Here is a 56,507-nt window from a genome sequence, read left to right as displayed (position 1 = left end):
GCGGAGGCTGGGACGGTCGGGGTGTCGGTGGCCGTCGGGGCGTCCCCGGGGGCCGGGGTGTCGCCGGGAGTCGGCGCCGCGCTCTGGGTGGTGTCGGCGGCCGGGCCGGGCGAGGCGGGCGCCGCCGTGGTGGCGGCCGGGGAGGCCGCCGGGGCGGGCGAGACGGCCCGGACGCTGCGGGCCTCCTTCCCGGCGGCCGTCGCGTCGGACAGGCCGAACCCGTGGGTGCCGGCCACCACGCTGGCCACCACGACCGCGGACAGCGCGGTGAACAGCGAAGGGGCCAGCAGGCGGTGGCGGCGGGACCTTGCGCGGCGGTGATCGCCCATTTCTGACTCCCCTGCCGTGGTCGGTGGCGCCTCGTTCGGTCCATGACTATGACGCCTCAGCCTGGAAGGCGCGTTACCGCAGGCTTGGAGCTCGATGAGAATCGCTCACCGGGTCAGGAGGGTATCCAAGGCGGCCGCCGCGATGAAGCCGGTGTGCGTCCCGCGGCGGAGGTGCGGGCGAAGGCCCCCGCGGCCGAGCCGGCCCGGGCGCGGTCCCGCGGCGGGTGGCCGCGGAACCAGGCGCACCGGAAGCCGGCGGCGAAGGCGTCCCCGGCACCGTCGGTGTCCACCACCGGGCATCACCCGCTCGGCGGCACGACGGCGCCTCCTCGATCCCCGGACGGTGGCCAGGAGTCGAGCAGGCGCCGGAGGTTGACCGCAGACCTTGCTGCAAGCTTTCAGTCGGGGCGCTCCCGTCAGTCGGCCGGTGGCCGCTCCGCCCCCGTCTCCGCCCGGACCCCGGGCTGCACATGGGCCCGCACATCGGCGATGGCCGCGGCCCTGGGGCTCGGCCGGCCGTCCAGGACGGCCCCGTCCACCACGGACCCGTCCACGGCGGCGGGCACCTCCACCGCGCCCGGGACGGCGGTCGCCTCACCGGGCGCCGGACGGTGGTCGATCATCAGGAAGGCGACCAGCGCGGCCAGCAGCAGCACGCCCATCGCCACCCAGGTCGCGACCACGTAGCCGTGCACCGCGCCCTGGGCCCGCACCAGCGGACCGCCCGCGAGCCGGGTCGACAGGTACGAGGCGGTGGCGCTGGCGGCGATCGTGTTCAGCAGTGCCGTACCGAGTGAACCGCCCACCTGCTGGGCCGAGTTGATGGTGGCCGAGGCCGCGCCGGCCTCGTTCGGGGCGACCCCGAGGGTGGCCAGGCTCATCGCCGGCATGAACACCAGGCCCATGCCGAAGCCGATCAGCAGCACCGAGGGCAGCACCATCGCGGCCCACGGGCTGTCCACCTTCATCTGGGTCAGCCAGGCCATGCCGCCGGCGGCCAGCAGCAGCCCGGGGGTGATCAGGTTCCGGGACGGCACCCTGGTCATCAGCCGGGCCGCGACGCCGGTCGAACTCAGCACGATGGCAGCCGTCATCGGCAGGAAGGAGATGCCGGAGACCACCGGCGAGAAGTGCTTGATCGCCTGCATGTAGTACGTCAGGAACAGGAACAGGCCGAACATGCCGACCATGGCCAGGCCCACCGAGAGCGCGCCGCCACCGCGGTTGCGCTCGGCCACGATGTGGATCGGCAGCAGCGGGTGCGCGGAGCGCTTCTCGACCAGGACGAACACCCCGAGCAGCACCACGCCCAGCAGCAGCGATCCGATCACCAGGCCGTCGCTCCAGCCCCGGGTGACGGCCTCGGAGGTGCCGAACACGATGGCCAGCAGGCCGCCGCAGCCGAGCAGCGCCCCGGGCAGGTCGAGCTTGATCCGGCGCCCCTTGGCGATGTGGTCGCGGTTGAGCACCCGGAACGCCGCGAGGGCGGTGACCACGGCGATCGGGGAGTTCACGAACAGGCACCAGCGCCAGTTCAGGTACTCGGTCAGCAGGCCGCCGGCGATGAAGCCGATCGCGGCGCCGCCACCGGCGATCGCGCCGAAGATGCCGAAGGCCGTACTGCGTTCCTTCGGGTTGGAGAAGGTGGTGGAGAGCAGCCCCAGCGCGGAGGGGGCGAGCAGGGCGCCGAACGCGCCCTGGAGGGCGCGGGCGCCGAAGAGCATGGCCGGGCTGACCGCCGCGCCGCCGAGGGCGGAGGCGAGGGCGAAGCCCAGGAGGCCGATGATGAAGACGCGCTTGCGGCCGAAGAGGTCGCCCAGCCGGCCGCCGAGCAGCAGCAGCCCGCCGAAGGCGAGGGTGTAGGCGGTGATCACCCACTGCCGGTCCGCGTCCGAGATGCCCAGGTCTCGCTGGGCCGATGGCAGTGCGATGTTCACGATGGTGATGTCGAGGACGATCATGAGCTGGGCGATGGCGATGACCGCCAGCGCCCACCAGCGGCGGCTGTCCGCTTCCTCATGACCGGTGACGGCTTGAGCAGACACTGGTCGAGCCTTCCGAACGGGGGACGGAGAGGTCACGCAGTCGCCTTCCAGCCAAACGCCGCCCCAGGGGAATGGCAAGGAAAAACCTCACCAAATCGACCTTTGTCGGACAAAAGGACCAGGGCCCCGGGACTCCTGACCGAGTCCCGGGGCCCTGGCCCCCACCCCGCTCAGAGCGCGGACAGCTCCGTGACCAGGTCGTCCAGCCCCAGCGAGCCCTGCGAGAGCGCCGCCATGTGCCAGGCCTTGAGGTCGAACTCCTCACCGCGCGCCTCGTGCGCCGCCCGCGCCGCCGCCCGGCCGCGCAGCCAGGCGCGCTCGCCCAGCTTGTAGCCGATCGCCTGGCCGGGCATGCCCAGGTAGCGCACCAGCTCGCTGTCCAGGAAGTCGGCGGACAGTCCGCAGTAGCGGCCGAAGAACTCCCGCGCGTACTCCGGGCTCACCGGCTCGCCCGGCCGGTACGGGGAGTCCGCCGGGAAGTCCAGGCCGACGTGCATGCCGATGTCGACGATGACCCGCAGCGCCCGCATCATCTGGGCGTTCAGGAAGCCCAGCCGGTGGCCCGGGTCGGTGAGGTAGCCGAGCTCGTCCATCAGGCGCTCGGCGTAGAGCGCCCAGCCCTCCAGGTTGGCGCTCACCCCGCCGAGGCTCACCTGGTAGTTGGAGAGTCGGTCCGCGACGTACACCCACTGCGCGAGCTGCAGGTGGTGGCCCGGGACGCCCTCGTGGTACCAGGTCGACACCAGGTCCCAGACCGGGAAGCGCTCCTCGCCGAGCACCGGCAGCCAGGTCCGCCCCGGACGGCTGAAGTCCAGCGCCGGCTGGGTGTAGTACGGCGCGGCGGCACTGCCGGGCGGGGCGATCCGCGACTCGACCCGGGTGACCGGCTCGGCCAGGTCGAAGTGGGTGCCCTGGAGGTCCCGGATGGCCTGGTCCATCAGGCCCTGGAGGTACTCCCGGGCCGCCTCGGCGCCCTCGATCGCCGGGCCGTCCGTCTCCAGCCACTTCATCGCCGCCATCGGGCCGACGCCCGGGCGGACCTTCTCGGCCTCGGCCTCCATCTGCGCGAGCAGGTCGTGGAACTCGCTCCAGGCCCACGCGTACGCCTCGTCCAGGTCCAGGTCGGCGCCCGTCCAGTAGCGCACCCAGCGGCCGTAGCGCTCCCGGCCCGCGGTGTCCGGGGTGTCGGCCGCGGCCGGCCCGTACACATCGCGCAGCCAGTCCCGCAGCGCGGCCAGCGCGTCGGCGGCGGCCACCGCGTGCCCGGTCAGCTCGGCCCGTACGGCCTCCGGCGCGTCCTGGACGAACTCGCCGAACCAGCCCGCCCGTCGCCGGGCACCGCCCTCGTCCGAGCCGCCACCCGGCGCGCCTTCCTCCGCCGCGTGCCCGGACAGCCACTCGCCGAACTGGCCGACCACCGTCTCCACCTGGCGCGGGCCGGACAGCAGGCCGCGCTCGATGCCCTCGGCCAGCGTCCGCCGGTACTGCTCCAGCGCCAGCGGGAAGCGGGCCAGCCGACGGCCGACCAGCTGCCACTCGGCCTCGGTGCCGGTGGCCATCAGGGTGAAGGCCTCCCGCATGTTGTGCACCGGGGAGCCCAGGTTGCGCACCGCGCGGTAGTCCTCCCCCGCGTCGTGCACGGCGAGTTCGGCGCTCAGCCGCTCGCGCAGCAGACGGGCGCAGCGGCGCTCCACCTCGTCGTCGGCGGCGCCGGCCCGCTCCGCCTCGTCCAGCCGGGCCAGGGTGCGGCGGCCGAGGTCGGCGATCGCCTCGAAGCCGGCCGGGGACAGGTCGGGCAGCCGGTCGTCCTCCGGGTTGAGGCCGAGGTACACCGCGGTCAGCGGATCGAGGTCGGCCAGGGCCTGGACGTATCCGTCGGCGATGCGGCGGGGGGTGTCCCCGCCGGTGGTGATCAGTTCTTCAACCATTCGGACATCATCTCGGTGCCCGGGCCGATTGCAAGCCCCGGATGCCCTCTGTTGACCTGCTGCGGTTCGGTTCTGACGCACAGTGCGCGACCTGAACACCCGTTCGGAGAGATCCGGTGCGCGACAGGTCCCGATCGGTCCGACGCCCATTACGCTGACGGCCATGGAAGCCCGCCCCACCACGGCAACCGAGCCGGAGCCCGCCCAGGCCGCCCCCCAACCGCGCCCGCGCCGCTCCGGCTACCGGCGACTGCCGGTCGAACAGCGGCGCGAGCAGCTGATCGCGGTCGCCCTGGAGCTGTTCGCCTCCCGGCCGCCCGAGGAAGTCGGCCTGGACGACGTGGCCGAGGCCGCCGGCGCCTCCCGGCCCCTGGTCTACCGCTACTTCGCGGGCGGCAAGCAGCAGTTGTACGAGGCCGCGCTGCGCACCGCGGCGGACGAACTGACCGGCCGGTTCGTCGTCCCGCCGACCGGGACGCCGTCCGAGCAGCTGGCGGCCGCGCTGGACGGCTACTTCGCCTTCGTGGCCGAGCACGACGCCGGCTACTCGGCGCTGCTGCGCGGCGGTTCGGTGGTGGAGACGGCCCGCACCACGGCGATCGTGGACGACGTCCGGCGGGCGGCGCTCAAGCGGACCCTGCGGCACCTGGGCGTACGGGAGGCCGGGCCGCGGCTGACCCTGCTGGTGCGCTCCTGGATCGCGGTGGTCGAGGGGGCGTCGCTCAGCTGGCTGGACGAGGGGCGCGAGCTGCCGGTCGACGGACTGCGGGACTGGCTGGTGGACCAGTTCACGGCGATGGCGGCGGCCACGGCGCTGCACGATCCGCAGACGGCGGAGGTGCTGGCGGGGCTGCTCGCGCTGGAGGGGCCGCGCGCGGAGCGGGCCGAGCGGCTGCGGGCGGTGCTTCGTAGCGGCGATTCGTAGCGGCGGTTCGTAGCTGCGGTTCGGTGAGGCCTCCCGACCCCCGTGCCAAGGGTCGGGTCGGCGCGGCGCGGCGCGGCGCGTCGGCTAGGCCTTGCCGAGCACCTGGCGCTGGCGGCCGAGGCCGTCGATCTCGATCTCGACGACGTCCCCCGGGGCGAGGAACGGCTTGCCCGGGTGGCCCAGGGTGACCCCGGCCGGGGTGCCGGTGACGATCACGTCGCCGGGCTCCAGCACCATGAACTGGCTGGCGTAGCGGACGAGTTCGAGCACCGGGAAGATCATCTCGGCGGTGTTGCCGTGCTGCCGCCGCTCGCCGTTGACCCACAGCCGCAGCGCCAGCGCCTGCGGGTCGGCCACCTCGTCGGCGGTGACCAGCCAGGGCCCGAGCGGGGTGAAGGTCTCCGCCGACTTGCCCTTGTCCCACTGGCCGCCGCGCTCGAACTGGAAGGCCCGCTCGGTGACGTCGTTGGCGATCGTGTAGCCGGCGATCACCCCGGCGGCCTCGGCGTGCGAGTCCAGGTAGCGGGCGGTGCGGCCGATGACGATCGCCAGCTCGGCCTCGTAGTCGGTCTTCTCGCCGCCGCGCGGCACCAGCACCTCGTCGTACGGGCCGACCACGGTGGAACTCGGCTTGAGGAAGATCACCGGCTCGTCCGGGATCGCGGCCCCGGCCTCGGCCGCGTGGTCGCGGTAGTTGAGCCCGATGCCGACCACCTTGCCCGGCCGGGCCACCGGGGCGCCCACCCGCAGGCCGTCCAGGTCCACCACCGGCAGGACGCCGGCGGCCGCCTCCCGGGCCAGCTCGGTGGTGTCCAGCCCGGACAGGAAGGCCCCGTCGAGGTCACGGGCCCGCCCGGAGAGGTCGTACGCGGTGCCGTCCTCGCCCAGCAGGACCGGGCGCTCGGCGCCCGGGGGTCCGACGCGAAGGAGCTTCATGGATCCGTCACCAGCCTTTCGTCGCAGCTCACCGGGGCGGCGCGGACACCGCTCCCGAGTCTGGCAACGAGGTATATCAACGGCCCGGGCCGGTGGACCAGACCGTCCCGATGGGCGGATTCCCATCAAATCGCACCAGGGCACCGGGGCCCGAATAGGTGACCCGTACGGTTGACAGCCGCCCGGCGCCCGCCAGCGGCGGATCCATCGGTGGCGGATCCGTCGGCGGCGAGGACAGGCCCTGAGCGAACGCCCGCGTGCCGGGGCGCCGCAGGGTGCAGGATCCGGGGCATGGAGATCACCCGGGTACGCGACGAGTTGCACATGATCACCCTGGAGTTCGGCACCGCCTACCTCTGGCGGGACGACCACGGACTGACCCTGGTCGACACCGGCATCGCCGGATCGGCGGAGGGGATCGAGAAGGGAATCCGCACCATCGGGCTGAAGCCGACGGCCGTGCGCCGGATCGTGCTCACCCACCACCACGAGGACCACACCGGCTCGGCCGCCGAGCTGGCCCGCCGCTGGAGCGCCGAGGTGGTGGCGCACCGGCTGGAGGCACCGGTCGTCCGGCGCGAGCAGCCGGCGGCGCCGCCGGTGCTCAGCCCCTTCGAACAGCAGCTGTGGGACGGGCTGCCGCCGATGCCGCCGGCCGAGCCCTGCCCGGTGCACCGCGAGGTCGAGGACGGGGACGTGCTGGACATCGGCGGCGGCGCGGTGGTCGTGCACGTGCCCGGCCACACCGACGGCAGCATCGCACTGCACCTGCCCGGGCCCGGGGTGCTGTTCACCGGGGACGTGGTGTCCAACGTGCAGGGGCAGACCAGGCCCGGGGTGTTCCACACCGACCCGGCCCGCGCCTTCGCCTCCTTCCACCGGCTGGCCGCGCTGCCGGTGGAGACGGCGGTCTTCGGGCACGGCGACCCGATCGCCGCGGGCGCCTCAGCGGCGCTGCGCGCCGCCGCCGAGCAGTACCCGCAGGTCTAGCGTCCGCCCCGGCCCCGGGCCGAGCCGGGCGGCCTCCCGCTGCCAGTGCGCGAGGTCGCGCCGCAGGTCGGCCCGGGCCTCCGGGGCGGTGCCGGGCTGCTCGGTCAGCGCCTCCAACAGGGCGGCGGCGGCGCCCCGGTGGCCGTCCCGGGCCAGCCAGAGGGCCAGGTCGTGGCAGCTGCGCAGGGTGCGCGGGTCGGCCGGGCCGCAGATCCGGGCGAAGTCGGGGACGAGCTGCACCAGGATGTCCACGGCGTCCCCGGCCCGGCCCTCGGCGCCGTGCTGCCAGGCCAGGTCGGCCCGGCGGCGCAGCTGCTCCGGACTGGGGTCGTCCGGCCGCAGCATCCCGGGCCGGATCCCGCGCAGCCGTTCCAGCACCTCGGCGGCGTCGGCGGGCCGGTCGGCGGGCCGCTTGGCGAGCAGCTGGGCGACCAGCTCGGCCAGTGCCGGGTCCTTGCCGCGCACCCGGGGCGGGGTGTCGGTCATGTGCTTGCGCATGTAGTCGAAGGGCGAGTCGGCGCGGAACGGGCGCCGGCCGGTGCTGACCTCGTACAGCATCACGCCGAAGGCGTAGAGGTCGGCCCGGCCGTCGACGGTGCCGCCGGACCAGCACTCGGGTGCCAGGTACGGGACGGTACCGACCACACTGCCGGTGGAGGTGAGCCCGGTGGACTGGGTGAGCAGCCGGGCGATGCCGAAGTCCAGCACCTTGGCGCGGTCCCCGCCGTCCGTGATCATCACGTTCTCCGGCTTGATGTCCCGGTGGACGACCCCGCTGCGGTGCGCGGCGTCCAGCGCCTCGCAGATCTGCGCCATCCAGACGAGCGCCCGCCCGTGGTCCGGCAGGCCGTCCTTGAGGACCACGGACAGCGGGCGGCCGCAGACCAGTTCCATCACCAGGTAGTGGATCTCGCCGGTGACGTCGGTGACCCGGCCGTAGTCGTGCACGGTGACGATGTGCGGGTTGGACAGGTTGCCCGCCAGTTTGGCCTCGCGGACGAACCGGGCGACGGCCTCCCGGTCCGCGGCGTGCTCGGCCAGCAGCAGCTTGACCGCGACCGGCCGGTCCAGCACGGTGTCGGTCGCCCGCCAGACCACGCCGAAGCCGCCCTTGCCCAGCCACTCGTCCAGCCGGAAGCGTCCGCCGAGCACCTTGCCCTTGTGCATGCACTCCCCCAACGTGCCCGCGCCCGAACGGCGTTCGCCGTCGGCGGGGTCACCATAGCGGCGGTCGGGGACGAACGGGTGAACGAAGCAGGGCCTGGTGTCACGGCTTGGGCTTGGGGAGGCCGACCGGGTTGATCTCCGACGTCGGCACCGCCTCGTTCTCCAGGCCCCAGCGCTTGAGCACCTGTCCGTACGTGCCGTTCCGGATCACCTCGTCCAGCGCACCGTTGAGCGCCTTGACCAGCCCGTTGTCCTTGTGGGTGGTCGCCGCGATCTTGCCGAGGACGTCGGCGCCGCCGCCCGAGAAGGTGCCGACCACCTCGGTCTGGCCGGTCTGCACGGCGTGGAAGGCCAGGCTGGGGTTGGGGCCGGTGTAGACGTCGATCCGGCCGGAGGAGAGCGCCAGGTAGTACTCGGTGCCGGAGAAGTACTTGATGTCGATCGGCTTGAGGCCGTTGCGGACGTTCTCCTCGCTCCAGGAGATCAGCAGCTTCTCCTGGTTGGTGCCGGTGGCGACGCCGACGGACCGGCCGGCCAGGTCCTTGGCGCCGGTGACCTTGAGGCCGCTGCCCTTCTTCGCCTCGAAGCCGAGGACGTCCAGCCGGTAGGTGGCGAAGTCGTACTTCTCCTTGCGCTCCTCGGTGACGGTGATGTTGGACAGGCCCACGTCGTACTTGCCGCTGTCCAGGCCGACGAAGATGTTCTCCCAGGAGACCGGGTTGAACTCGACCTTGAGGCCGAGCACGTCGCCGATCAGCGAGGCGATGTCCGGCTCGACGCCGATGATGGTCTTGTCGTCGTCGGCGTAGAAGTCCAGCGGCGGGGTGGAGCCGATGGAGTCGACGACTCTCAGGGTGCCTCTCTTGCGGATCTCCTCCGGCACCAGCGCCGCGATGGCGTCGACCTTGGGCGTGCCGACCCGGTTCTGCCGGGGCGAGAGGTTCACCACGGTGCCGTCCGGCGCGGTGCTGCCCTTGGCCGGGGCGAGCTCCGCCGAGGCGCCGCTCGCGCCGCTGCCGCAGCCGGCCAGGACGAGGGCGGCGGCGAGCGAGCCGGCGGCGGTCACGAGGGCGCGACGGGGTAGGGACATGGCGGGACTCCTGCTCGGTGAAGGCGGGTTGGGGGGCTTGTCGCGTGGTGGGGGGGCTACAGGACCTTCGCCAGGAAGACCCGGGTGCGCTCGTGCCGCGGGCGGTCCAGGACCTCGTCGGGCGGGCCCTGCTCGACCACCACGCCGCCGTCCATGAAGACCACGGTGTCGGCGACCTCGCGGGCGAAGCCGATCTCGTGGGTGACCACGATCATCGTGGTGCCGCTGCGGGCGAGGTCCTTGATGACGTCCAGCACCTCGCCGACCAGCTCGGGGTCGAGCGCCGAGGTGGGCTCGTCGAACAGCAGCACCTTGGGCTCCAGGGCCAGCGCCCGGGCGATCGCCACCCGCTGCTGCTGGCCGCCGGACAGCTGCCGGGGGTACGCGGCGGCCTTGTCGGCCAGCCCGACCCGCTCCAGCAGCGCCCGCGCCGCCGCCCTGGCCTCGGCCCGGGGCCGGCCCAGCGCGGCGATCGGCGCCTCCACCAGGTTCTCCAGCACGGTCAGGTGCGGGAAGAGGTTGAAGTTCTGGAACACGAAGCCGATGCCGGTGCGCTGGCGCAGCACCTCGCGCTCCTTGAGCTCGTACAGCCGGTCGCCGGAGCGGCGGTAGCCGATCAGTTCGCCGTCGATGGCGACGTAGCCGCGGTCGAGCTTCTCCAGGTGGTTGATCGCCCGCAGCAGGGTGGACTTGCCGGAGCCGGACGGGCCGAGCACCACGGTGACCGAGCCGGCCGGGACGTCCAGGTCGACCCCGCGCAGCACCTCCAGTGGGCCGAAGCTCTTGTGCAGGCCGCGGACCTGCACCATCGGGGCGGTCCGGTCCGGGACGGCCTGGGGCGGGACGGCCTGGGGCGGATCGGCCTTGGTCAGCGCGGTCACGGGGTTCCTCCGGGGGTACGGGCACTGGTACGGGCGGGCAGGCTCCGCAGGACGGTCCGCAGGCGCTGCAGCGGCGTGGGCGGCGGGGTGCGCAGGGTGCCGCGGGAGAAGTAGCGCTCGACGTAGTACTGGCCGATCGACAGCACCGTGGTCAGCACCACGTACCAGACCGTGGCGACCATCAGCAGCGGCACCACCCGGCCGGTCCGGCCGTAGATCACCTGGGCCTGGTAGAACAGCTCGCCGATGGCCATCACATAGACCACCGAGGTGCCCTTGAGCAGCGAGATCACCTCGTTGGCGGCGGCCGGCAGGATGCCCCGCATGGCCTGCGGCAGCACGATCCGCCAGGCCTGCCGACGGCGTGGGATGCCGAGCGCGGCGGCGGCCTCGCGCTGGCCGGCGTCCACCGCGATGATGCCGCCGCGGATGATCTCGGCGGCGAACGCGGCCTGGTGCAGCCCGAGGCCGAGCACGGCGGCCCCGAGCGCGCCGAGCACGCCGACCGTCTCGAAGTCCCCGAAGGTCGGGCCGAACGGGATGCCGAAGCCGAACCGCTTGTAGAGGTAGGAGAGGTTGAACCAGAACACCAGCTGGACGATCAGCGGGATCGAGCGGAACACCCAGACGTACGCCCAGGCGATGGTCCGCAGCACCGCGCTGCGGGACAGCCGCATCCCGGCCACCACGGCGCCGAGCAGGAAGCCCAGGGCGGTGCCGTAGGCGGTGAGTTCGAGGGTGCGGCCGATCGCCCGCAGGATGGTGTCGGCGGTGAAGTACAGCCGGAAGGTGGCCCAGTCCCAGCCGGGGTTGGTGGCCAGGCCGTGCAGGAACTGGGCCAGCACGACGAGGGCGGCGATCCCGGCCGCCCAGCGCCAGGGGTGCCGGGCGGGGACGGTCCGCAGGCCGTCCAGTTCGGCGGCGTCGAGGCCGGGGCCCGGGCCGGGGGCGAGTCCGGGCGGGGACGGTGGTGCGGGGGTGTCGACGGTCACGGGGGTCATCGGGGGACTCCTTCAACGGGCCCTGGCGTCACGGGTGTTCGGGCGGGCTGATCTGCGACTCCTTGATCGCCGAGTCGGTGAGCCCCCACTTGCGGAGGATCCGCTCGTACGTCCCGTCCTTGATCAGCTGGTTGACGGCCGCCTGGAAGGCCGGGGTGAGCGGGGAGCCCTTCTTGAAGGCGAAGCCGACGTCCAGCCGGTGGAACTCGTTGAGGAAGCGCACCCCGGCGGCCTCCTGCGCGGCCTGGTGGCGCAGCCCGTTGATGGTGGACATCTCGATGTCCACCCGGCCCTGCTGGAGGCCGGTGAGCAGGGCGCCGCCCTCGCTGAACGCCTTGACCTCGTACGGCTTCTTCCCGGCGTCGGCGCAGACGCCCTTCTTGCTGTTGAGCGTGGTCTCGAAGGTGGTGCCGGCGCCGGTGCCGATGGTCAGTCCGCAGAGCTGGGTCAGGTCGGTGACCGGCTGGACGGCCGTGTCGTCCTTTTTCACCGCGAAGCCCTGGCCGTCGTCGATGTAGGTGACGAAGTCGACGGTCTTCAGCCGCGCGGTGGTGACCCCGAAGTTCCCGGTGCCGACGTCGAACTTGCCGCTGTCCAGGGCGGGCAGGATGGTCTCGAAGGCGGCCTCCTGGCGCCGCACGGTCAGTCCGAGCAGCTTGGCGACGGCGTCGCCGAAGTCCACGTCGACCCCGACCGGCTTCCTGCTCGCCTGGTCGGCGTAGTAGGCGCTGGGCGGGGCGCCGATGGACGAACCGAACGTCAGCACTCCGGACTTGCGCACCTCCTCGGGCAGCAGCGCGGCGGCGGCCTCCGACCTGGCCAGGCCGGAGACGACGTCCTCGGTGGCGGTGGCGGCCGGCCCGCCCGCTCCGGCCGCGCCCGCGATCTTCGGGTCCGAGCCGCACGCGGCCAGCGCCAGGACCGGCAGCAGGGCGGTGGTCGCGAGGAGGCGGCGGCGAGCGGTGGTGGTTCTCACGGGGGGCCTTTCAGTGGGTCGGGAGCAGGGCCGGCAGGGACTTCTCGAACGGGAGCGGGCCGGTGGTCAGGTCGGCGGTGACGTCGAACAGCGGGGTGTAGCCGGCCGCCAGATAGAGGCCCTTGGCCTCGGGCTGGCGCGGGCCGGTGGTGAGGTGGATCCGGCGGTAGCCGGCGGCGGCGGCTGTGCGCTCCAGTTCGGCCAGCACCCGGCGGGCCAGGCCGCGACGGCGGTGCGCGGAGTGGGTCCACATCCGCTTCACCTCGGCGGTGTGCTCGTCGTACCGCTTGTACGCGCCGCCGGCCACGGGTTCGCCGTCCTCCAGCAGGAGCAGCAGCACGCCGTGCGGCTCGGCGAAGGCGTCGACCGGGTAGCGGGCCATCTCCTGGTGGGCGCCGGGGCCGTAACGGGTGACGTACTCGTGGGTGAGTTCGCGCAGGAGCGGTTCGACCAGCGGGTCGTCCAGGGTGACCCGGCGGAACTCTTCCCGGGGTACGTCGCTCACGCCGGCGCCACGCACTCCGGCACCGGCCACGCCGGCACCGGCCACGTCCGCGCCGGCCACGTCCGCGCCGCTCAAGCCTGCACCGCGATCAGCTGGTGCCGGTCCCGCTCGGCGCGCGCCGCCGCCTCGGCCTTGGCGGCGTCCCGCTTGGCGACCTCCTCGCGGACGATCGGGATGACGTACCGGCCGAAGTCGATCGCGTCGTCCAGCAGGTCGTAGCCGCGGGCGGAGAGGATGTCCACGCCGAGGTCGTAGTAGTCCAGCAGCGCCTGGGCGACCGTCTCCGGGGTGCCGACCAGCGCGTTGGAGTTGCCCGCCCCGCCGGTGGCCGCGGCGGTCGGGGTCCACAGCGCGCGGTCGTAGCGCTCGCCGGCCTCGGCGATCTCGATCAGCCGCTGGGAGCCGACGTTTTCAGGGGTCGCAGTCTCCGGGGCGGCGCCGACCGGACGGCGACGGGGGGCGAGCTGCCCGCTCTCCCGGCGGGCCCGGATGGCGGCCACCGTGCGGTGCGCCTTCTCCCAGGCCAGCTCCTCGGTCGGCGCGATGATCGGCCGGAACGCCACCTGGATCCGCGGCGGGTCCGTCCGCCCGGCGGCCCGCGCCGCCTCCTTCACCCGCTCGATCTGCTCGGCGGTGCGGGCCAGCGGCTCGCCCCACAGGCAGTAGATGTCGGCCTCGGCGCCGCCGGCCGCGTAGGCGGCGTCCGAGGAGCCGCCGAAGGAGACCGCCGGGCGCGGCTGTTGCACCGGGAAGACGTCGGAGACGAAGTCGTTGAAGCGGTAGTGCGGGCCCTCGTGGTCGAAGGGCTCCCGGCTGGTCCACGCCTTCTTCACGATGCCGATGTACTCGCGGGTGCGCTCGTAGCGCTGGTCCTTGGTGAGGAAGTCGCCCTCGCGCTGCTGCTCGTGGTCGGTGCCGCCAGTGATGAAGTGGACGGTCAGCCGGCCGTCGCTGATCCGGTCGAGGGTGGCGAAGGTCTTGGCGGCGAAGGTCGGGTAGGAGACGTTGGGCCGGTGCGCGAGCAGGATCTGCAGCGTGTCGAGGTGCGAGGCGAGGAAGGCCGCCGCGGCGGCGGGCTCCGGGGAGCCGGAGCCGTACGCGAAGAGCACCCGGTCCCAGCCGTGGTCCTCGTGTGCCCGGGCCAGCCGCAGGGTGTAGTCGCGGTCGAAGGAGGCGGTGGTGCGCGGGTTGGTCTCCGAGCCGTCGCCGGTGGCGGCGATGCCGAGGAATTCGACGGGCATGGCGGAACCTTTCGGGGTGGGTCCGGTCCGGTGGGCTGCGGGTGGGCAGACCGGAGGCAGCCGCGGCGGGGCGCGGCCGTCGGGCGGTGGAGCGGTGACGGGGCGAGGGCGTGCGAGGGGGAACTGCCGGAGCGCGGTGCGAGGGCGGTGAAGTGCGAGGCGGCAGCGTGCGCCTGATGGTCCGTCAGTTGACGCGACGGACGACGGTTCCCGGCCCACGACGGGGCACACCGAGGGAGGACTCCCCGAGGAGAATCAGGGCCGGACGGGCGGCCCGCTGCCGGGTCAGCCGCGACACGCCGCGGACCACACTCGACCGAAGTCGATGTGGTCGCGGGTGACCAGAGGCTGCTCGGCGTACATGGCCTCAAGTTGAGCAGTCGGCCGAGCGGTCCGTCAACCGTGCATCATTGCCGCACTGTTGCGATCTCCTGTCGCGTTTCCGGCGTGTTGCGAGCGACCCCGGACCGGCCCCGAACCGACCCCGGACCGACCCCGATCGCGGTCCGATCGCCCTTGACAGCCGTCGATCGCGCATGCGTACGATCGACGCGGAGTGCAGTGCGCTGCGCCGGCCGTGTTGAGGGACGCGGACCGGCGCCCGAGGGCCCGTACGTGATCACACCCGTACCTCTCCCCGCCCGCACTCCGCCCAGGAGCCGCCGCCATGGCCACCCCGCAGGACGTCCTGCCCGCCCCCGCTCCCGCCTCCACCCTCGCCGCCGGCCCACCGCCGCCCCCGGCCCCCGAGGCCCGGATCGTCGCCCGCCGCAAGCCCGGACAGTGGATCGCCGCCGGTGTCGCCCTGCTGCTGGCCGCGATGGCGGTCAGCTCGGTGATCCGCAACAGGGCCTTCCAGTGGAGCGTGGTCGCCGAGTGGTTCACCGCCCGGTCCGTGCTCGACGGCCTGACCCTCACCCTGTGGCTGACCGCCGTCACCCTCGCCCTCGGCTTCGTGTTCGGCACCGTCCTCGCCACCATGCGGCTGTCCACCAACCCGGTGCTGCGCACGATCGGGTGGGCCTACATCTGGGTCTTCCGCTCCACCCCGCCGCTGGTGCAGCTGCTGTTCTTCTTCAACATCGGCGCGCTCTACCCGACCCTCGGCCTGGGCATCCCGTTCGGCCCCGAGTTCGTCACGGTGAAGACCGTCAACCTGATCGGCCCCACCCTGACCGCCGTCATCGGCCTCACCCTGCTGGAGACCGCGTACGCCGCCGAGGTGATCCGCGGCGGCATCCTCTCCGTGGACCGCGGCCAGCTGGAGGCCGCCGCCGCGCTCGGGCTCGGCCGGTGGCGGGTGCTGCGCCGGATCGTGGTGCCGCAGGCGATGCGCGCGATCGTGCCGACCGCCGGGAACATGCTGATCGGCGCGCTCAAGGGCACCAGCATCGTCAGCGTGCTGGCCGTCTCCGACCTGCTCTACTCGGTGCAGCTGGTCTACCTGCAGTCCTACCGGGTCATCCCGATGCTGATGGTCGCCACCATCTGGTACCTGGTGGTCACCACCGTGCTGTCCGTCGGCCAGTACTACCTCGAACGCCACTTCGCCAGGGGAGCCACCCGGGACGGCCTGCCGCCCACCCCGCTGCAGCGCGCCCGCGCGGCCTTCGGGAAGGCGGTCCGGGCATGACGTCCCTGGTCATCGTCGGCGCCGGGCCGCGCGGCACCGGACTGCTGGAGCGGATCGCCGCCAACGCCGCCGAACTGCTGCCCGCCGACCGGCCGTTGGAGATCCACCTGGTCGACCCGTACCCGCCCGGCGCGGGCCGGATCTGGCGCCACGAGCAGTCCCCGCTGCTGCGGATGAACTCGATGGCCGAGGACGTCACCATGTTCACCGACGAGCGCGCCACCATCGAAGGACCGGTCCGACCCGGCCCCTCACTGGCCGAATGGGCCCTCCGGCAGCGGGAGTTCGCACCCTACCGGGAGGTCGCCGATCCGGCCGTCCGGGCCGAGCTGCGCGAGCTGGCACCCACCGACTTCCCTACCCGGCGGGCCCAGAGCGCCTACCTGGACTGGGTGTTCCGCCGCGCCGTCGCCGACCTGCCGGCCCACGTCACGGTCACCGTCCACCGCGGCACCGTACGGCGGATCGACGGACCGGCCGACGGCCCGCAGACCGTCCACCTCGACGGCGGCACGCTCACCGCCGACCACGTCGCCCTCACCCTCGGCCACCTCGACTCCGCCCCGCACCCCCGGTACGCCGCCGACGCCGCCTTCGCCGCCCGGCACGGCCGCTTCCACCTCCCGCCCGCCTACTCCACCGACATCGAGGCCGAGCTGGCCCGGATCGCGCCCGGCGAGCCGGTGGTGCTGCGCGGCCTCGGCCTGGCCTCCGTCGACCTGGTCGCGATGCTCACCGAGGGGCGCGGCGGCCGCTTCGAACCCACCGGCGACGGGCCCGCGCTGCGCTACCTCCCGTCCGGCCGCGAACCGGTGCTGCACCTGGGCTCCCGGCGCGGCGTCCCGTACCACTCCAAGACCGACTACCGGCTCCAGGGGCCACCCGCCCCGCTCCCCCGGTACTTCGACGCGGCCGCCGTGGACGCCCTGCTCGCCACCGGCCGGCCGCTCGAACTGCGGCGCGACGTCTGGCCGTCGATGGCCAAGGAGATCGGCTTCGGGCACTACCACGAGCTGTTCCACGCCCACCCGGAGCGCACCGCGCTGCCCTGGCCGCAGTTCCTGGACCGGTACGACCGGCACGGCTGGTACTCCCCGGAACTCGCCGCGCTGGTCGCCGAGGCCGTCCCCGATCCGGGCGACCGGATCGACTTCGAACGGCTCGACCACCCGCTGGCCGGGCTCCGACTCGGTTCCACCGAGGAGTTGCAGGCCCAGCTGCGCGGCTACATCACCGCCGACGCCGACCGCCACGCCGACCCGGCCCACAGCGCCGACCTGGGCGCCTTCCTCGCCCTGCTCTCCCTGTTCGGCCAGCTCCCCCGGCTGCTGGCCGCCCGCCGGCTCACCGCCCGCTCGGTCGCCGAGGAGGTGGACGGCTGGTTCTTCGGCTACTTCAACTTCCTCGCCTCCGGCCCGCCCGGCTTCCGGCTGCGCCAGCTGCTCGCGCTCTCCGAGGCCGGGGTGGTGCGCTTCCTCGGCGCGGACGTACGGGTCGAACGGGACGAGCCCACCGGCACCTGGCGGGCCTCCGGCGCCACCGTGCCCGGCCACACCGTCACCGCCACCGCGCTGGTCGAGGCCTACCTGCCCAAGCACGCGCTGGCCCGCACCCTCGACCCCGTCCTGGGCGAACTGCACCGCGCCGGACGGGTGGTGGAGGAGGTGGTCAGCGACGCGGAGCACACCCACCGCTCCGGCCTGGTCACCATCGACCCGTCCGACAGCCGGCTGATCGACCCGGCCCTGGGCGGCGCCCCGCACCCGCGCCGCACCGCGCTCGGCCCGCACACCAGCCTGCGGGCGGCCGCCGCCTTCGCCCGTCCACGCACCAACTCGCCGGGCTTCCGGCAGAACGACGCCGCCGCCCGGGCACTGCTCCGGGCGCTGGCGGCGCTCCCGGCGGCGGCGCTGGTGGGGTGAGGCGCACCCGGGAAGGGCGCTACGGCGCTCAGGGCCTCAAGCGCTCAAGGCCTCAAGTGCTCTGGGCCTCAAGCACTCAGGGTCCCGAGCGCTCAGGGGCCGAAGATCTCCTCCACCAGGTCCTCGTCCGAGACGTGGTCCGGCGCCTCGAAGACCACGTCGGCGACGCCCTTGAGGCCGATGCCCCGCTCCAGCGCGGCCACGTGGGCGGCGCCCTCCTGGTCGGTGGCGAAGTCCCACACCCGCAGGCGCCGCACCAGCATCAGCATCTCCAGCCGGCTGATCTTCGGCGTCCGGAGGCGGCGGGTGCCGCCCTTGCGCCCGGCCTGGGCGAGCCGCTGCTGGTAGCCGGCCAGGTCCTGCCAGGCCTGGACGGTGCTCGGGTGGTGTTCGCCCAGCGAGCGCGCGAGCTCGGGCAGCAGGGCGTGCAGGTGCGCCGTCGCGCCTTGCAGGTCGCCCCGGTTGGCCAGGTGGACGGCGAGGTCGTGCCGGGCCTTCAGCACCCGGCTGTCCTGCGGGCCCCAGGCCGCGGTGAGGTCCGGCAGCAGTTCGTGCAGCAGCCGGACCGCGGTGACCGACGAGCCGCTCTCGCCGATGCACCAGGCCAGGTGGTAGCGGGCGCCCAGGGTGTCCGGGTCGGCCGGGCCGAGCGCCGAGCGCATGTCGCCCACCACGCTGGACAGCAGCCGGATCGCACCGTCCAGATCGCCGGTCCGGCTGAGGTACCAGCTGAAGTCCCGCCAGGCGCCCAGGGTGTCCCGGTCGGCCGGCCCGAGCGCGGTGACGCTCTCCCGGGCGATCGTCTGCAGCAGGATCGCCGACTCCCCGGCCGTCGCCGCCCGGTACGCGGCCGACCGGCGCTCGCGCAGCCCGGCCCGGACGGCGTCGTCGGCCGGCGCGGCGACGACCACCGGCGGGGTGGTCAGCGGGGACAGCACGGACGGGATCCCGGGAACGGCGGGCGGCGCCGGAGGCATCGCGGGCGGGGCGGGCCGGGCGGACGGAGCAGGCAGGGCGGACGGGGCGACGGGCGGCAGCGGCGGAGGCGCCACCGGCACGGGCGGCACCACCGGACCCACCGGACCCACCGCAACCGCGGCCACCGGAGCGGCGGACCCGACGGAATCCGAAGGAGCCGGAGGAGTCGACGGACCCACCGGCCCCGCCCGGTCCACCACCGTCGGAACCGCCGCCCCCGCCCCGCCGCCCCGCCACCCGGCCAGCTCGCCGAGCCGCCGCTCGACCGTACGGGCGTCGGCCGGCCGCTGCTGCGGGTCCTTCGCCAGCAGCTCCGCGACCAGCCCGGCCACCTGCGGCGGCAGTCCGAACTGCGTCGGGTCCAGTGCGGGGGGCGGCTCGTTGAGGTGCTGGTACATCAGCACCGGCGTCGAGTCGCCGCTGAACGGCCGTGCCCCGGTGAAGAGTTCGACGAGGACGCAGCCCAGTGCGTAGAGGTCGGCCCGGCCGTCCACCCGGCCGCCGGTCCACCGCTCCGGCGCCATGTAGGCGGGGCTGCCGACGATCGTCCCGGTGGTGGTCAGCCCGCCGGCGCCGATGTCCAGCTGGGCGATGCCGAAGTCCAGCACCTTGAGGTGCCCGGCGTCGGTGATCATCACGTTGTCCGGCTTGATGTCCCGGTGCACCATGCCCGCGTCGTGGGCCGCCGCCAGGGCTCCGCAGATCTCCCGCCCCCAGCGCAGGCTGAGCGCGGGCTCGGGCAGGCCCGCCCGCAGCACCTCGGTCAGGGTGCGGCCGGTGAGCAGCTCCATCACCAGGAAGGTGACCTGCTGGTCGGCGAGTTCGCTCTGCCCGAGGTCGTGCACGGTGACGATGTGCGGGTGCGAGAGGTTGCCGGCCGCGCAGGCCTCCCGGACGAACCGCAGCGCGGCCTTCGCCTGGTCGCCGCCGTGGTGCCCGATGACCTTGACCGCCACCGGCCGCCGCATCCGGGTGTCCTGGGCCCGCCACACCACTCCGAAGCCGCCCTGCCCGAGCTTCTCCTGCAACTCGTACCGGCCGTCCAGAACATCCCCGACTCGCACGTGCCCCTCCCCCTCCCGTTGTGACGCCCAGACTCTACCGACGGCCCTCCCCCCGGCACGGCCTCGGGCGCGTCTTGTGGATCTTGTCGGATAGGTCGCGGCGTTGGGGTGCGTGCCCCAACGCCGCGGACCCGGCAGGGATCCTCAAGACACGCCCCGGGTGGAAGGATGGACGGGAGAGCCGCGCAACGGTGCGCCGGCTCGCACCAGCACAGTCCGAGGAGCGCAGTCATGGCCAAGCAGGCCCCGCAGAGCGACCCGGCGCAGGACGCCCCCGAGGTGTCCGCGCCCCAGCACGCGGCGGCCGGCCTGCCCGCCGTCGGCCACAGCCTGCGGATGGCCGCCGAGCAGATGGGGGCCCGCCGTACCCTCGCCACCCTGCTCAAGGTCAACCAGCCGAACGGCTTCGACTGCCCCGGCTGCGCCTGGCCCGAGCCGGAGAAGACCCACACCGCCGAGTTCTGCGAGAACGGCGCCAAGGCCGTCGCCGAGGAGGCCACCGAGCGCCGGATCCGGGCCGAGTTCTTCGCCGCCCACCCGGTCGCCGACCTGGCCGGGCGCTCCGGCTACTGGCTGGGCCAGCAGGGCCGGCTCACCCAGCCGATGCTGCTGGACGAGGGCGCCACCCACTACACCCCGGTCTCCTGGGACGACGCCTTCGCGCTGATCGCCGAGGAGTTGCGCGCCCTGGACACCCCGGACGGCGCCGCCTTCTACACCTCGGGCCGCACCAGCAACGAGGCCGCGTTCGCGTACCAGCTGTTCGCCCGCCGGCTCGGGACGAACAACCTGCCGGACTGCTCCAACATGTGCCACGAGTCGTCCGGTTCGGCGCTGACCGAGACGCTCGGCGTCGGCAAGGGCAGCGTCAGCCTCAAGGACCTCTACCAGGCCGACCTGATCATCGTGGCCGGCCAGAACCCGGGCACCAACCACCCCCGGATGCTCTCCGCCCTGGAGCGCGCCAAGCGGGCCGGCGCGACCGTCGTCAGCGTCAATCCGCTGCCGGAGGCGGGCCTGGAGCGGTTCAAGAACCCGCAGCACGCCCGCGGCCTGGTCGGCCACGGCACCAAGCTGACCGACCTGTTCCTGCAGATCCGCCTCGGCGGGGACCTCGCACTGTTCCGCGCGCTCAACCGGATCGTCCTGGAGCAGGACGGCGTCGACCACGCCTTCATCGCCGAGCACTGCCACGGGTACGAGGAGTTCGAGGCGCAGGCGCTGAAGACCGAGCGCGACGAGGTGCTCGCCGCGACCGGCCTGCCCTGGGAGCAGATCGAGGAGCTCGGCCGGCTGGTGCTGGCCTCGAAGAAGATCATCGTCTGCTGGGCGATGGGTCTCACCCAGCACAAGCACGCGGTGCCGACCATCCGCGAGGTGGTCAACTTCCTGCTGCTGCGCGGCAACGTGGGCCGCCCCGGCGCCGGGGTCTGCCCGGTGCGCGGGCACAGCAACGTCCAGGGCGACCGCACCATGGGCATCTTCGAGCGGCCGTCGACGGCCTTCCTCGACGCGCTGGGCAAGGAGTTCGGCTTCGAGCCGCCGCGCGAGCACGGCCACGACTCGGTGGACACCATCCGCGCGATGCGGGACGGCCGGGTCAAGGTGTTCTTCGCGATGGGCGGCAACTTCGTCGCGGCCACCCCGGACACCGAGGTCACCGAGGCCGCGATACGGCGCTGCCGGCTGACCGTCCACGTCTCCACCAAGCTCAACCGCTCGCACGTGGTCACCGGCGCCCGCGCCCTGATCCTGCCCACCCTCGGGCGCACCGACCGGGACGTCACCGACGCCGGCGCCCAGTTCGTCAGCGTCGAGGACTCGATGGGGCAGGTCCACTCCTCCCGCGGCGGCCTGCGCCCGCCCGCCCCCGGCCTGCTCTCCGAGACCGCGATCGTCTGCCGCCTCGCCCGGGCCGTCCTCGGCCCGCGGGACACCGTGCCGTGGGAGGACTTCGCGACCGACTACGACACCCTGCGCGCCCGGATCGCCCGGGTGGTGCCGGGCTTCGAGGACTACAACGAGAAGGTCCGCCGCCCCGGCGGCTTCACCCTCCCGCACGGTCCGCGCGACTCCCGCACCTTCCCCACCGCCACCGGCAAGGCCAACTTCACGGTCAACCCGCTGACCGCCCCCGAGGTCCCGCCGGGCCGGCTGCTGCTGCAGACCCTGCGCTCCCACGACCAGTACAACACCACGATCTACGGCCTCGACGACCGCTACCGCGGCATCAAGGGCGGCCGCCGGGTGGTCCTGGTCAACCCCGCCGACGCCGCCGAGCTGGACCTCGCCGAGGGCCGGTACGTCGACCTGGTCAGCGAGTGGACGGACGGCACCGAACGCCGCGCCCCGCACTTCCGCGTCGTCCACTATCCCGTCGCCCGCGGCGGCGCTGCGGCCTACTACCCGGAGACCAACGTCCTGGTCCCGCTCGACTCCACCGCGGACATCAGCAACACCCCCACCTCCAAGGCCGTCGTCATCCGCTTCGAGCCCGACACCGGCACCGCCGAGTAGCCCCCCGGACAGCCCGAAGGCCGCCCCGCGTCCGGTGACGCGGGGCGGCCTCCCCGTGCCGGGCCGGCTCCAGGCCGGTGCCGGGTGTCAGTGCAGCAGGCCGCCCAGCGGCAGCGTGGCCGTGGGGCTGCCCGGCACGGAGGCGCTCGACGAGCCGGTGGTGCTCGGGGTGCCGGTGCCGGTCGGCGTGCCGGTCGGGGTCTGCGTCGGCGTACCGGTGGGCGTCCCGGTCGGCGTACCGGTCGGCGTCTGGGTCGGGGTGCCGGTCGGGGTCTGCGTCGGCGTGCCGGTGGGCGTCCCGGTCGGGGTGCCCGGGTCGGTCGGCGTGCCGGTGCCGCCGGGGGTGGGCGTGGCCGGGGCGGGGGTGGCCGGGGTGCCGCCGGGCGCCGGCGGGTTCGGGGTCTGGTTGGCCGGGCTGGGCGCGATCGGGGTGGCCGCGTCCCAGCCCTTCGGCAGGTCCGGCACCTTCCAGGTGCCGCCGGCGTCGTCCGCCGCGCCGTCCGGGTCGGGCCGGACGGCGCCGAGGATCGGCATCGAGCCGATCGGCGACACCTTGATGAAGGCGCCGGGCCGCGGGGCCTGGACGATGAGTCCGCCGCCGATGTACATCGCGACGTGCGAGGCGTCCTGGAAGTAGACGACCAGGTCGCCGGGCCGCAGCTGGTTGAGCGGGACGTGCTGGAGCTGCGCCCACTGTTCCTGGCTGGTGCGCGGGATGGCCTTCCCGGCGTGCAGCCAGGCCTGCGAGGTGAGGCCGGAGCAGTCGTAGGAGTCCGGGCCGGTGCCGCCCCACAGGTACGGCTTGCCGATCTGGGCGAGCGCGAAGGCGACGGCGCCGCGACCGGTCAGCGAGGGGGTGCGCTCGCCCTTGCCGAGGGCCCCGGAGGCGAGGAAGGCGAGCTGGGCCTCGTCGGCCTGGGCCTTCTCCAGCTGTTCGAGTTCGGTCCGCTGGGCGCCGGTCAGCGAGGAGACCAGCTGCTCGACCGAGGCGAGGTCGGCCGCGACCTTGGTCTTGGCGGCGTCCTGCTGGGTGACCAGCGCCTGGGAGGTCTTGAGGGCGTCCTCGGTCTGCTTCTTCAGTCCGTCGAGCGCTTCCCGGTCGGCCTTCAGCCTGTCCAGGAACTCGGACTGCGAGCGGCTGGCCGCGGCCAGCAGTTCGGCGATGGTGACGGCCTCGTACGGGTCCTTGGAGAGCAGCAGTTCGGCGTAGGCCGAGGTGGCGCCGTTGCGGTACTGGGCGGCGGCGAGCTGGGAGGCGATGTCCGTCCCGGCGTCGACCTGCTTCTGCTGCCGGTCGAGCTTGCCCTGGAGGTCGGTGAGCGCGGTCTGCTGTTCGGTGACCTTGGCGACCGCGCCGTTGTACTGCTCGGTGGCGGCCTCGGCGCTCTGGTAGAGCCCGTGGAGCTGGTCGAGCAGCGGTCCGAGGGTGGCCTTGGCGGCGGCGAGCGGGTCGGCTCCGGGTGCGACGGCGACGCCGGCGCCGGGGTCGGGGGCGGCGTAGGCGGCCTGGGTGGCGGCCGGCAGGGCGAGTGCGGCGGCCGCGAGGACGGCTCCGCACCGCAGGGCCGCCCGTACCCAGGGGCGTACCCCTGACGTCTCCGTGCGCTGTGCAGCCCCGCCCATGGGTGTGTCCTCCCCGCCCTGTCCTGCCCCGGTGGCGCCGTCCGCGGGCTCCCCCGGGGACGACCCGCAGATCCTCCCACGGGTTACTCGGCGGAAACAGAGCGCACGCGGACCAGGAGGTTAATTTCCGATTGATCTGTTGATCTGTGAGACAGCTCTCAGCAAACGGGGGCGAACCGGGATGTTCTCGGCTAATGTCCAGCTCAGCGCGGCCCAGGTCACCCCCCGGAAAGCCCCTGGCCACCGTCGAGACACCATCGGAACCACGATTCCCGGCCCAGTTCACCTTCCGTTTACCAAGCAGACCTACGGTCGCGACGTCACCAACGTCCGTGCGACAACTACGACGATTGTTTGGGTATGGAACACATCTCGTTCCTGGTAGCCGTTGTGATCATCACGGCGCTCGCCTTCGACTTCACCAACGGGTTCCACGACACCGCCAACGCGGCCGCCACCGCGATCGCGACCGGGGCCCTTCGTCCGAAGGTCGCGGTCACCATCGCGGCCCTGCTCAACTTCGCGGGCGCGTTCCTGTCCGTGAAGGTCGCCACCACCATCTCCGGCGGCATCGTCAACGAGAAGGCGGGCGTCCACCCCGAGATCATCTTCGCCGCGCTGGCCGGCGCGATCCTGTGGAACCTGCTGACCTGGCTGCGCGGCCTGCCGTCCAGCTCCTCGCACGCGTTGTACGGCGGCCTGATCGGCGCCACGATCGTCGGCGTCGGCATGAACGGCGTCAACTTCGACACCGTGATCACCAAGATCATCATCCCGGCGGTCGCCTCCCCCATCGTCGCCGGCCTCGCCTCCTGGGGCGCCACCAAGCTGGCCTACGCGATCACCCGCAAGGGCAGCGGCGCCGCCACCGACAAGGGCTTCAAGACCGGCCAGATCTTCTCCTCCTCGCTGATCTCGCTGGCGCACGGCACCAACGACGCCCAGAAGACGATGGGCATCATCACCCTGACCCTGGTCTCGGTCGGCGCCCTGCCGCACGGCGCGCTGCCCCCCACCTGGGTGATCATCTCGGCGGGCGCCGCGATCGCGCTCGGCACCTACATGGGCGGCTGGCGGATCATCCGCTCGATGGGCAAGGGCCTGGCGGACATCAAGCCGCTGCAGGGCTTCGCCTCCGAGTCGGCCGTCTCGACCGTCATCCTGACCTCCTCGCACATGGGCTTCGGCCTCTCCACCACCCAGGTCTGCACCGGCGGCATCATGGGCGCCGGCCTCGGCGGCCCGAAGCCGGAGCTGCGCTGGAGCCTGGTCCGCCGCATGGTCTACACCTGGGGCCTGACCCTGCCGGCCGCCGGCCTGGTCTCCGGCGGGGCGGCCGTACTGGCCCGCCAGGGCACCTGGGGCGTCGCCCTGGTCGGCGCCGTGCTGGTGGCCGGTTCGGCCACGATGTGGATGATCTCCCGTCGCCAGCCGGTCAGCGCGGACAACGTCAACGACGTCCCCGAGATCACCCCCGTCGAGATCACCTCGGCCAACCCGACGGGCGCCGCCCCGACCCCCGCCTCGACCACGGTCGCGGCCTGAGCGCCGCAGGCTGAGGAGCACTCACCATGCACATCAAGTGGAACGCCCTGGCCCAGACCGCCGGCATCAGCTTCGGCGTCACCGTCGCCGTGGTCGCCGTCTTCGCCCTCGGCATCCTGGCGCTGTCCCGCCGGGAGGCCGCGCTGGGCGCCCGTGAGGCGGGCGGCCAGGCGGCCGGCGGCGGCCGGCCCGCGCTGCTGGCCGGCGCGTACGCCTGCTTCGCGCTCTGCGCCTGCGCCGTGGTCTACGGCCTGGTGCTGATCGCCGCGCCGTAGCCCCTCCGGAACGCCGAACGGGCCGGGGAGTGTCGAACACTCCCCGGCCCGTCGCGCGTATCCCCGCGCCGGTCAGCTCTCCTGGGTGGTCCTCAGCGCGGTCTCCCGGATGAACAGCACGGTGACGAAGGCCAGGGCCGCGAAGGGCGCGGCCCACAGGAAGACGGTGCCCACGCCGTGGCCGAAGGCGTCGGTCACCAGCGGCAGGATCGGGGCCGGCAGCTTCGCCAGGTCCGGGATGCCACCGCCGGCCGCCGCGTGCCCGGCCGGGATGTGCGCCGCGGCCAGGTTCTCGGTCAGGTAGTGGCCGACCTTGTTGGTCATCAGCGCGCCCAGCGCGGAGACGCCCATCGCGCCGCCCATGGTGCGGAAGAAGGTGACGACGGAGCTGGCCGCGCCGAGCTCGTGCCGGGGCACCGTGTTCTGCACCGCGAGCACCAGGTTCTGGCTGGTCAGGCCGAGGCCGACGCCGGTGATCGCCATGTAGAGGGAGAGCAGCCCGTAGTTCGTGTCGACCCGGGCGGTGCCGAGCAGCCCGAAGCCGATCGCGAGCAGCGCGGTGCCGGTGACCAGGTAGGCCTTCCACTTGCCGTACTTGGTGATCAGCCGGCCGGCCACGGCGGAGGAGACCGCCAGGCCGATGATCATCGGCAGGGTCATCAGGCCGGCCGTCGTCGGCGACTTGTCCCGGGCCAGCTGGAAGTACTGGCTGAGGAAGGTGGTCGCGCCGTACATCCCGACGCCGACCAGCACGCTGGCGATCGCGGCCAGGGTGACGGTGCGGTACTTGAACAGGGACGGCGGGATGACCGGCTCGGCGGCGCGGCGCTCGACCACCACGGCCAGCGCGGCCAGCAGCACGCCGCCGCCCACCATCGCCGCGGTCTGCCAGGACAGCCAGGGGTAGTTGGTGCCGGTCAGCGTGATCCAGATCATCAGCAGACTGACGGCGGCGGTGATGACCAGCGCGCCCAGGTAGTCGATCTTCACCGAGCGCTTGACCACCGGCAGCTTGAGCGTGCGCTGCACCACCAGGATCGCGGCCAGCGCGAACGGGATGCCGACGTAGAAGCACCAGCGCCAGCCGAGCCAGGAGGTGTCGACGATGACGCCGCCGATCAGCGGGCCGCCGATGGTGGCGAGGGCGAAGACCGCACCGAAGTAGCCGCTGTACCGGCCGCGCTCGCGCGGCGGGACCATCGCGGCCAGGCAGATCTGGCCGAGCGCGACGACACCGCCGGCGCCGATGCCCTGGAGGGCGCGGCATGCGATCAGTTCGCCGGTGTTCTGCGAGAGGCCGGCCAGCGCGGAGGTGGCGATGTAGATCAGCAGGGCTATCTGCAGCAGCAGCTTCTTGCTGGCCAGGTCGGAGAGCTTGCCCCAGATCGGGGTGGAGGCGGTCAGCGTGAGCAGGGCCGCGGTGATGACCCAGGTGTAGGCGGACTGGCCGCCGTGCAGGTCGGTGAGGATGTGCGGCAGGGCGTTGGAGACGACGGTCGAGGAGAGCACGGCCACGAACAGGCCGAGCAGCAGTCCGGACAGTGCCTCCATCACCTGCCGGTGGGTCATCGGTCGGTCGTCGACGGCGGCTGCGGTGCCGGTCGAGGCCTCGGTGGTCACGGTCATCTGGGTCCTTCGGCGAGGCGGGCGGAGTGCGGTGCGGGGATACGCGGGCATGAAAATTTGTTGCCTTAAGCAACCATACGACCGATGGTTGACTAAGGCAACTTTCTTCAAGCTCCAGTAAAGACCGCGCCCGGACGGCCCGCTCACTCCGCCGGCGACTCCTCCAACACCTCGTTGAAGCGGTGCAGCAGCTCGGCGAACCGGTCCACGTCCTCCCGCGGCCAGCCGCCCATCACCTCGCGCACCCGCCGCATCCGGACATCCCGGGCGGACTCGTAGCGCCGCCTGCCGTCCTCGGTCAGCGAGACCAGCGCCGCCCGGCGGTCCAGCGGGTCCGCCTCCCGGGCGACCAGGTCGAGCTCCTCCAGCGCGCGGATCTGCCGGCTCACCGTCGCCTTGCCGACCGCGAAGTGCACGCCGACGTCCGTCATCCGCACCCGTCCGGCCTGCTCGATGTAACCGAGCATGCTGTACGCCATGCCGTCCAGCCCGGGGTGCACCCGGCGTGAGAGTTCGGCCACTCTCGCGCGGCCCCGCCGGAACATCAGCCCGACCTCACGCTCCACCGCCACCAGGGCTTCCTCGTCCGTCACCGCGTCAGTATCGCCCAGTGGCAGTGGCCGAGAACCGGCGCGGGAGGTAGGACAACCCAACTAGTTCATGGTATTAAGTATCCGTTTTCCGCCGATACGCAAGGAGATGTGGATGGCCGCCCCGGGGCACGGATTCGTCGCCGAACTGAAGGGCGCGGTCACACCGCGTGCGGCACTGCTGGTGATCGGAGTGCTGCTGCTGCAGCTCGGCTTCATCACCTCGTACGTCGGGGCGCTGCACCACCCGACCCCGCACAAGCTGTCGATCGCGGTGGTCGCCCCGCCGCAGGCCACGCCCAAGCTGGTCCAGGCCCTGGAGTCGGTGCCGGACGAGGCCGTCAAGCCCGTCACCGCGCCGGACACCGAGACGGCGACCCAGTGGATCAAGGACCAGAAGATCTACGCCGCGCTGGTCGTGAACCCGAACGGCACCGAGGACACCCTGCTCACCGGCAGCGCCCGCGGCACCTCCGCCGCCAAGGCCGCCGAGAGCGTCACCACCGCGCTGGACAAGTCCCAGGGCCGCACCGTCAGGGTCGAGGACGTCGTGCCGCTGGCCAAGGGCGACACCAACGGCCTCACCGCCTTCTACCTGGTCATCGGCTGGTGCGTCGGCGGCTACCTGGTCGCCTCCATCCTCGGCATCAGCGCCGGTTCCAAGCCGGCCAACGTCCACCGCCTGCTGATCCGCCTCGGCGTCCTGGCGCTGTACTCGGTCGGCGCCGGCCTCGGCGGCACGATCATCGCCGGTCCGGTGCTGGACGCGATGCCCGGCTCGATCCTGGAACTGACCGCCATCGGCACCCTGGTGGTGTTCACGGTCGGCGCCTTCACCATGGCGCTGCAGTGCCTGTTCGGCATCATCGGCATCGGCCTGGCGGTACTGGTCTTCGTGGTCCTCGGCAACCCGAGCGCCGGCGGCGTCTACCCCGCCCCGATGATGCCGCCGTTCTGGCGGGCGATCGGCTCGCTGATCCCGAACGGCGCCGGCACCAGCGCCACCAAGTCGATCGCCTACTTCGGCTCGACCAACCTGGGCATGCCGATCCTGGTCCTGGTGGTCTGGGCGGTGATCGGCGTCGGCGTCGCCTTCCTCGCCGTCCTGCGCGGCCCGCGCTCCGCCGACCGCGAGCTCGCCGCCGAGACCCCCGCCGAGGTCTGAGCCCGACGGCACCGGCACACCGAGGAGCCCCCGGCCACCGCGGCCGGGGGCTCCCCCGCGTTCCGGACCGGTTCGGCTCAGCCGCCCGTCAGCGGACCCGGGTCGGCGACGATCGCGCGCACCACGCCCACCGCCGCGCCCAGCAGCGGCCCGCGCCGGCCGAGCCGGGAGACCGTCAGCCGTTCCTCCGCCCACGGCCGCACCGTCACCCGGAAGGTCAGCTCGCGCCGCATCGCCGGCAGCAGCCAGGGCGCCAACCGGGCGTAGCCGCCGCCCAGCACCACCTCGGCCGGGTCCAGCAGGTTGACCGCCCCGGCGGCCGCGATGCCGAGCGCCGAGCCCGCCCCGGCCAGCGCCGCCCGGGCCGGTTCGTCCCCGGCGCCGGCCCGTTCGGCCAACAGCGTCACCCAGTCGCCGCGCACGCCCGCCAGCCCGGCCGCCCGCAGCACCGCCGTCTCGCCCGCGTACTGCTCCAGGCAGCCGTGCGCCCCGCAGGCGCAGCGCGGCCCCTCCGGGTGGACGGGCACGTGCCCGAGTTCGCCCGCGTAGCCGCGCGCCCCGCGCAGCAGCCGGCCGCCGACCACCACGGCCGCGCCGACGCCGGCCTCGGCGGAGACGTACAGGAAGTCCTCCGGGCTCTCGCCCAGCCACCGCTCGGCCAGTCCGCCGAGGTTGGCCTCGTTGTCCGCCTCGACCGGCAGCTCGCCCAGGCCGTCCCCGGCCAGGCGCAGCGCCGGGCGCAGGGCCGCGGCCAGCGGGACGTCCTGCCAGCCGAGGTTGGCGGCCCGCTGGAGCACTCCGCCGCCGACCAGCCCGGGCACGGCCAGGGTCAGCCCGGCCGGGCGCAGACCGGACTCGGCGACGGCCGAGCGGATCAGGTGGGCGAGGTCGGTCATCACGGCGGCGGGCGGCCGGCCGTGGTTGGCGCTCTCCTGGCGCCGCACGGCGCGGACCTCCCCGCGCAGGTCGACCACGCAGACGCCGAGGTGGCGGACGCCGATCTCGGCGCCGAGTCCGCCGGGCCCCAGCGGGTTGAGCCCGAGCGCGGTGCCGGGGCGGCCGACCTTGCCGCTGGGGGCGGCCGGGCCCTCCTCGACGACCAGGCCGGCCGAGATCAGCTGTTCGGCGAGCGAGGAGACCGCGGCCCTGGTCAGCCCGGTCTCGGCGGCCACCTCGGCGCGCGAGCGGGGGCCGCGGGCGATCACCCCGAGCACCAGGGCCAGGTTGGCCCGGCGCATCCCCTGCTGGCTGGCGGGCCCGGCCCGGACGCCGTCCGGCTCCCCGCGCATAACTCTCACCTCACGGTCTCGGAGCGGCTCACGGTCTCGGCGCACCTCGTCGGTTCAGGACGCGTCCCGTGGCATCTCGGGTGCAGCGTAACCGGGTTCCACCTCGGCACGCGCCCGCACGGCGGGGCTGATGAAGACCCACCGCCGCATCGCCCAGAACCGGAACAGCATGGCGCCGAAGGTGCCGACGACCATCCCGCTGAGGAAGTCCGCGACCTCCTGCTGGAACGGGCTGAGGTAGGGCACGCGCAGGTCGAGGACGTACCGGGAGAGCGCCAGCGGGATCACGTTGACGCCGACCGCCACCGCGCTGACCAGGAAGAACAGCAGCGCCTCGGGTCGGCGCCCGTCCGTCCGGAAGGCCCAGCGGCGGTTGAGTACATAGGAGACGACGGTGGCGATCACCGTCGCCACCGTCAGCGCCACCACCGGCGCGTGCGCCAGGACGGTGAACTTGAGCTCGAAGTCGATCACCGTGGTGAGCGCGAAGCAGCCGCTGCCGACCAGCAGGAACTTCACCAGCCGGCGGTGCCGCACCAGGAACGGGCGCAGCCGGGCCGGCACCCGGGCCAGGGCGCGCTGCGTGGGGGACGGCATCTCCGCAGTGTGGCATGCGGAGCCGCCGTCCCCCGTCGATTCGCGAGCGAGCCGAAGGGGCGCCTGCTGCTACCGGTGGGCTCAGGCCGCGGCGACCAGCACCCCGGCGGGCTCCAGGGCCAGCGCGAGCACTTCGCGCACGTCCGCCACCGGGTGGACGGTGAGCCGCTCCAGCACCTCGGCCGGGACGTCGTCCAGATCGGCCTCGTTGCGCTTGGGGATGATCACCGTGCTGAGGCCGGCCCGGTCGGCGGCGAGCAGCTTCTGCTTCACCCCGCCGATCGGCAGCACCCGCCCGGTCAGCGACACCTCGCCCGTCATCGCCACGTCGGTGCGCACCTTGCGGCCGGAGAGCAGCGAGGCGAGCGCCGTGGTCATGGTGATGCCGGCGCTCGGCCCGTCCTTGGGGACGGCCCCGGCCGGGACGTGCAGGTGCACGCCGCGGTCGCGCAGCGAGGTGACCGGCAGTTCCAGCTCGGCGCCGCGCGAGCGCAGGAAGGAGAGGGCGATGTGCGCGGACTCCTTCATCACGTCGCCCAGCTGCCCGGTGAGGGTCAGCCCGGTGCCGCCGGTCTCGGCGTCGGCGAGCGAGGCCTCGATGTAGAGGACGTCGCCGCCGGCTCCGGTGACGGCGAGGCCGGTGGCCACGCCGGGGACGGCGGTGCGCCGCTCGGCCGGCTCCTGGGCGGACTCCGGCACGTGGTGCGGCCGGCCGATCAGGGCGCGCAGGTCCGCCGCGCCGACTTCGGCGGGCAGCTCGCGCTCGCCCAGCTCGGCCTGGGCGGCGATCTTGCGCAGCACCCGGGCGATCGAGCGCTCCAGGGTGCGCACCCCGGCCTCCCGGGTGTACTCCCCGGCGAGCCGGCGCAGCGCCTCCTCGTCGACGCTGACCTGTCCGTCGCCGAGTCCGGCCTTCTCCAGCTGGCGCGGGAGCAGGTGGTCGCGGGCGATGACGACCTTCTCGTCCTCGGTGTAGCCGTCCAGGCGGACCAGCTCCATCCGGTCGAGCAGCGGCTCGGGGATGGCCTCCAGTACGTTGGCGGTGGCGAGGAAGACGACGTCGGAGAGGTCGAGCTCGACCTCCAGGTAGTGGTCCCGGAAGGTGTGGTTCTGGGCCGGGTCCAGCACCTCCAGCAGGGCGGCGGCCGGGTCGCCCCGGTAGTCGGAGCCGACCTTGTCGATCTCGTCGAGCAGGACGACCGGGTTCATCGAGCCGGCCTCCTTGATCGCCCGCACCAGCCGGCCGGGCAGCGCGCCGACGTAGGTGCGCCGGTGGCCGCGGATCTCCGCCTCGTCCCGGACGCCGCCGAGCGCGACCCGGACGAACCTGCGGCCCATGGCACGGGCCACGCTCTCGCCGAGCGAGGTCTTGCCGACGCCGGGCGGCCCGACCAGGGCCAGCACCGCGCCGCCCGCCCGTCGCCCTCCGCCGCCCTTCCTGGGAAGCGCTTCGCGCCGCCCCTCTTGTGTCCCGCCGATCAGGTCGAGGCCCTGGTCGGCCCGGCGCTTGCGGACGGCCAGGTACTCGACGATCCGCTCCTTCACGTCGGTGAGGCCGGCGTGGTCGGCGTCCAGCACCGCGCGGGCGCCGGCGATGTCGTACGCGTCCTCGGTGCGCTCGTTCCAGGGCAGCTCCAGGACGGTGTCCAGCCAGGTGCGGATCCAGGAGCCCTCGGGCGACTGGTCGGAGGAGCGCTCCAGCTTGTCGACCTCCTTGAGCGCGGCCTCGCGGACCTTCTCGGGCAGGTCGGCGGCCTCGACCCGGGCGCGGTAGTCGCCCTCCTCGTCGGCCGGGTCGCCGTTCAGCTCGGCCAGCTCCTTGCGGACGGCCTCCAGCTGGCGGCGGAGCAGGAACTCCTTCTGCTGCTTGGCCACGCCCTCCTCGACGTCCTTGCGGATGGTGTCGTTGACCTCCTCCTCGGCGAGGTGGTCGCGCAGCAGGGTGAGGGCGTACTCCAGGCGGGCCACCTGGTCGGCTTCCAGCAGCACCTTGAGCTTCTGCTCGGCGGTGGCGAAGGGCGCGTAGCCGATGTTGTCGGCGAGTTCGCCGACGCCCTCGATCTGCGCGACGCGGTCGACAATCTGCCAGGCGCCGCGCTTGCGCAGCCACTGGGTGGACAGCGCCTTGTACTCCTTGACCAGCTCGGCGGCCCGTCCGGCCACCGGCGTGCCGACCGAGGACTCCTTGAAGGGCGTGGTCTCCACCCAGAGGGCGGCGCCGGGGCCGGTGGTCCCGACCCCGATCCGGACCCGGCGCACGGCGCGCACCAGCGCGGCGGGCTCGCCGTCGGCGAGCCGGCCGACCTGCTCCACGGTGGCCAGCGTGCCGGCCGCCGCGTACGAGCCGTCCACCCGCGGGACCAGCAGGACCTGGGGCTTGCCGGAGCCGGTGGCCGCCGCGCGGGCGGCCTCGACCGCGGCGCGCACCTCGGCGTCCTTGAGGTCCAGCGGGACGACCATGCCCGGGAGGACGACCTCGTCGTCGAGTGGCAGCACGGGCAGGGTGAGCGGTGTGGACGTCGATGCCATGATCTCTCCCCGGTCAGTGAACTTGAGTCGACCTGACTAAGGCTTCACGCGCGCCGGATGTTCCCGACTCCTTGTTCGCTGCGAGCGAACGCTCCCGTCACCGGAACGGCCGGGGGGAGGCGCCGTCAAAAAGAGGGGAAAGAACGGCCCAAGAGGACCCACGGACCCTGCGGCCCGTCTCCTCCGGATCCCTGCCGGGGCCGCGGCGTCAGCGCACGGCGGACGGCCGCGCCCCGGCCCGCACCATCGCGGCGGCCGAGGCGACGGAGGCGGCGGAGGCGACGCCCACCGCCCGGGCCCTCGCCGAGCGGATCCCCGGCCGTGGCGGGCGCCGCTCGATCCGGCGCAGCCAGGGCCACAGCGCCATCCCGGTGAGCAGCGCGGCCGGGTGCCCCACGGCCGTGACCAGGTCCTTCCCGGTGGCGATCTGCTGGGCGATCATCAGCCCGGCGCCGACCAGCACCGGCACCCGCGCGGACCGCGGCAGCGCTCCGGCCGCCGCGCCCAGGCAGGCGAACACGCCGTAGCTGACCCCGACGTCCAGGCGGTCCATCGCCTCCGGCGCCATCCGCCCGGCCTCCACCGCGATGATCACCGCGCCCTGGGAGAGCAGCGTGGCCGCGACGTGCCCGATCGCGAACACCGCCGCCGCCCGGGCCGGGCCGACCCGGCGCTCCAGCGGCGCCAGGGTGAGGGCGAAGCCCCACAGGTAGGGCACCCAGTCGCCGCCGGCCACCCAGACCCCGCTGAGCACGAGGGCCCGCAGAGGGTGCTGGAGCAGGTTGTGGCCGTCCGAACTGGAAGCCTCCTGCCAGCGCTGGACGAGTTGCGGATCGGCGAGCCGGGTGAGGGTGGAAGTCGCCCCCACCACGACCAGATATCCGATCGTGAAGGGAGTGCGCCGGGGTGTCGGCACGCGTTCCAGCAGCCATTCGAAGGCGCCGCCGCGAAGTCCGCGCCGGAGCATTCCGTACGGCGCCCTCGCGAGCGCGCGCCCGACGGCGTCCCGCCGCAGTCCCGCCATGACGCCTCCGCTCCACGCCCACGGCCGGCGGTGTCCGAAGGTGCTCGGAGGACCGGCGCGGACGCCGGATTCCGCCCTGCGGGGCGTTGTCGCGGCCACGCTACGTCGAGGTTCTGAGAGGCACCTGAGAAAAGCCCGTGAAGACCGTCGACGCGGGGACCGGCCGGATTTCCGACATTGGTCCAGACCTTCTCCCGATTAACGCGTCAGTAGGGCCTCTGACCGGCGACTTGGCGTCAACTGGACTGCATACGTACCGTTACGCAGAGAAAATTCGCCGGGTAAGGTATCGGCCCGTGCCCACTCGTGCAGTGGGCCCGAGGGCGGCTGGACAGCCGCTCCACGGGCCGGAAACGTCCGGTCCACCTGCCGGGAAGCATCCGCTGTCCGTACGCTGCGAAGTGCGTGGGAGAAGTGGGCGGAACACCATCCGTCCGCCACTTCCGGGCGCGCGACGGGACGGCGGACCCGGCACAGTCCACGACGGAACAAGACTACGAGCGGAGCCCCGCCATCCCCACAGGTGGCCGGCCCGCAGCCCTGGGGGCGGTGGCGTGACCGTGACAGAAATTCAGCAGGACAACCCCAACACCGGCGGCACTGTGAGCAGCCAGCGCAGAGTGCTGGTGGTGGAGGACGAACCCACGATCGCCGAGTCGATCGCGGCCCGGCTGGGCGCGGAGGGGTTCAAGGTCGCCGTGGCCCACGACGGCCCCGGCGCGGTGGACGGCTTCCACACCTGGCAGCCGGACCTGGTGGTCCTGGACATCATGCTGCCCGGCTTCGACGGGCTGGAGGTGTGCCGCCGGATCCAGGCCCAGCGCCCGGTGCCGGTGCTGATGCTGACCGCCCGCGACGACGAGACGGACCTGCTGGTCGGCCTCGGCGTCGGTGCCGACGACTACATGACCAAGCCGTTCTCGATGCGCGAACTGGCCGCCCGGGTCAACGTGCTGCTGCGCCGCGTCGAGCGCGCCCAGCAGGCCGCCCGCACGCCCGCGCTCGGCAGCCTGCGCTTCGGCGAGCTGGAGATCGACCACGTGCAGCGCCGGGTCCGACTCGCCTCGGGCGACGTCCACCTGACGCCGACCGAGTTCGACCTCCTGGCCTGCCTGGCCGCCCAGCCGCGCGCGGTGCTCACCCGCGAGCAGCTGCTGGCCGAGGTCTGGGACTGGACCGACGCGTCCGGCACCCGCACCGTGGACAGCCATGTGAAGGCACTGCGCCGCAAGATCGGTGCCAGCTGGATCCGCACCGTGCACGGCGTCGGATACGCGCTGGAGGCCCCGCTCTCCTGACGGGGTTTCCGGGCGACGGGCCACCGGGGGGCCCGTGTCCCGGCACCGCCGTGACACCACGCGGGGATCACAGGGGACCAATGACCTTTCCACAGCAACGCAACGGGGACGCCGACGGCGCGCGCCCGCAGACCCTGGCCGCCCGCGCGGCCAGCCGGGTCTGGGCCGACATCCGTCCGCTCGACCCGGTCCGCTCGATCAAGGGCAAGCTCGCCCTGCTGGTGATCGTCTCCGTGTTCCTGGCCACCGGCATGGTCGTCGTCGCGATCCGGTCCGAGACCCAGATCCGGATCATCATGGTCTTCTCCATGATCGCCTCGCTGCTGTTCATGCAGTTCCTCGCGCACGGGCTGACCGCCCCGCTGCGCGAGATGACGGCCGCCGCCCGCGCGATGGCCTCCGGCGACTACAGCCGCCGGGTCGAGGTGAGTTCGCGCGACGAGATCGGCGAGCTGGCGGCCGCCTTCAACGCCATGGCCGCCGACCTCCAGGCCGCCGACCAGCACCGCCGCGAGCTGGTCGCCAACGTCTCGCACGAGCTGCGCACGCCGATCGCCGCGCTGCGCGCCGTGCTGGAGAACGTGGTGGACGGGGTCGTCCAGCCGAATCCGGCGACCCTGGGGGCCGCACTGGAGCAGACCGAGCGGCTCGGCCGCCTGGTCACCCACCTGCTGGACCTCTCCAAGATCGACGACGGCGTGGTCGACCTGGACGCCCGCCCGTTCGAGGTGCGCGAGTTCCTGGACGGCGTGCTGCGCGGGGTCACCGTGGACGGCGCGACGGCCGGCGGGGCGTTCTCCCGGCGCGGTGACGTCCGGCTGGCCCTGGAGGTCAGCCCGGCCGGGCTGACCGCGGTGGCGGACCCGGAGCGGCTCCACCAGGTGGTCGCCAACCTGGTCGACAACGCCTGCAAGCACTCCCCGCCCGGCGGCACCGTGACGGTGCGCGCCAGACCCGAGGGTGAGGAGGGCGGCCTGTTGCTGGAGGTCCAGGACGAGGGTCCGGGCATCCCGCTCGCGGACCGCGGCCGGGTCTTCGAACGGTTCAGCCGCAGCGGCACCGCGACCGCCGCCGGGGCGGGGTCGGACGGCGGCACCGGGCTGGGCCTGGCGATCGCCCGCTGGGCGGTGGACCTGCACGGCGGACGGATCGCCGTCGCGGAGTCGCCGCGCGGCTGCCGCATCGAGGTCCGGCTGCCGGGGCAGTCCTGAGCGGCCGGGACATTTGTCACAGATCCGACACAGACGCATACGAAGATCGTCAATGGATTCGTATGGTTGTTTGTCCGTTTTCGCCCCGATTTGGGGGGCGATCGGGCCCGATCGCTTCCCCTCAGATACGGCTTTCTAACGTTGTTTTTCAGCCAACCTGCAGGTCAGGACTGTGATCTGGGCGACGCCTGGGGTCCGGGGACTGCGCGATCACTGGTCAGGGGCGTAGCCTTAATCCCCGCTGTCCAAACATCCCAAAAGGAAGCGGAAGAGGGCGGTTGCCGCCGTGTCGCCACAGTCCCCTGAAACCCCCAACAGCTCGGCAAGCTCCACTGGCTTCGGCCCCAATGAGTGGCTCGTCGATGAGATCTACCAGCAGTACCTCCAGGACCCGAACTCGGTCGACCGAGCCTGGTGGGACTTTTTCGCCGACTACAAGCCCGGTACCGAGGTGACCCCAGTGACCCAGGCCGCGACCCAGGCCGGCCCCACGCCGACCCCTGCCGCTGCCCCCGTGCCCGCCGCTGCTGCTGCTCCGGCCGCACCCGCGCCCGCCGCACCCGCATCCGCCGCACCGGCCCCGGCCGCCCCGCTCGCCGCCGCACCGGCCGCGCCGCCGGCGCCCAAGGCCGCCGCCCCGGCCGCACCCGCCGCCGCACCGGCCGGCCCCGAGCTGGTCCAGCTGCGCGGCCCGGCCAAGGCCGTCGCCACCAACATGGACGCCTCGCTGGAGGTGCCGACCGCGACCTCGGTCCGCGCCGTCCCGGCGAAGCTGTTGATCGACAACCGCATCGTCATCAACAACCACCTGCAGCGCGCCCGCGGCGGCAAGGTCTCCTTCACCCACCTGATCGGTTACGCCCTGGTCCAGGCCATCAAGGCCGCCCCGGGCATGAACCACAGCTACAAGGTGGAGGACGGCAAGGCCTTCCTGGTCAAGCCGGAGCACGTCAACCTCGGCCTGGCCATCGACCTGGTCAAGCCGAACGGCGACCGCCAGCTCGTCGTCGCGGCCATCAAGAAGGCCGAGACCCTCGACTTCTTCGGCTTCTGGCAGGCCTACGAGGACATCGTCCGCCGGGCCCGCGCCAACAAGCTGACGATGGACGACTTCACCGGCGTCACGGTCTCGCTGACCAACCCCGGCGGCATCGGCACCGTGCACTCCGTGCCGCGCCTGATGCAGAACCAGGGCACCATCGTCGGTGTCGGCGCCATGGAGTACCCGGCCGAGTTCCAGGGCTCCGCCCCGGAGACCCTGTCCCGCCTGGGCGTCTCCAAGATCATGACGCTGACCTCGACCTACGACCACCGCGTCATCCAGGGCGCGGCGTCCGGCGAGTTCCTGCGCGAGATCCACCGCCTGCTGCTCGGCGAGAACGGCTTCTACGACGAGATCTTCGAGTCGCTGCGGATCCCGTACGAGCCGGTCCGCTGGGCCACCGACGTCGCCACCACCCACGACGACGAGGTCAACAAGACCGCGCGCGTCATGGAGCTGATCCACTCCTACCGGGTCCGCGGCCACCTCATGGCCGACACCGACCCGCTGGAGTACAAGCAGCGCAAGCACCCCGACCTGGACGTCACCACCCACGGCCTCACCCTGTGGGACCTGGAGCGCGAGTTCGCGGTCGGCGGCTTCGGCGGCCAGAAGATGATGAAGCTCCGCGACATCCTCGGCCTGCTGCGCAACACCTACTGCCGCACCGTCGGCATCGAGTACATGCACATCCAGGACCCGAAGCAGCGCAAGTGGCTGCAGGAGCGCCTGGAGAAGCCGTACTCGAAGCCGGAGCGCGAGGAGCAGCTGCGGATCCTGCGCCGGCTGAACTCGGCGGAGGCCTTCGAGACCTTCCTTCAGACCAAGTACGTCGGTCAGAAGCGCTTCTCGCTGGAGGGCGGTGAGTCGCTGATCGCCCTGCTGGACGCGACCATCGACTCCGCCGCCGAGCACCGCCTGGACGAGGCCGTCATCGGCATGGCCCACCGCGGCCGTCTGAACGTGCTGGCCAACATCGTCGGCAAGCCGTACGGCAAGATCTTCGGCGAGTTCGAGGGCAACCTCGACCCGAAGTCGATGCACGGCTCCGGCGACGTCAAGTACCACCTGGGCGCCGACGGCACCTTCACCGGCCTGGACGGCGAGACCATCAAGGTCTCGCTCGCCGCGAACCCCTCCCACCTGGAGGCCGTGGACCCGGTCGTCGAGGGCATCGCCCGCGCCAAGCAGGACATCCTGGACCAGGGCGGCACGACCTTCCCGGTGCTGCCGATCCAGATCCACGGTGACGCGGCCTTCGCCGGCCAGGGCGTCGTCGCGGAGACCCTGAACATGTCGCAGCTGCGCGGCTACCGCACCGGCGGCACCGTGCACGTCGTGGTGAACAACCAGGTCGGCTTCACCGCCGCCCCGGCCAGCAGCCGCTCCTCGATGTACTGCACCGACGTGGCCCGGATGATCGAGGCCCCGATCTTCCACGTGAACGGCGACGACCCGGAGGCCGTGGTCCGCATCGCGCGGCTCGCCTTCGAGTTCCGCCAGGCGTTCCACAAGGACGTCGTGATCGACCTCATCTGCTACCGCCGCCGCGGTCACAACGAGGCCGACAACCCGTCGTTCACCCAGCCGCTGATGTACGACCTGATCGACAAGAAGCGCTCGGTGCGCAAGCTGTACACCGAGGGCCTGATCGGTCGCGGCGACATCACCATGGAAGAGGCGGAGCAGGCGCTCCAGGACTTCCAGGGCCAGCTGGAGAAGGTCTTCGCCGAGGTCCGCGACGCGGCCCAGGCGCCGGCCGACGCCACCGCCGGCAAGCCGGTCGCCGACTTCCCGGTCTCCATCCAGACCGGCATCTCCCAGGAGATGGTCAAGCGGATCGCCGCCTCGCAGGTCAACCACCCGGACTGGCTGACCGTCCACCCGCGCCTGCTGCCGCAGCTGCAGCGCCGCGCCGCCTCGGTCGAGGACAACACCATCGACTGGGCGATGGGCGAGACCCTCGCCATCGGCTCGCTGCTCATGGAGGGCCACCCGGTCCGCCTGGCCGGCCAGGACAGCCGCCGCGGCACCTTCGGGCAGCGGCACGCCGTCCTGATCGACCGCAAGACCGGCGAGGACTACACCCCGCTGCAGTACCTCACCGAGGACCAGTCCCGCTACACCGTCTACGACAGCCTGCTGTCGGAGTACGCGGCCATGGGCTTCGAGTACGGGTACTCGCTGACCCGCCCGAACGCGCTGGTCATGTGGGAGGCGCAGTTCGGCGACTTCGTCAACGGCGCCCAGACCATGGTGGACGAGTACATCGCCTCCGCCGAGACCAAGTGGGGCCAGAACTCCGGCGTCACGCTGCTGCTGCCGCACGGCTACGAGGGCCAGGGCCCGGACCACTCGTCCGCCCGCCCGGAGCGCTTCCTCCAGCTCTGCGCGCAGAACAACATGACGGTCGCGATGCCGACCCTGCCGTCGAACTACTTCCACCTGCTGCGCTGGCAGGCGCACAACCCGCACCACAAGCCGCTGGTCGTCTTCACCCCGAAGTCGATGCTGCGTCTGAAGGCCGCGGCGAGTGCGACCGAGGAGTTCCTGTCCGGCTCGTTCCGCCCGGTCATCGGCGACTCCACCGTCGACCCGGCCCAGGTCCGCAAGGTGGTCATCACCGCCGGCAAGTTCTACTACGACCTGGAGGCCGCCCGCACCGAGCGCGGCGTCACCGACACCGCGATCGTCCGGGTCGAGCGGCTCTACCCGCTGCCGGTGGCCGAGCTCCAGGAGGAGCTGGCCCGCTACGGCGACGACGTCCAGTTCGTCTGGGCCCAGGAGGAGCCGTCCAACCAGGGCGCCTGGCCGTTCATCGCGATGAACCTGGTCGACCACCTGCAGGTCGTCATCGGCCGCACCGGCGGCGACGCCCGTCTGCGCCGGGTGGCCCGCACCGCGGCCTCGTCCCCGGCCGTCGGCTCGGCCAAGCGGCACGCCGCCGAGCAGCAGGCGCTGATCGAGGAGGTCTTCTCGCTCTGACGAGCCGAAGCCCCGCACCGCAGTGACGCCCCGCGGCCCCGTCTCCCGACCAGGGAGGCGGGGCCGCGGGCCGTTCCCGGCCCGGTCTATCCTGACCAGGTCAATCCCCATCGGACCGGAGCGAACCGTGTACTTCACCGACCGAGGCATCGAGGAGCTGGCACGCCGGCGCGGCGAGGAGGAGGTCACCTTCGAGTGGCTGGCCGAGCGCCTGCGCGAGTTCGTCGACCTCAACCCGGACTTCGAGATCCCGGTCGAGCGGCTGGCCACCTGGCTGGCCCGGCTCGACGACGAGGACGACGACGACGAGTGACGTCCTGACGCCGTGATCCCGTCGAGGGCCCGGGAGGCAACCGCCTCCCGGGCCCTCGGCGCGTCTCCGGGGAGCCCGTAGGGGACGGCTCCGGGGTGGGTCCGGGCCCGTCTCGGGGGTGAACCGCTTGCTTTTCCCGGCACGCGATATATCGTCTTCAGGAGAGAACGCGATACATCGCGATCCGCGACGGGAGGCGGCAGAGATGAGCCAGTGGACGATCGAGGGGCCCGGCAGGACCACCTTCGAGGAGCCGGTCCGCGCGCTGCACGTGCGCGTCATCGACGGCACCGTGAACGTGGTCGCGGCCGAGGGCCCGGCCCGCCTGGAGGTCACCGGCCTCAAGGGCGACCCGCTGCACGTGACGCTGGTGGACGGCGTCCTCACCGCCACCTACAAGGACATCAACAGCTGGGGCGAGTTCGGCGACTGGATCAAGTCGGTCGGCTCGGTCCGCAGCTTCTTCGACTCCTTCAAGCGCAAGCGCTCCGTCGACCTCACCCTGACCGTGCCGGCCGGCACCGAGGTCAAGGTCGGCACCGTGTCGGCCCACTCCACCGTCACCGGCATCGACGGGCACGTCTCGGTGCAGAGCGCCAGCGGCGACACCACCCTGGCCGGGGTCACCGGGCGGATCGACGCCGGCACCGTCACCGGCGACGTGGACGCCCAGGCGGTCGGCGGCCGGCTCAAGGTGAACACCGTCTCCGGGCAGCTCACCGTGATCGCCGGCACCGCCGACCGGGTCCAGGCCAACACCGTCACCGGCGCCGTCACCCTCGACCTGGACGTGGCCGGCGAGACCGACGTCAAGGTCAACACCGTCAGCGGCCCGGTCGTGGTCCGCATCCCCTCGCTGGCCGACGCCACCGTCGAGGCCGGCTCCACCAGCGGCGACGTCTCCAGCACCTTCGACGAGCTCACCATGAGCAGCACCTGGGGCGCCAAGAAGATCTCCGGCCAGCTCGGCGAGGGCCGCGGCAGCCTCAACGTCACCACCGTCTCCGGCGCCGTCACCGTGCTGCGCCGTCCCGAGTCCGAGGACGACGCCCCGGTGGTGGTCAAGGAGCTCCCGGCCTCCCCCGCCTCCGACAAGCCCGCCGGGCCCGACTTCACCAAGGAGGCCTGAGATGACCCCCGTGTTCGGCCACGGCCGGCTCCGGCTCTACCTGCTGAAGCTGCTGGACGAAGCCCCGCGGCACGGCTACGAGGTGATCCGCATGCTGGAGGAGCGCTTCCAGGGCCTGTACGCCCCCTCCGCCGGCACGGTCTACCCGCGGCTGGCGAAGCTGGAGCAGGAGGGCCTGGTCAGCCACGCCACCGAGGGCGGCCGCAAGGTCTACCGGCTGACCGACGCCGGGCGCGCCGAACTCGAAGCCCGACAGGGCGAGTTGGACGAGCTGGAGCTGGAGATCCACGACTCGGTGGCTCAGCTCGCCGGGGCGATCCGGGAGGACGTCCGGGACAGCGCCAAGGACCTGCGCGAGGAGCTGTGGCAGGCCGCCAAGCAGGCCCCCCGGCCGGAGCGCCCCGAGACCGGCGGCAGGACCGGCGGCGACCCGTGGGCCGGCCCCTGGGGCGACAACGAGTCCTGGCAGCGCGCCAAGGAGGAGTTCGCCCAGTTCAAGCGGCAGGCCAAGGAGCAGGCCAAGCGCGCCCGGGAGCAGGAGCGGGCCGCCAAGGCCAAGGCGAAGGCCGCCGAGGAGGAGGCCCGCCGGCTGCGCGAGCAGGCCAAGGCCTCCCGCACCGCCGCCCAGCAGGAGGCGCTGCGGATCAAGCGCCGGGTCGAGCAGCAGGTGCGCGAGCACGCGGCGAAGGGCGACTGGCCGACCGGACTGGCCGAGGGCCTGGCCGAGCTGACCAAGGGCCTGGCCGGGCTGGCCGACGCGGCCCGCTGGGGCCACCCGACGGGCGGGACCGCCGAGTCGTCCGAGTCGTCCGAGCCGTCCGAGTCGTCCGAGCGGATCACGGTGACCAGGATCGACCTGGACAAGGACGGGGACACCGCGACCGCCCCCGCCGACCTGCCGGAGTGGGCCCGCACCGACCCGGACGGCGACCCGGCCCGCGAACTGGAGCGGCTGCTCGACCGCTTCCGCGACCAGGTCCGCGACGCGGCCCGGGACGGCGGGGTGAGCACCGACAAGCTGACCGAGGCCCGCTCGGTGCTGGGCGCGGCCGGCGAGCGGCTGAAGCGGCTGCTCGGCTGAGCCTCGCCTTCCTCCCGCGGCCCGGCGCCCCTCGTAGCAGGGGCACCGGGCCGTCGCGGCTCAGGGGTTGAGCAGGATCTTGCCGAAGACCTCGCCCTTGGCGAGCTTGGCGAAGCCGTCCCGGGCCTCGGCCAGCGGCAGCACCGAGTCGATCACCGGACGGACCCCGGTGTTCGCGCACAGCGCCAGCAGCCCGGCCAGCTCCTCCTTGGTGCCCATGGTCGAACCGACCACCTTGAGCTCCAGGAAGAAGATCCGGTTCAGCTCGGCGGCCTTCGGGCTCGGGCCGGAGGTGGCACCGGAGATGACGATGGTGCCGCCCGGGCGCAGCGACTTCACCGAGTGCGACCAGGTCGCGGCGCCGACCGTCTCCATCACCGCGTCCACCCGGGCGGGCAGCCGGGCGCCGCTCTCGAAGGCCGCGTCCGCGCCGAGCTCGACCGCCCGGCGGCGCTTGGCCTCGTCCCGGCCGGTGACCCAGACCCGCAGGCCGGCCGCCTTGCCGAGGACGACCAACGCGGTCGCCACCCCGCCGCCGGCACCCTGCACCAGGACGGTGTCACCGGGCTTGACCCCGGCGTTGGTGAACAGCATCCGGTACGCCGTCAGCCAGGCCGTGGGCAGGCAGGCGGCCTCCTCGAAGCTCAGCTCGGCGGGCTTGGGCAACAGGTTCCAGGTGGGCACGGCCACCTGCTGGGCGAAAGTGCCCTGGTAACGCTCGGTCAGGATGGAGCGGGGCTCGTTCGGGCCCACCCCGTGGCCGGACTGGCCGATCACCGAGTGGATGACCACCTCGTTGCCGTCCTCGTCGACGCCGGCGGCGTCGCAGCCGAGGATCATCGGCAGCTTCTCGGCGGGCAGGCCGACCCCGCGCAGCGACCACAGGTCGTGGTGGTTGAGGCTGGCGGCCCGGACCGTGACCACGCTCCACCCGGGACGGGCCTGCGGCTCGGGGAGTTCGCCCAACTCCAGCCCGCTCAGCGGGTCGTCGGCGTCGATACGGGCGGCATAGGCAGCAAACATGCCCCGGACACTAGCCGGGACGGCCGGGGCCGGGAACCACGCGTGAGTGTGACGCGTGTCCCGGCCCCAGTTCTGCTGTCCCCCCGCTCGCCTCCGGGCGCCCGGACCCGCTGCCGACGGTCGGCGCTCCGGCGCTCGTACCTCGCTGGTCGCTCCTCGCCTTCGGCGGCGGCGCGCCCTTCGGCTCGGGGGGGTGCCCGCCCGTCAGATCCGGGCCACGCCCTCGGCGCGGGCGGCCTCGGCCACGGCCTTGCTGACCGCCGGGGCGACCCGCTCGTCGAACGGCGAGGGGATGACCTTCTGCGGGGTCAGCTCGTCAGCCACCACGCCGGCCAGCGCCTTGGCGGCGGCCAGCTTCATGCCCTCGGTGATCCGGGAGGCCCGCACCTGGAGGGCCCCGGCGAAGATGCCCGGGAAGGCCAGCACGTTGTTGATCTGGTTCGGGAAGTCGCTGCGCCCGGTGGCGACGACCGCCGCGTACTTGTGCGCCACCTCCGGGTGGATCTCCGGGTTGGGGTTGGCCATCGCGAAGATGAACGCGCCCTCGGCCATGGTCGCCACGACCTGCTCCGGCACGGTGCCGCCGGAGACGCCGATGAACACGTCGGCGCCGGCCAGCGCGTCGGCCAGCGAGCCCTTGAGGTCCGAACGGTTGGTCAGCTCGGCGATCTCGGCCTTGACGTCCGTCAGGTCCTCACGGCCCCGGTACACCACGCCCTTGCGGTCGCAGACGGCCACGTCGCCGATGCCCGCCGCCAGCAGCATCTTGGCGATGGCGATGCCGGCCGCGCCCGCGCCGGAGATGACGGCCCGCAGCGAGCCGATCTCCCGGCCGGTCACCTTGGCGGCGTTCCACAGGGCGGCGGTGGTGACGATCGCGGTGCCGTGCTGGTCGTCGTGGAAGACCGGGATGTCCACGGCCTCCTGGAGCCGGCGCTCGATCTCGAAGCAGCGCGGGGCGGAGATGTCCTCCAGGTTGACGCCGCCGAAGGACGGGGCCAGCCGGACCACCGTCTCGACGATCTCGTCCACCTCGGTGCAGGCGAGCGCGATCGGCACCGCGTCCACCCCGCCGAACTGCTTGAACAGGATGGCCTTGCCCTCCATCACCGGGAGCGAGGCCTCCGGGCCGATGTCACCGAGGCCGAGCACCGCGGTGCCGTCGGTGACCACCGCGACGGTGTTGGACTTCCAGGTGTAGTCGTTGACCAGCTCCGGCTGCTCGGCGATGGCCGTGCAGACCCGGGCGACACCGGGGGTGTAGGCGAGGGACAGGTCGTCCGCGTCGCGCACCGGCACGGTCGCCCGGATCTCCATCTTGCCGCCGCGGTGGAGCGCGAAAACGGCGTCGACCGGATCGGCGGTGTCCTGGGTGCTGCTGATGATCTCCGCTGCCACGATGACCTCTTCGTCATTGATCTGGCGAGGTGCGCGGCCGACGGGCTGGGCGCCCCGTCCGGAAGCCGGAAACCGGGTACGCCGAAGCGGACCCGGGGTCGGGGCGGGGGCGCTGCCGTCGGGTGGCGCCCTCGGATGAGGGTTTTTATAGGGTCTTGTGTTGTCCGCGTCGTGCTACCGGGCCGAGCGTAGGTCGGACAAAGGCATCGCACCTATGCCTTTTCGTCCTCGTCACGCACCGTTCATCGCCGTGCTGTCGCGTCGGACGGGGCCCGGTGTCGGAAGCACCGAGCTCCGGCGGCGGCAACGGCGTTGAGGCACGCACACCCGCAGGAGTGAACGCAGACCCGTAGGGGATCCGGCGCCCCGGATACGGAGCCACGTGATGACTTCCGGTCCTGAGCACCCCGAGCCTGTCGGGGCTCGTCGGTCTGGTTCGAGCGTTCGGGGGTCACCCGGTACCGAATTCTGACACACCCGCCGCCGGGCCCGGCAGGGTGGGATGGCAGGATCGCTTGTCCGCCATTCCGCGTACACCGGCGTGACACCGCGGTGACCGCGGTTCCGCCCTCAGGAGCAGCCCTCATGCCTCACCTCCGCCATGCCCGTCGTCGGGTCGTCGCCGCAGCCGCCCTGGCCGCCGCCGGCTCCCTGCTGCTCACCGGTTGCGGAGGTGGCGGGCAGGCTGCCGCGAGCGACCCGGTCAAGGACATCCGCGGCAGACTGCCCAAGGCCCAGCGCTCGGCGGGGGTGCTGCGGATCGGCATGGACGTCAACTACGCGCCGGTGGAGTTCCGCGGCCCGGACGGCAAGCCGGCCGGCCTGGACCCGGACCTCGCCGCCGCCCTCGGCCGGATCCTCGACGTGCGGGTCGAGTTCGTGGACACCCCGTTCGACAAGCTGGTGCCGAACCTCCAGGGCAAGCAGTTCGACGTGGCGATGTCCGCGCTCAGCGACGTCCGCCAGCGCCGCGAGGGCCTGGACGCCGACGGCAAGCAGGTCGACCCGGGCGTGGACTTCGTGGACTACTTCATCGCCGGCACCTCGATCGTCGTCCCGAAGGGCAACCCCAAGGGGATCCGGACCCTCGACGACCTGTGCGGCCGCACGGTCGCCTTCCAGCAGGGCACCACCCAGGACGGCATCGCCAGCCGGCAGGTCGCCGTCTGCGCCCGCACCGGCCGCCCGCTGACGGTGCACCGCTTCGACACCGACGCCAAGGCGCTGGCCGAGGTGTCCGCCGGCAGCGCCGCGGCCGGGCTGGACGACTTCCCGGTGGCCGCCTACGCGGCGAAGACCATGGACGGCGGGGGCCGCTTCGAGGTGACCGGCGCCCAGTCCACCTCCAACCCGTACGGGATCGCGGTGCGCAAGGAGGACACCGAGCTGCGCGACACCCTGTCCAAGGCGGTGGACCAGCTGATCCGCAGCGGCGAGTACGACAAGATCCTCGGCAAGTGGAACGTGAGCGCGGGCGCGGCGCAGAACGCGGTGGTCAACGGGGGCATCTGAGCCCGCGGGCCGACGGGGCGGCGGCGGGCGGTGGCGGGCGGCGGCGGGGCTTCCCGACGGAGCACAGGCGGATCTGCATACTTATACGCAGCGTGACAGGGGCACGCGATCCGTCCGAATAGCGGACAGCAAGAGCCCTCGTTATCCGATTTTGATCTGGATGAGGGCCACCTGACCGTCATCAGATGGCAGGATTCCCCCCATCTCGGATCGAGCCGGCCACTGGGTCGAGGCGGTTCAGGTCGACGTCCACCTCGGCGGAGGGTGGCGGAAGCAGTACCCGCACCACCCCGGGCGGCCCCCTGCGCCCGGGCAACTGCACCACCCGGCAACGCACGTACGACGACGTACAGCGACATACCCATCCGTACGGCTCCGTACGGCCAGCTGCCCCGGTGCGCCGCTCCCGCGGCGCGCTCCGCCCGATTTCTCTCCCCAGGAGGAGATCCCCCTCATGACCGTCCGTACCCAGCGCACCCGCCTCTTCGCGGCCGGCGTGGCTGCCGTCTCCGTGTCCCTGGTGCTGACCGGCTGCAGCAGCAGCAAGAGCAGCGACGGCAGCGGCGCCCCGAACGCCTCCGCGACCGTCAACGAGGTCAAGGCCGACGACAAGCTGGCCGCCCTCGTCCCCGCCGACGTCAAGTCGGCCGGGAAGCTCGTGGTCGGCGCGGACGCCTCGTACGCGCCGGACGAGTTCAAGGACGACAGCGGCAAGGTCATCGGCATGGACGTCGACCTCGCCACCGCGATCGCCGCCAAGCTCGGCCTCAAGGCCGAGGTCCAGGACTCCGGCTTCACCGCGATCATCCCGGGCATCCAGTCGAACAAGTTCCAGCTCGGCATGTCGTCCTTCACGGACAACAAGGAGCGCGAAGCGGTCGTCGACATGGTGACCTACTTCAACTCCGGCAGCGCCATCGCGGTCAAGAAGGGCAACCCGGACAAGGTCGACCCGAAGGACCTCTGCGGCAAGAAGGTCGCCGTCCAGACCGGCACCACCCAGGCCGACGAGATCAAGGACACCCGCAACCCGGACTGCGCCAAGGCCGGCAAGCCGGGCATCCCGAACGACGGCGACAAGTTCGACCTCCAGACGGACGTCACCAACGCCGTGGTCTCCGGCCGCGACCAGGCGATGATGGCCGACTCCCAGGTCGTCGACTACGCGATCAAGCAGGCCGGCGGCCAGCTGGAGAAGCTCGGCGACACCTACGGCGTGGCCCCCTACGGCGTGGCCCTGGCCAAGGACTCCAAGCTCACCCCGGCCGTCCAGGGTGCCATCCAGTCGCTGATCGACGACGGCACCTACAAGCAGATCCTCACCAAGTGGGGCGTCGAGGCCGGTGCGCTCACCAAGTCGACCGTCAACGGCGCCGTCAGCTGACCCCTCGTACGCTTCATCTCTCCCCCGAGGCCACACCGTGAACTCTCTGGACAAGGGGACGGCGCAGAAGGGACGGCCTGAGACCATCAAGGCCGTCCCGGTCCGCCACCCCGGACGCTGGGCGGGCGCCGTCGTCATCGCCCTGCTCGCGGCGATGCTGCTGAGCGCCCTCTTCACCAACCCCGCTTTCAAGTGGGACATCGTCGGGCAGTACCTGTTCCACGACAGCATCATGCACGGGCTGCTCGTGACCCTGGAGCTGACCGCCCTCTCCATGCTCATGGGCGTGGTCGGCGGCATCATCCTCGCGGTGATGCGCCTGTCCCCGAACCCGCTGCTGGCCGGCACCGCCTGGGTCTACATCTGGATCTTCCGCGGCACCCCGGTCCTGGTGCAGCTGGTGTTCTGGAACTTCCTCGGCCTGATCTGGGCCAAGCTGTCGATCGGCGTCCCGTGGGGGCCGGAGTTCTGGTCCGGCGAGACCAACGTCCTGATCCCGACCTTCGTCGCCGCCCTGCTGGGCCTCGGCCTCAACGAGGCCGCCTACATGGCGGAGATCGTCCGCGGCGGCATCCAGTCGGTCGACGAGGGCCAGACCGAAGCCGCCCACGCGCTCGGGATGAGCCGGTTCCAGACCATGCGGCGGATCGTCCTGCCGCAGGCCATGCGGGTGATCATCCCGCCGACCGGCAACGAGACCATCTCGATGCTGAAGACCACCTCGCTGGTCTCGGTGATCTCCCTGGAGGAGATCTTCCGGGCCGGGCAGGTCATCTACTCCCGGAACTACCAGAACATCCCGCTGCTGATCGTGGTCAGCATCTGGTACCTGTTCTTCACCTCCGTGCTGACCATCGGTCAGTACTACATCGAGCGCCACTACGCCCGGGGCTCCAACCGCACCCTCCCGCCCACCCCGCTGCAGCGACTGCGGGGACTGTTCGCCGGGAAGCCCACCCCGAAGACGAGCGCCGACGTCGTCCCGGGGCTCGAGGGAGGTGGTCACGTATGACCGATCTGAGCAAGACCCCCGCCGGCTCCGTCGCCTCCACCGAGCCGATGGTCCGCGCCGAGAACGTGCACAAGTCCTACGGCCTGGTCGAGGTGCTCAAGGGCATCGACCTGGAGGTCCGACAGGGCGAGGTGTTCTGCCTCATCGGCCCGTCCGGCTCGGGCAAGTCGACCTTCCTGCGGTGCATCAACCACCTGGAGAAGATCAACGGCGGCCGCCTCTGGGTGGACGGCGAACTGGTCGGCTACCGGCAGAAGGGCGACAAGCTCCACGAGCTCAGGGACCGCGAGGTCGCCCTGAAGCGGCGCGACATCGGCATGGTGTTCCAGCGCTTCAACCTGTTCCCGCACATGACCGCCATAGAGAACGTCATCGAGGCGCCGGTCCAGGTCAAGGGCGAGACCAGGGCCGCGGCCCGGGAGCGCGGAATGGCCCTGCTGGAGCGGGTCGGCCTCGCCGACAAGGCGAAGAACTACCCCTCGCAGCTCTCCGGCGGCCAGCAGCAGCGCGTGGCGATCGCCCGCGCGCTGGCCATGAAGCCCAAGCTGATGCTCTTCGACGAGCCCACCTCGGCGCTCGACCCGGAGCTGGTCGGCGACGTCCTGGACGTCATGCGCGGCCTGGCCGAGGAGGGCATGACGATGGTGGTCGTCACCCACGAGATGGGCTTCGCCCGCGAGGTCGGCGACGCCCTGGTGTTCATGGACGGCGGTGTGGTGGTCGAGTCCGGCAACCCCCGCGAGGTGCTCACCAACCCCCAGCACGAGCGCACCAGGGCCTTCCTCTCCAAGGTCCTCTGAGCCGTACCGTCGGCGCCCGGCAGGCGGTTTCCTGCCGGGCGCCGACGTTTTCCCCAGCCGGGTAATAGGCTGGAAGCAATCAGCCCGTTACCGAAGCACTGGAAGGACCGCCGTGGAGCTCGCCTCGTACGCCGACCTCGCCGTTCGGCTGGTGAACACCGAGGAACCCGAGCGCGGCACCGACGCACTGACCTCGGTGGACGCGGTGCGCGCCCTGTTCTCCGACTCCTCCCGCGCCGCCGCGCTGGCCGACGAGTCCGACGTGCCCCGGCTGCGGGCGGTGCGGACCAGGCTGCGCGGGGTGTTCGAGGCCGCCGCCGAGGGCGACGAGATCCGGGGCGTCGACCTGCTGAACAGCCTGCTGATGGAGTACCCCGTCAGCCCGCTGGTCTCCGGGCACGACTACCTGGACGACGCCGGCCGGCCGCGCTGGCACCTGCACCTGGCCGACAACTCACCGACCGCCACCGCCCACTTCAGCGCCGTCGCCTGCATGGGCCTGGCCGTCCACCTCACCGAGCTGGGCGCCGACCGGCTCGGCATCTGCCAGGCCGCGCCCTGCCGCAACGCCTACCTGGACACCTCGACCAACCGCTCCCGCCGCTACTGCTCCGACCGCTGCGCGACCCGCGCCAACGTCGCCGCGTACCGGGCCCGCAAGCGCCAGGAGGCCGAGGCGGCACTGCACTCGGGGAGCTAGGCCTCGTCGACGAACACCCCGAGGCGGCGGGCCAGGCCCGGCACCCGGGCCAGCCGGGGGCCGAGCAGCAGCCGCTCCAGCCCGCGGCCCGGCGCCAGCCAGGCCGGGCTCGGGCGCAGCCGCAGCAGCACCCGGCCGAGTACCAGGTCGTCCGGGACGGGGCCGTAGCTGCGGCTGTCGCTGTCGACCGGGCGGTTGTCGGACAGCAGCCACCAGCCCTTCGGCCGGCGCTCGGCGGCCCGCTTCACCACCAGCAGGTCCTGCTGGAAGGGGTGGCGGAACAGCACCACCGCGCCGGGGCGGATCGGCGCACCGTAGCGGACCAGCAGCTGGTCGCCCTCGCGCAGGGTCGGGACCATCGACGGGCCCGACACGTCGACCAGCCCGAACGGCACCGCGCCACCGCCCGCGCCGCCCTGCGGTTCCGTGCTCCGCGCCATGGCTCCTCCTCCCGGACCGACCGCCCCAGTCTGCCGTACGGACCGTCATCCGTTCGATGTCCGGATTACCCCGGTTCAGGGTCCGCCTTTTGCCCTAGGCCCGCCGCCCGGCCGCGAAACCCCGAGGGCGGAAGGGTAATCTCGGGCGCGGGAAGACGATCTAAGGAAGGACTCCCATGTTCTCTCGTCTGTTTGCACCGCGCGCCACCGCTCACGCCCACTGCGACCTGCCCTGCGGCGTGTACGACCCCGCGCAGGCCAAGCTGGAGGCCGAGTCGGTCAAGGCCACCCAGGAGAAGTACCAGGCCAACGAGGACGCGCACTTCCGCGCCCGCGCCATCATCATCAAGGAGCAGCGCGCCGAGGCCGTCAAGCACCACATCTCGGTGCTGTGGAGCGACTACTTCAAGGCCCCGCACTTCGAGAAGTACCCGCAGCTGCACCAGCTGATCAACGACACCCTGAAGGCCGCCTCGGCCGCCAAGGCGTCCACCGACCCGGCCACCGGCCAGGCCCTGCTGGACCTGATCGCCGAGGTCGACAAGATCTTCTGGGAGACCAAGCAGGCCTGAGCCTGACGCGTCGCCACCCGGCCGCCCCCGTCCGCACCGTTCGGACGGGGGCGGTCGTGCGTTCACGTCCGGCCCACCCCTGGTAAGGGTTGCCTAGCCTGAGTGGCTGTTATGCTGCCAGGGCGTCCGAGGGGGAAGTCCGGTGTGAATCCGGCGCTGACCCGCAACGGTGAGCACGGTCCGTAGGACCGCGCCAGCCCGATCGCCCTCGGCCGCTGGACTCCCGACGACTCGCCGCGGACTGCGAGGGGATGGCGCCCGGGCACGCCCCCGGCCGGCGCCCGCCCCGGCACACCCTGCGGCCCGAGGCAAGGCGCGACCGCACGTGAGTGACCCCGTTCGCCGAACACCGACCCTCCCGCTCGCCGCCGGCCTCGGCGTCGCCCTGCTGGCATCCCTGGTCTGCGGGGCCGCCTTCGGCGCCTCCGGCATCGAACTCCCTCACGTCCTGAGGCTGTTGGGCGCCGGACTGACGGGCGGTCGGCTGGACGCCGACGAGGCCGCGGCGTACGCGATCGTCTGGGAGATCCGGCTGCCGCGCACCCTGCTGGCCGCCGTGGTCGGCGGCGGACTGGCCGCCACCGGCGTCGCCGTCCAGGCCCTGGTGCGCAACGCCCTCGCCGACCCCTTCGTGCTCGGCATCTCCTCCGGCGCCGCCGTCGGCGCCAACGCCGTCCTGCTGCTCGGCGCCTTCGCCTCGCTCGGGGTGTGGGCGATCTCCGTCTCCGCGTTCGGCTCCGCGCTGGTCGCCATGGTGCTGGTCTACCTCGCCGCCCGCACCGCGTACGGGCTCACCCCGCTGCGGCTGGTGCTCACCGGCACCGCGCTCTCCTACGGCTTCTCCGCCGTCACCACCCTGATGGTCTTCTCCGCCGACCACGCCGAGGCCGCCCGGGACGCCATGATGTGGCTGCTCGGCAGCCTCGGCGGCGCCACCTGGGGCTCGGTGCCGATCGCCGCCTGCACCGTCCTCGCCGGACTGGCCTATCTGGCCTGCGCCGCCGGGCGGTTGGACGCGCTCGCGATGGGCGACGAGACCTCCGCCTCGCTCGGCGTGGACCCGGACCGGCTGCGCCGGGAGCTGTTCGTGGTGACCGCCGCCGTCACCGGCACCGTGGTCGCGGTCAGCGGGGCGATCGGCTTCGTCGGACTGCTGATGCCGCACCTGGCCCGGATGCTGGTCGGCGCCGGGCACCGCCGGGTGCTGGTGATCGCGCCGCTCGCCGGGGCGCTGCTGCTGGTCTGGGTGGACATCGCCTCGCGCACCCTGCTGGCGCCCGCCGAACTGCCGGTCGGGGTGTTCACCGCGGTGCTCGGGGTGCCCGCCTTCCTGTTGATGATGCGCCGGCGCGGCCAGGCCTTCGGGGGTGGGCGATGAGCCCGGCGAAGGGCACGAGCCCGGCCGAGGAACTGCGCGTCGACGGCGTCTCGGTGGAGCTGGCCGGCGCCCGGCTCGTCCAAGAGGTGAGCCTGGCGGCCGCCGCCGGGCAGGTGATCGGACTGATCGGCCCGAACGGCAGCGGCAAGTCGACCCTGCTGCGCTGCGTCTACCGGGTGCTGCGGCCGGCCGGCGGGACGGTCCGGCTGGACGGCGACGACCTGCACGTGCTCACCGCGCGCCAGGCGGCCCGCCGGGTGGCCGCGCTGACCCAGGAGCACCCCGCCGAGTTCGACTTCACGGTGGCCGAGGTGGTCGCCATGGGCCGGCTGCCGCACCGGCGCGGCCTCGGCGGCCCGAGCGACGCGGACCGGGAGAGCTGCGCGGCCGCGCTGCGCGGGGTCGGGGCCGGGCACCTCGCCGAGCGCGGCTTCCCGAGCCTGTCCGGCGGCGAGAAGCAGCGGGTGCTGATCGCCCGCGCGCTCGTCCAGGAACCGCGCCTGCTGGTGCTGGACGAACCCACCAACCACCTGGACATCGCCCACCAGTTGGAGGTGCTGGCCCTCGCCCGCGCGGCCGGGCCGACGGTGCTCACCGCGCTGCACGACCTCAACCTGGCGGCCGGCCACTGCGACCGGCTGTACGTGCTGACGGCCGGCCGGATCGTCGCCGCCGGCACGCCCGAGGAGGTGCTCCGGCCGGACCTGCTGGCCGAGGTGTTCGGCGTCCGGGCCACCCCCGTCCGGCACCCGGACACCGGCGCCCTCCAGCTGCTGTTCGACCGCCTCGCCTGAGCCCGCCCGCACCCCCGCCCGCACCCCGTCCACCACCCCGCTCACCACCCCGGAAGGAACAAGCGTGCGTACCAAGGCCGTTGCCGCCACCGCCCTGCTCACCCTCGGACTGACCGCCTGCGGCGCCGAGATCGCCCCGGGCGAGGCCGGCGGCGCCGCCGCCTCCGCCCACTACCCGGTGACCGTGGAGAACTGCGGCGAGCGGCTCACCTTCGCGCGGAAGCCCGCCCGGGTGGTGACCAACGACGTCAACATCACCGAGCTGATGCTCTCCCTCGGCCTCGCCGACCGGATGGCCGGCTACGTGATGCCCGACGACAAGGGCCGGGTCGACAAGGTGCCCTGGAAGGACGGCTACCAGCAGACCACCTGGCTCTCCAAGAAGGTGCTCACCAAGGAGATCGCCCTGGACGCCAGGGCCGACCTGGTGTTCGCCGGCTGGCACTACGGCTTCGTCGAGGGCAGCGGCGTCACCCCCGAGGCGTTCAAGGCGCTCGGCGTCGACTCGTACGTGCTCAGCGAGTCCTGCCGCAGCGGCAAGGGCTCCGAACGCGGGGTGATGGACCCGCTGGAGGCGCTCTACACCGACCTGGCCAACCTCGGCGCGATCTTCGACGTCAAGGACCGCGCCGACAAGCTGATCGCCGAGTCCAGGGCGACGATCGCCGCCGTCCCCCGGCCCGAGCGCCGCCCGTCCGTCTTCCTGTACGACAGCGGGCAGGACAAGCCGTACACCGCCGGGAGGTTCGCCGCCGCGAACGAGATCATCGACAAGGCCGGCGGGACCAACATCATGGGCGACCTGGCGGACACCTGGGTCACCGCCGGCTGGGAGAGCGTGGTGCGGCGCGACCCCGAGGTGATCGTGATCAACGACTACGCGACGCCGGGGGCCGAGGAGAAGCGGAAGTTCCTCAAGTCCTTCCCGCCGCTGGCCGAGGTCTCCGCGGTCAAGAACGACCGGATCGTCGTCATGGACTACGTCGACCTGGTCGAGAGCCCGCGCAACCCGGCCGCGGTCAGCACCCTGGCCGACTTCCTGCGCACCGTCCCGGCCCGCTGACCGGCCGGGATCGCGCCCCGTTCCGGTCGGGCCCGCCGGGCGTAGGCTCGAAGGTGCGAACCGACGGAGCCGACCGAAGGAGCGAGGACCATGACCACCATGGCGGCCCCCACCGCCTTCGACGCCCGCGCCCTGCGCGAGGGCATCGAACGCCGTGACGCCGAGACCCTGCTGGCGCTCTACGCCGAGGACGCCGAGCTGCGCGTGGTCGACCGCAAGACCCAGCCCAGCCACCCCCTGGTGATGCACGGGCGGGACGAGATCGGCGCCATGCTCAGCGACGTCTACGGCCGCGAGATGACCCACAAGCTGGAACAGGTGGTGATCCAGGGCGACCAGGTCGCGTTCCTGGAGTCCTGCCGCTACCCCGACGGCGTGCGGGTGCTGATGGCGTCGATGGCCGGCCTGCGGGACGGCCGGATCGTCGACCAGACCTCCGTCCAGGCCTGGGACGAGACGGGGCCGGAGCAGTAGGCTCACGGCATGATCCGCACCGCCGTCGTCACCGACGTTCCCGTCATCCTGGCCATGATCCGCGAACTGGCGGCCTACGAGAAGGCCCCGCAGGAGGCGGTGGCCACCGAGGATCAGCTGCGCGAGGCGCTGTTCGGCGCCGACCCGGCGCTGTTCGGCCTGATCGCGGAGGACGGGGCCACCGGCGAGCCGGTCGGCTTCGCGCTCTGGTTCCTCAACTTCTCGACCTGGCGCGGCACCCACGGGATCTACCTGGAGGACCTGTACGTCCGCCCCTCGGCCCGCGGCGGCGGCCACGGCAAGGCGCTCCTGCTGGAGCTGGCCCGGATCGCCGTGGAACGCGGCTACGCGCGGGTGGAGTGGTCGGTGCTCGACTGGAACCAGCCCTCGATCGACTTCTACAAGTCGCTCGGCGCGGTGCCGATAAACGGCTGGACGGTCTACCGGCTCACCGACGCGGCACTCAAGGCCGCCGGTGCCCGTTGAACGGACGCACGGAGTAGGGGT

At 72.7% G+C, this 56,507-nt stretch carries 48 protein-coding genes and 1 riboswitch (1 of these 49 cut by a window edge); of the genes, 25 read left to right on the top strand and 23 right to left on the bottom strand.

Annotation, left to right across the window (positions count from 1 at the left end):
- The 4 genes from ACZ3YL_RS18935 to ACZ3YL_RS18920 all read right to left on the bottom strand — a co-directional run.
- Positions 1 to 329 carry the 5' portion of a trypsin-like serine peptidase gene (locus tag ACZ3YL_RS18935; RefSeq protein ID WP_465658581.1) on the bottom strand. It extends 682 nt beyond the left edge of the window, so 329 of the gene's 1,011 nt are visible here — the first part of the coding sequence; the start codon lies at positions 327 to 329; its stop codon lies beyond the left edge, outside the window.
- Positions 330 to 442: 113 nt separating this feature from the next.
- The gene (locus ACZ3YL_RS18930) at positions 443 to 619 is read right to left on the bottom strand and encodes a PfkB family carbohydrate kinase (RefSeq protein ID WP_465658667.1); all 177 of its coding nucleotides are present in this window, start codon (positions 617 to 619) and stop codon (positions 443 to 445) included.
- 126 nt (positions 620 to 745) lie between these two features.
- A complete protein-coding gene (locus ACZ3YL_RS18925) occupies positions 746 to 2,374 on the bottom strand; it encodes an MFS transporter (RefSeq protein WP_465658576.1) in 1,629 nt (542 codons plus the stop codon).
- A gap of 170 nt (positions 2,375 to 2,544) precedes the next feature.
- Positions 2,545 to 4,302, bottom strand: coding sequence for a DUF885 domain-containing protein (locus ACZ3YL_RS18920; protein WP_465658572.1), 1,758 nt, complete (start codon positions 4,300 to 4,302; stop codon positions 2,545 to 2,547).
- Positions 4,303 to 4,465: 163 nt separating this feature from the next.
- On the opposite strand from ACZ3YL_RS18920, the gene ACZ3YL_RS18915 reads away from it, so the two are divergent.
- Positions 4,466 to 5,227 carry a TetR/AcrR family transcriptional regulator gene (locus ACZ3YL_RS18915; RefSeq protein ID WP_188307940.1) on the top strand — a complete coding sequence of 254 codons (762 nt, stop codon included), beginning with the start codon at positions 4,466 to 4,468 and terminating at the stop codon, positions 5,225 to 5,227.
- Between the two features lie 84 nt (positions 5,228 to 5,311).
- Here ACZ3YL_RS18915 and ACZ3YL_RS18910 read toward each other — a convergent pair whose 3' ends face one another.
- Positions 5,312 to 6,163, bottom strand: a complete 852-nt coding sequence (locus tag ACZ3YL_RS18910) for a fumarylacetoacetate hydrolase family protein (protein WP_188307941.1) — start codon at positions 6,161 to 6,163, stop codon at positions 5,312 to 5,314.
- Between the two features lie 291 nt (positions 6,164 to 6,454).
- Here ACZ3YL_RS18910 and ACZ3YL_RS18905 point away from each other — a divergent pair, with 291 nt between their 5' ends.
- Entirely contained in the window at positions 6,455 to 7,153 is a 699-nt protein-coding gene (locus ACZ3YL_RS18905) for an MBL fold metallo-hydrolase (protein ID WP_465658565.1), read from the top strand.
- Here the strand turns inward: ACZ3YL_RS18905 and ACZ3YL_RS18900 are convergent.
- The 7 genes from ACZ3YL_RS18900 to ACZ3YL_RS18870 form a co-directional block, all read right to left on the bottom strand.
- A complete protein-coding gene (locus ACZ3YL_RS18900) occupies positions 7,109 to 8,320 on the bottom strand; it encodes a serine/threonine-protein kinase (protein WP_465658563.1) in 1,212 nt (403 codons plus the stop codon). The genes ACZ3YL_RS18905 and ACZ3YL_RS18900 overlap by 45 nt on opposite strands.
- 100 nt (positions 8,321 to 8,420) lie before the next feature.
- Positions 8,421 to 9,410 (bottom strand): ABC transporter substrate-binding protein, encoded by a 990-nt coding sequence (locus ACZ3YL_RS18895; RefSeq protein ID WP_188307944.1) that lies wholly within the window; start codon positions 9,408 to 9,410, stop codon positions 8,421 to 8,423.
- A gap of 56 nt (positions 9,411 to 9,466) precedes the next feature.
- Positions 9,467 to 10,219, bottom strand: coding sequence for an amino acid ABC transporter ATP-binding protein (locus ACZ3YL_RS18890; RefSeq protein WP_465658665.1), 753 nt, complete (start codon positions 10,217 to 10,219; stop codon positions 9,467 to 9,469).
- Between the two features lie 68 nt (positions 10,220 to 10,287).
- Positions 10,288 to 11,292: an amino acid ABC transporter permease gene (locus ACZ3YL_RS18885; RefSeq protein ID WP_465658560.1), complete on the bottom strand. Its 1,005-nt coding sequence runs from the start codon at positions 11,290 to 11,292 to the stop codon at positions 10,288 to 10,290.
- A 28-nt stretch (positions 11,293 to 11,320) separates the two neighbouring features.
- The gene (locus ACZ3YL_RS18880) at positions 11,321 to 12,268 is read right to left on the bottom strand and encodes an ABC transporter substrate-binding protein (protein WP_465658558.1); all 948 of its coding nucleotides are present in this window, start codon (positions 12,266 to 12,268) and stop codon (positions 11,321 to 11,323) included.
- Between the two features lie 10 nt (positions 12,269 to 12,278).
- Positions 12,279 to 12,773: a GNAT family N-acetyltransferase gene (locus tag ACZ3YL_RS18875; protein WP_317621336.1), complete on the bottom strand. Its 495-nt coding sequence runs from the start codon at positions 12,771 to 12,773 to the stop codon at positions 12,279 to 12,281.
- 71 nt (positions 12,774 to 12,844) lie between these two features.
- On the bottom strand, positions 12,845 to 14,014 hold the full coding sequence (locus ACZ3YL_RS18870) for an LLM class flavin-dependent oxidoreductase (RefSeq protein ID WP_465658556.1): 1,170 nt from the start codon (positions 14,012 to 14,014) through the stop codon (positions 12,845 to 12,847).
- A gap of 667 nt (positions 14,015 to 14,681) precedes the next feature.
- On the opposite strand from ACZ3YL_RS18870, the gene ACZ3YL_RS18865 reads away from it, so the two are divergent.
- Together ACZ3YL_RS18865 and ACZ3YL_RS18860 are read left to right on the top strand one after the other, a co-directional pair.
- Positions 14,682 to 15,647 (top strand): amino acid ABC transporter permease, encoded by a 966-nt coding sequence (locus tag ACZ3YL_RS18865; RefSeq protein WP_465658553.1) that lies wholly within the window; start codon positions 14,682 to 14,684, stop codon positions 15,645 to 15,647.
- Positions 15,644 to 17,569 (top strand): FAD/NAD(P)-binding protein, encoded by a 1,926-nt coding sequence (locus tag ACZ3YL_RS18860; protein ID WP_188307949.1) that lies wholly within the window; start codon positions 15,644 to 15,646, stop codon positions 17,567 to 17,569. Before ACZ3YL_RS18865 ends, ACZ3YL_RS18860 begins: the two co-directional genes overlap by 4 nt.
- Before the next feature lie 92 nt (positions 17,570 to 17,661).
- Here ACZ3YL_RS18860 and ACZ3YL_RS18855 read toward each other — a convergent pair whose 3' ends face one another.
- Positions 17,662 to 19,611, bottom strand: a complete 1,950-nt coding sequence (locus ACZ3YL_RS18855) for a serine/threonine-protein kinase (protein ID WP_465658551.1) — start codon at positions 19,609 to 19,611, stop codon at positions 17,662 to 17,664.
- 231 nt (positions 19,612 to 19,842) lie between these two features.
- On the opposite strand from ACZ3YL_RS18855, the gene ACZ3YL_RS18850 reads away from it, so the two are divergent.
- Entirely contained in the window at positions 19,843 to 22,128 is a 2,286-nt protein-coding gene (locus ACZ3YL_RS18850) for an FdhF/YdeP family oxidoreductase (RefSeq protein WP_465658549.1), read from the top strand.
- Positions 22,129 to 22,215: 87 nt separating this feature from the next.
- On the opposite strand, the gene ACZ3YL_RS18845 is transcribed toward ACZ3YL_RS18850, so the two are convergent.
- On the bottom strand, positions 22,216 to 23,751 hold the full coding sequence (locus ACZ3YL_RS18845; protein ID WP_223243054.1) for an NlpC/P60 family protein: 1,536 nt from the start codon (positions 23,749 to 23,751) through the stop codon (positions 22,216 to 22,218).
- A 360-nt stretch (positions 23,752 to 24,111) separates the two neighbouring features.
- Between ACZ3YL_RS18845 and ACZ3YL_RS18840 the strand changes: the two genes are divergently transcribed.
- Both ACZ3YL_RS18840 and ACZ3YL_RS18835 read left to right on the top strand, forming a co-directional pair.
- The gene (locus tag ACZ3YL_RS18840; RefSeq protein WP_188307952.1) at positions 24,112 to 25,296 is read left to right on the top strand and encodes an inorganic phosphate transporter; all 1,185 of its coding nucleotides are present in this window, start codon (positions 24,112 to 24,114) and stop codon (positions 25,294 to 25,296) included.
- A 26-nt stretch (positions 25,297 to 25,322) separates the two neighbouring features.
- Positions 25,323 to 25,571: a hypothetical protein gene (locus tag ACZ3YL_RS18835; RefSeq protein ID WP_188307953.1), complete on the top strand. Its 249-nt coding sequence runs from the start codon at positions 25,323 to 25,325 to the stop codon at positions 25,569 to 25,571.
- Positions 25,572 to 25,643: 72 nt separating this feature from the next.
- Here the strand turns inward: ACZ3YL_RS18835 and ACZ3YL_RS18830 are convergent, their stop codons facing one another.
- Positions 25,644 to 27,140: an MDR family MFS transporter gene (locus ACZ3YL_RS18830; RefSeq protein WP_465658663.1), complete on the bottom strand. Its 1,497-nt coding sequence runs from the start codon at positions 27,138 to 27,140 to the stop codon at positions 25,644 to 25,646.
- Positions 27,141 to 27,340: 200 nt separating this feature from the next.
- Complete coding sequence (locus tag ACZ3YL_RS18825) at positions 27,341 to 27,790, bottom strand: MarR family winged helix-turn-helix transcriptional regulator (protein WP_317621337.1); 450 nt, start codon at positions 27,788 to 27,790, stop codon at positions 27,341 to 27,343.
- A 112-nt stretch (positions 27,791 to 27,902) separates the two neighbouring features.
- Here ACZ3YL_RS18825 and ACZ3YL_RS18820 point away from each other — a divergent pair, with 112 nt between their 5' ends.
- Positions 27,903 to 28,952 carry an ABC transporter permease gene (locus ACZ3YL_RS18820; RefSeq protein ID WP_223243056.1) on the top strand — a complete coding sequence of 350 codons (1,050 nt, stop codon included), beginning with the start codon at positions 27,903 to 27,905 and terminating at the stop codon, positions 28,950 to 28,952.
- 77 nt (positions 28,953 to 29,029) lie between these two features.
- Here the strand turns inward: ACZ3YL_RS18820 and ACZ3YL_RS18815 are convergent, their stop codons facing one another.
- The 4 genes from ACZ3YL_RS18815 to ACZ3YL_RS18800 all read right to left on the bottom strand — a co-directional run bounded on the left by ACZ3YL_RS18815 (position 29,030) and on the right by ACZ3YL_RS18800 (position 34,391).
- The gene (locus tag ACZ3YL_RS18815; protein ID WP_188307955.1) at positions 29,030 to 30,241 is read right to left on the bottom strand and encodes an ROK family transcriptional regulator; all 1,212 of its coding nucleotides are present in this window, start codon (positions 30,239 to 30,241) and stop codon (positions 29,030 to 29,032) included.
- Between the two features lie 54 nt (positions 30,242 to 30,295).
- The gene (locus tag ACZ3YL_RS18810) at positions 30,296 to 30,838 is read right to left on the bottom strand and encodes a GtrA family protein (RefSeq protein ID WP_188307956.1); all 543 of its coding nucleotides are present in this window, start codon (positions 30,836 to 30,838) and stop codon (positions 30,296 to 30,298) included.
- An 81-nt stretch (positions 30,839 to 30,919) separates the two neighbouring features.
- Positions 30,920 to 33,367 (bottom strand): endopeptidase La, encoded by a 2,448-nt coding sequence (gene lon, locus ACZ3YL_RS18805; RefSeq protein WP_465658544.1) that lies wholly within the window; start codon positions 33,365 to 33,367, stop codon positions 30,920 to 30,922.
- Positions 33,368 to 33,575: 208 nt separating this feature from the next.
- Positions 33,576 to 34,391: a rhomboid-like protein gene (locus tag ACZ3YL_RS18800; RefSeq protein ID WP_465658542.1), complete on the bottom strand. Its 816-nt coding sequence runs from the start codon at positions 34,389 to 34,391 to the stop codon at positions 33,576 to 33,578.
- Positions 34,392 to 34,951: 560 nt separating this feature from the next.
- Here ACZ3YL_RS18800 and ACZ3YL_RS18795 point away from each other — a divergent pair.
- The 6 genes from ACZ3YL_RS18795 (at position 34,952) to ACZ3YL_RS18770 (ending at position 43,450) form a co-directional block, all read left to right on the top strand.
- Positions 34,952 to 35,689, top strand: coding sequence for a response regulator transcription factor (locus ACZ3YL_RS18795; protein WP_094742879.1), 738 nt, complete (start codon positions 34,952 to 34,954; stop codon positions 35,687 to 35,689).
- Positions 35,690 to 35,769: 80 nt separating this feature from the next.
- Complete coding sequence (locus ACZ3YL_RS18790; RefSeq protein WP_188307959.1) at positions 35,770 to 36,900, top strand: sensor histidine kinase; 1,131 nt, start codon at positions 35,770 to 35,772, stop codon at positions 36,898 to 36,900.
- Between the two features lie 286 nt (positions 36,901 to 37,186).
- Complete coding sequence (locus ACZ3YL_RS18785) at positions 37,187 to 40,927, top strand: multifunctional oxoglutarate decarboxylase/oxoglutarate dehydrogenase thiamine pyrophosphate-binding subunit/dihydrolipoyllysine-residue succinyltransferase subunit (RefSeq protein WP_465658540.1); 3,741 nt, start codon at positions 37,187 to 37,189, stop codon at positions 40,925 to 40,927.
- A 127-nt stretch (positions 40,928 to 41,054) separates the two neighbouring features.
- A complete protein-coding gene (locus ACZ3YL_RS18780; protein ID WP_465658538.1) occupies positions 41,055 to 41,240 on the top strand; it encodes a DUF6104 family protein in 186 nt (61 codons plus the stop codon).
- A 205-nt stretch (positions 41,241 to 41,445) separates the two neighbouring features.
- Positions 41,446 to 42,369: a DUF4097 family beta strand repeat-containing protein gene (locus ACZ3YL_RS18775; RefSeq protein WP_188308412.1), complete on the top strand. Its 924-nt coding sequence runs from the start codon at positions 41,446 to 41,448 to the stop codon at positions 42,367 to 42,369.
- 1 nt (position 42,370) lies between these two features.
- Positions 42,371 to 43,450 carry a PadR family transcriptional regulator gene (locus tag ACZ3YL_RS18770; protein ID WP_465658535.1) on the top strand — a complete coding sequence of 360 codons (1,080 nt, stop codon included), beginning with the start codon at positions 42,371 to 42,373 and terminating at the stop codon, positions 43,448 to 43,450.
- 60 nt (positions 43,451 to 43,510) lie between these two features.
- Here the strand turns inward: ACZ3YL_RS18770 and ACZ3YL_RS18765 are convergent, their stop codons facing one another.
- Both ACZ3YL_RS18765 and ACZ3YL_RS18760 read right to left on the bottom strand, forming a co-directional pair.
- The gene (locus tag ACZ3YL_RS18765) at positions 43,511 to 44,473 is read right to left on the bottom strand and encodes a zinc-binding dehydrogenase (protein WP_188308414.1); all 963 of its coding nucleotides are present in this window, start codon (positions 44,471 to 44,473) and stop codon (positions 43,511 to 43,513) included.
- 204 nt (positions 44,474 to 44,677) lie between these two features.
- Positions 44,678 to 45,871, bottom strand: a complete 1,194-nt coding sequence (locus ACZ3YL_RS18760; RefSeq protein WP_188308415.1) for an NAD(P)-dependent malic enzyme — start codon at positions 45,869 to 45,871, stop codon at positions 44,678 to 44,680.
- Between the two features lie 585 nt (positions 45,872 to 46,456).
- Here ACZ3YL_RS18760 and ACZ3YL_RS18755 point away from each other — a divergent pair.
- From ACZ3YL_RS18755 to ACZ3YL_RS18735, 5 genes are all read left to right on the top strand, one after another.
- Positions 46,457 to 47,383, top strand: a complete 927-nt coding sequence (locus ACZ3YL_RS18755; protein WP_465658533.1) for an ABC transporter substrate-binding protein — start codon at positions 46,457 to 46,459, stop codon at positions 47,381 to 47,383.
- Positions 47,384 to 47,837: 454 nt separating this feature from the next.
- A complete protein-coding gene (locus ACZ3YL_RS18750; RefSeq protein WP_465658531.1) occupies positions 47,838 to 48,767 on the top strand; it encodes an ABC transporter substrate-binding protein in 930 nt (309 codons plus the stop codon).
- 37 nt (positions 48,768 to 48,804) lie between these two features.
- Positions 48,805 to 49,779, top strand: a complete 975-nt coding sequence (locus tag ACZ3YL_RS18745) for an amino acid ABC transporter permease (RefSeq protein WP_317621378.1) — start codon at positions 48,805 to 48,807, stop codon at positions 49,777 to 49,779.
- Complete coding sequence (locus ACZ3YL_RS18740; protein WP_317621379.1) at positions 49,776 to 50,579, top strand: amino acid ABC transporter ATP-binding protein; 804 nt, start codon at positions 49,776 to 49,778, stop codon at positions 50,577 to 50,579. Before ACZ3YL_RS18745 ends, ACZ3YL_RS18740 begins: the two co-directional genes overlap by 4 nt.
- Before the next feature lie 112 nt (positions 50,580 to 50,691).
- On the top strand, positions 50,692 to 51,279 hold the full coding sequence (locus ACZ3YL_RS18735; protein ID WP_188308418.1) for a CGNR zinc finger domain-containing protein: 588 nt from the start codon (positions 50,692 to 50,694) through the stop codon (positions 51,277 to 51,279).
- Here the strand turns inward: ACZ3YL_RS18735 and sodX are convergent.
- The gene (sodX, locus tag ACZ3YL_RS18730) at positions 51,276 to 51,719 is read right to left on the bottom strand and encodes a nickel-type superoxide dismutase maturation protease (protein WP_188308419.1); all 444 of its coding nucleotides are present in this window, start codon (positions 51,717 to 51,719) and stop codon (positions 51,276 to 51,278) included. The two genes, ACZ3YL_RS18735 and sodX, sit on opposite strands and share 4 nt — an antisense overlap.
- A gap of 176 nt (positions 51,720 to 51,895) precedes the next feature.
- Between sodX and sodN the strand changes: the two genes are divergently transcribed.
- The 6 genes from sodN to ACZ3YL_RS18700 all read left to right on the top strand — a co-directional run bounded on the left by sodN (position 51,896) and on the right by ACZ3YL_RS18700 (position 56,486).
- Positions 51,896 to 52,291 carry a superoxide dismutase, Ni gene (gene sodN, locus ACZ3YL_RS18725; RefSeq protein WP_188308420.1) on the top strand — a complete coding sequence of 132 codons (396 nt, stop codon included), beginning with the start codon at positions 51,896 to 51,898 and terminating at the stop codon, positions 52,289 to 52,291.
- Positions 52,292 to 52,380: 89 nt separating this feature from the next.
- Positions 52,381 to 52,519, top strand: a riboswitch (cobalamin riboswitch).
- A 97-nt stretch (positions 52,520 to 52,616) separates the two neighbouring features.
- Positions 52,617 to 53,669 (top strand): FecCD family ABC transporter permease, encoded by a 1,053-nt coding sequence (locus tag ACZ3YL_RS18720; RefSeq protein ID WP_188308421.1) that lies wholly within the window; start codon positions 52,617 to 52,619, stop codon positions 53,667 to 53,669.
- Positions 53,666 to 54,463 carry an ABC transporter ATP-binding protein gene (locus ACZ3YL_RS18715; RefSeq protein WP_465658527.1) on the top strand — a complete coding sequence of 266 codons (798 nt, stop codon included), beginning with the start codon at positions 53,666 to 53,668 and terminating at the stop codon, positions 54,461 to 54,463. The genes ACZ3YL_RS18720 and ACZ3YL_RS18715 overlap by 4 nt, the downstream gene beginning before the upstream one ends.
- 64 nt (positions 54,464 to 54,527) lie before the next feature.
- On the top strand, positions 54,528 to 55,526 hold the full coding sequence (locus ACZ3YL_RS18710; protein ID WP_188308423.1) for an ABC transporter substrate-binding protein: 999 nt from the start codon (positions 54,528 to 54,530) through the stop codon (positions 55,524 to 55,526).
- Between the two features lie 90 nt (positions 55,527 to 55,616).
- Positions 55,617 to 56,000 (top strand): nuclear transport factor 2 family protein, encoded by a 384-nt coding sequence (locus ACZ3YL_RS18705; protein ID WP_188308424.1) that lies wholly within the window; start codon positions 55,617 to 55,619, stop codon positions 55,998 to 56,000.
- A gap of 9 nt (positions 56,001 to 56,009) precedes the next feature.
- The gene (locus tag ACZ3YL_RS18700; RefSeq protein ID WP_465658524.1) at positions 56,010 to 56,486 is read left to right on the top strand and encodes a GNAT family N-acetyltransferase; all 477 of its coding nucleotides are present in this window, start codon (positions 56,010 to 56,012) and stop codon (positions 56,484 to 56,486) included.
- Positions 56,487 to 56,507 lie beyond the last annotated feature (21 nt).

Source organism: Kitasatospora sp. NPDC023176, from assembly GCF_055560495.1.
This window is presented reverse-complemented; position numbering and strand designations above follow the sequence as displayed.

Coding starts and splice junctions, on each gene's coding strand:
- ACZ3YL_RS18920 (WP_465658572.1), bottom strand. CDS start 4,302: ATGGTTGAAGAACTGATCACCACCGGCGGGGACACCCCCCGCCGCATC.
- ACZ3YL_RS18915 (WP_188307940.1), top strand. CDS start 4,466: ATGGAAGCCCGCCCCACCACGGCAACCGAGCCGGAGCCCGCCCAGGCC.
- ACZ3YL_RS18910 (WP_188307941.1), bottom strand. CDS start 6,163: ATGAAGCTCCTTCGCGTCGGACCCCCGGGCGCCGAGCGCCCGGTCCTG.
- ACZ3YL_RS18905 (WP_465658565.1), top strand. CDS start 6,455: ATGGAGATCACCCGGGTACGCGACGAGTTGCACATGATCACCCTGGAG.
- ACZ3YL_RS18900 (WP_465658563.1), bottom strand. CDS start 8,320: ATGCACAAGGGCAAGGTGCTCGGCGGACGCTTCCGGCTGGACGAGTGG.
- ACZ3YL_RS18895 (WP_188307944.1), bottom strand. CDS start 9,410: ATGTCCCTACCCCGTCGCGCCCTCGTGACCGCCGCCGGCTCGCTCGCC.
- ACZ3YL_RS18890 (WP_465658665.1), bottom strand. CDS start 10,219: ATGGTGCAGGTCCGCGGCCTGCACAAGAGCTTCGGCCCACTGGAGGTG.
- ACZ3YL_RS18885 (WP_465658560.1), bottom strand. CDS start 11,292: ATGACCCCCGTGACCGTCGACACCCCCGCACCACCGTCCCCGCCCGGA.
- ACZ3YL_RS18870 (WP_465658556.1), bottom strand. CDS start 14,014: ATGCCCGTCGAATTCCTCGGCATCGCCGCCACCGGCGACGGCTCGGAG.
- ACZ3YL_RS18865 (WP_465658553.1), top strand. CDS start 14,682: ATGGCCACCCCGCAGGACGTCCTGCCCGCCCCCGCTCCCGCCTCCACC.
- ACZ3YL_RS18860 (WP_188307949.1), top strand. CDS start 15,644: ATGACGTCCCTGGTCATCGTCGGCGCCGGGCCGCGCGGCACCGGACTG.
- ACZ3YL_RS18850 (WP_465658549.1), top strand. CDS start 19,843: ATGGCCAAGCAGGCCCCGCAGAGCGACCCGGCGCAGGACGCCCCCGAG.
- ACZ3YL_RS18845 (WP_223243054.1), bottom strand. CDS start 23,751: ATGGGCGGGGCTGCACAGCGCACGGAGACGTCAGGGGTACGCCCCTGG.
- ACZ3YL_RS18840 (WP_188307952.1), top strand. CDS start 24,112: ATGGAACACATCTCGTTCCTGGTAGCCGTTGTGATCATCACGGCGCTC.
- ACZ3YL_RS18835 (WP_188307953.1), top strand. CDS start 25,323: ATGCACATCAAGTGGAACGCCCTGGCCCAGACCGCCGGCATCAGCTTC.
- ACZ3YL_RS18830 (WP_465658663.1), bottom strand. CDS start 27,140: ATGACCCACCGGCAGGTGATGGAGGCACTGTCCGGACTGCTGCTCGGC.
- ACZ3YL_RS18820 (WP_223243056.1), top strand. CDS start 27,903: ATGGCCGCCCCGGGGCACGGATTCGTCGCCGAACTGAAGGGCGCGGTC.
- ACZ3YL_RS18815 (WP_188307955.1), bottom strand. CDS start 30,241: ATGCGCGGGGAGCCGGACGGCGTCCGGGCCGGGCCCGCCAGCCAGCAG.
- ACZ3YL_RS18810 (WP_188307956.1), bottom strand. CDS start 30,838: ATGCCGTCCCCCACGCAGCGCGCCCTGGCCCGGGTGCCGGCCCGGCTG.
- lon (WP_465658544.1), bottom strand. CDS start 33,367: ATGGCATCGACGTCCACACCGCTCACCCTGCCCGTGCTGCCACTCGAC.
- ACZ3YL_RS18800 (WP_465658542.1), bottom strand. CDS start 34,391: ATGGCGGGACTGCGGCGGGACGCCGTCGGGCGCGCGCTCGCGAGGGCG.
- ACZ3YL_RS18790 (WP_188307959.1), top strand. CDS start 35,770: ATGACCTTTCCACAGCAACGCAACGGGGACGCCGACGGCGCGCGCCCG.
- ACZ3YL_RS18775 (WP_188308412.1), top strand. CDS start 41,446: ATGAGCCAGTGGACGATCGAGGGGCCCGGCAGGACCACCTTCGAGGAG.
- ACZ3YL_RS18770 (WP_465658535.1), top strand. CDS start 42,371: ATGACCCCCGTGTTCGGCCACGGCCGGCTCCGGCTCTACCTGCTGAAG.
- ACZ3YL_RS18765 (WP_188308414.1), bottom strand. CDS start 44,473: ATGTTTGCTGCCTATGCCGCCCGTATCGACGCCGACGACCCGCTGAGC.
- ACZ3YL_RS18755 (WP_465658533.1), top strand. CDS start 46,457: ATGCCTCACCTCCGCCATGCCCGTCGTCGGGTCGTCGCCGCAGCCGCC.
- ACZ3YL_RS18750 (WP_465658531.1), top strand. CDS start 47,838: ATGACCGTCCGTACCCAGCGCACCCGCCTCTTCGCGGCCGGCGTGGCT.
- ACZ3YL_RS18740 (WP_317621379.1), top strand. CDS start 49,776: ATGACCGATCTGAGCAAGACCCCCGCCGGCTCCGTCGCCTCCACCGAG.
- sodX (WP_188308419.1), bottom strand. CDS start 51,719: ATGGCGCGGAGCACGGAACCGCAGGGCGGCGCGGGCGGTGGCGCGGTG.
- sodN (WP_188308420.1), top strand. CDS start 51,896: ATGTTCTCTCGTCTGTTTGCACCGCGCGCCACCGCTCACGCCCACTGC.
- ACZ3YL_RS18715 (WP_465658527.1), top strand. CDS start 53,666: ATGAGCCCGGCGAAGGGCACGAGCCCGGCCGAGGAACTGCGCGTCGAC.
- ACZ3YL_RS18705 (WP_188308424.1), top strand. CDS start 55,617: ATGACCACCATGGCGGCCCCCACCGCCTTCGACGCCCGCGCCCTGCGC.
- ACZ3YL_RS18700 (WP_465658524.1), top strand. CDS start 56,010: ATGATCCGCACCGCCGTCGTCACCGACGTTCCCGTCATCCTGGCCATG.